General features: G+C 61.8%; 52 protein-coding genes. 15 read left to right on the top strand and 37 right to left on the bottom strand.

From position 1 onward, the window contains the following. The first annotated feature begins 117 nt into the window (after positions 1-117). Together argF and ACZZZU_RS00255 are read left to right on the top strand one after the other, a co-directional pair. Positions 118-1,038: an ornithine carbamoyltransferase gene (gene argF, locus ACZZZU_RS00260; RefSeq protein ID WP_463549353.1), complete on the top strand. Its 921-nt coding sequence runs from the start codon at positions 118-120 to the stop codon at positions 1,036-1,038. Beyond that, positions 1,035-2,090, top strand: coding sequence for an ABC transporter ATP-binding protein (locus ACZZZU_RS00255; protein ID WP_463549352.1), 1,056 nt, complete (start codon positions 1,035-1,037; stop codon positions 2,088-2,090). The genes argF and ACZZZU_RS00255 overlap by 4 nt, the downstream gene beginning before the upstream one ends. Here the strand turns inward: ACZZZU_RS00255 and ACZZZU_RS00250 are convergent. From ACZZZU_RS00250 to ybaK, 4 genes are all read right to left on the bottom strand, one after another. Beyond that, entirely contained in the window at positions 2,087-3,154 is a 1,068-nt protein-coding gene (locus ACZZZU_RS00250) for a GGDEF domain-containing protein (RefSeq protein ID WP_463549351.1), read from the bottom strand. The two genes, ACZZZU_RS00255 and ACZZZU_RS00250, sit on opposite strands and share 4 nt — an antisense overlap. Before the next feature lie 80 nt (positions 3,155-3,234). Further along, positions 3,235-4,017, bottom strand: coding sequence for a PhzF family phenazine biosynthesis protein (locus tag ACZZZU_RS00245; RefSeq protein ID WP_463549350.1), 783 nt, complete (start codon positions 4,015-4,017; stop codon positions 3,235-3,237). A gap of 97 nt (positions 4,018-4,114) precedes the next feature. Beyond that, positions 4,115-5,602, bottom strand: a complete 1,488-nt coding sequence (gene glpK, locus ACZZZU_RS00240; protein ID WP_463383057.1) for a glycerol kinase GlpK — start codon at positions 5,600-5,602, stop codon at positions 4,115-4,117. 60 nt (positions 5,603-5,662) lie between these two features. Beyond that, positions 5,663-6,133: a Cys-tRNA(Pro) deacylase gene (gene ybaK / locus ACZZZU_RS00235; protein ID WP_463549349.1), complete on the bottom strand. Its 471-nt coding sequence runs from the start codon at positions 6,131-6,133 to the stop codon at positions 5,663-5,665. 130 nt (positions 6,134-6,263) lie between these two features. Here ybaK and ACZZZU_RS00230 point away from each other — a divergent pair, with 130 nt between their 5' ends. Both ACZZZU_RS00230 and glpD read left to right on the top strand, forming a co-directional pair. Continuing rightward, entirely contained in the window at positions 6,264-7,022 is a 759-nt protein-coding gene (locus tag ACZZZU_RS00230) for a DeoR family transcriptional regulator (protein WP_122450480.1), read from the top strand. Positions 7,023-7,153: 131 nt separating this feature from the next. Further along, positions 7,154-8,695: a glycerol-3-phosphate dehydrogenase gene (gene glpD, locus ACZZZU_RS00225; RefSeq protein WP_463549348.1), complete on the top strand. Its 1,542-nt coding sequence runs from the start codon at positions 7,154-7,156 to the stop codon at positions 8,693-8,695. Positions 8,696-9,620: 925 nt separating this feature from the next. On the opposite strand, the gene ACZZZU_RS00220 is transcribed toward glpD, so the two are convergent. From ACZZZU_RS00220 to ACZZZU_RS00190, 7 genes are all read right to left on the bottom strand, one after another. After that, positions 9,621-10,784, bottom strand: coding sequence for a MalM family protein (locus ACZZZU_RS00220; protein WP_463549347.1), 1,164 nt, complete (start codon positions 10,782-10,784; stop codon positions 9,621-9,623). 9 nt (positions 10,785-10,793) lie between these two features. After that, complete coding sequence (locus ACZZZU_RS00215; protein ID WP_463549346.1) at positions 10,794-12,404, bottom strand: outer membrane protein transport protein; 1,611 nt, start codon at positions 12,402-12,404, stop codon at positions 10,794-10,796. A gap of 19 nt (positions 12,405-12,423) precedes the next feature. Next, positions 12,424-13,425, bottom strand: a complete 1,002-nt coding sequence (locus ACZZZU_RS00210; RefSeq protein ID WP_122495205.1) for a transporter — start codon at positions 13,423-13,425, stop codon at positions 12,424-12,426. Between the two features lie 80 nt (positions 13,426-13,505). Then, entirely contained in the window at positions 13,506-14,267 is a 762-nt protein-coding gene (locus ACZZZU_RS00205) for a C39 family peptidase (RefSeq protein WP_463539270.1), read from the bottom strand. A 144-nt stretch (positions 14,268-14,411) separates the two neighbouring features. Continuing rightward, positions 14,412-14,876, bottom strand: a complete 465-nt coding sequence (locus ACZZZU_RS00200; protein ID WP_108095687.1) for a DUF6160 family protein — start codon at positions 14,874-14,876, stop codon at positions 14,412-14,414. Positions 14,877-15,134: 258 nt separating this feature from the next. After that, a complete protein-coding gene (locus ACZZZU_RS00195) occupies positions 15,135-17,867 on the bottom strand; it encodes a helix-turn-helix transcriptional regulator (RefSeq protein WP_463549345.1) in 2,733 nt (910 codons plus the stop codon). Further along, a complete protein-coding gene (locus tag ACZZZU_RS00190) occupies positions 17,864-20,575 on the bottom strand; it encodes a LuxR C-terminal-related transcriptional regulator (RefSeq protein ID WP_463549344.1) in 2,712 nt (903 codons plus the stop codon). The genes ACZZZU_RS00195 and ACZZZU_RS00190 overlap by 4 nt, the downstream gene beginning before the upstream one ends. A gap of 163 nt (positions 20,576-20,738) precedes the next feature. On the opposite strand from ACZZZU_RS00190, the gene pabB reads away from it, so the two are divergent. Further along, the gene (gene pabB, locus ACZZZU_RS00185) at positions 20,739-22,082 is read left to right on the top strand and encodes an aminodeoxychorismate synthase component I (protein WP_463549343.1); all 1,344 of its coding nucleotides are present in this window, start codon (positions 20,739-20,741) and stop codon (positions 22,080-22,082) included. Between the two features lie 91 nt (positions 22,083-22,173). On the opposite strand, the gene thrH is transcribed toward pabB, so the two are convergent. Beyond that, a complete protein-coding gene (gene thrH / locus ACZZZU_RS00180) occupies positions 22,174-22,791 on the bottom strand; it encodes a bifunctional phosphoserine phosphatase/homoserine phosphotransferase ThrH (RefSeq protein WP_463549342.1) in 618 nt (205 codons plus the stop codon). Between the two features lie 182 nt (positions 22,792-22,973). Here thrH and ACZZZU_RS00175 point away from each other — a divergent pair, with 182 nt between their 5' ends. Continuing rightward, entirely contained in the window at positions 22,974-23,594 is a 621-nt protein-coding gene (locus ACZZZU_RS00175) for a phosphoadenosine phosphosulfate reductase domain-containing protein (protein WP_463549341.1), read from the top strand. Positions 23,595-23,787: 193 nt separating this feature from the next. On the opposite strand, the gene ACZZZU_RS00170 is transcribed toward ACZZZU_RS00175, so the two are convergent. After that, entirely contained in the window at positions 23,788-24,279 is a 492-nt protein-coding gene (locus ACZZZU_RS00170) for a MarR family winged helix-turn-helix transcriptional regulator (protein WP_463536590.1), read from the bottom strand. Between the two features lie 114 nt (positions 24,280-24,393). Between ACZZZU_RS00170 and ACZZZU_RS00165 the strand changes: the two genes are divergently transcribed. Next, positions 24,394-25,587, top strand: a complete 1,194-nt coding sequence (locus tag ACZZZU_RS00165) for an MFS transporter (RefSeq protein WP_463549340.1) — start codon at positions 24,394-24,396, stop codon at positions 25,585-25,587. Positions 25,588-25,628: 41 nt separating this feature from the next. Here ACZZZU_RS00165 and cysB read toward each other — a convergent pair whose 3' ends face one another. The 5 genes from cysB to ACZZZU_RS00140 all read right to left on the bottom strand — a co-directional run bounded on the left by cysB (position 25,629) and on the right by ACZZZU_RS00140 (position 29,614). Continuing rightward, a complete protein-coding gene (gene cysB, locus ACZZZU_RS00160; protein WP_122495187.1) occupies positions 25,629-26,603 on the bottom strand; it encodes an HTH-type transcriptional regulator CysB in 975 nt (324 codons plus the stop codon). A gap of 140 nt (positions 26,604-26,743) precedes the next feature. After that, complete coding sequence (locus ACZZZU_RS00155) at positions 26,744-27,247, bottom strand: universal stress protein (protein ID WP_122495185.1); 504 nt, start codon at positions 27,245-27,247, stop codon at positions 26,744-26,746. A 111-nt stretch (positions 27,248-27,358) separates the two neighbouring features. Next, entirely contained in the window at positions 27,359-28,264 is a 906-nt protein-coding gene (locus tag ACZZZU_RS00150) for a 5'-nucleotidase (protein WP_122495183.1), read from the bottom strand. Positions 28,265-28,289: 25 nt separating this feature from the next. Next, positions 28,290-29,255 carry a putative 2-dehydropantoate 2-reductase gene (locus ACZZZU_RS00145; RefSeq protein ID WP_463549339.1) on the bottom strand — a complete coding sequence of 322 codons (966 nt, stop codon included), beginning with the start codon at positions 29,253-29,255 and terminating at the stop codon, positions 28,290-28,292. Beyond that, a complete protein-coding gene (locus ACZZZU_RS00140) occupies positions 29,255-29,614 on the bottom strand; it encodes a YbbN family protein (RefSeq protein ID WP_463549338.1) in 360 nt (119 codons plus the stop codon). The genes ACZZZU_RS00145 and ACZZZU_RS00140 overlap by 1 nt, the downstream gene beginning before the upstream one ends. Positions 29,615-29,647: 33 nt before the next feature. Here ACZZZU_RS00140 and ACZZZU_RS00135 point away from each other — a divergent pair, with 33 nt between their 5' ends. Next, the gene (locus ACZZZU_RS00135) at positions 29,648-30,070 is read left to right on the top strand and encodes a PilZ domain-containing protein (RefSeq protein WP_463549337.1); all 423 of its coding nucleotides are present in this window, start codon (positions 29,648-29,650) and stop codon (positions 30,068-30,070) included. Positions 30,071-30,251: 181 nt separating this feature from the next. Then, positions 30,252-31,328: a 3-deoxy-7-phosphoheptulonate synthase gene (locus tag ACZZZU_RS00130; protein ID WP_122495176.1), complete on the top strand. Its 1,077-nt coding sequence runs from the start codon at positions 30,252-30,254 to the stop codon at positions 31,326-31,328. A 57-nt stretch (positions 31,329-31,385) separates the two neighbouring features. Here ACZZZU_RS00130 and ACZZZU_RS00125 read toward each other — a convergent pair whose 3' ends face one another. Together ACZZZU_RS00125 and ACZZZU_RS00120 are read right to left on the bottom strand one after the other, a co-directional pair. After that, positions 31,386-31,655 (bottom strand): GNAT family N-acetyltransferase, encoded by a 270-nt coding sequence (locus tag ACZZZU_RS00125; RefSeq protein ID WP_122450458.1) that lies wholly within the window; start codon positions 31,653-31,655, stop codon positions 31,386-31,388. A 19-nt stretch (positions 31,656-31,674) separates the two neighbouring features. Next, entirely contained in the window at positions 31,675-32,940 is a 1,266-nt protein-coding gene (locus tag ACZZZU_RS00120) for a hypothetical protein (protein WP_463549336.1), read from the bottom strand. Between the two features lie 449 nt (positions 32,941-33,389). Here ACZZZU_RS00120 and ACZZZU_RS00115 point away from each other — a divergent pair, with 449 nt between their 5' ends. Then, positions 33,390-33,641, top strand: coding sequence for an Lpp/OprI family alanine-zipper lipoprotein (locus ACZZZU_RS00115; RefSeq protein WP_122450457.1), 252 nt, complete (start codon positions 33,390-33,392; stop codon positions 33,639-33,641). A gap of 306 nt (positions 33,642-33,947) precedes the next feature. Here the strand turns inward: ACZZZU_RS00115 and ACZZZU_RS00110 are convergent, their stop codons facing one another. The 3 genes from ACZZZU_RS00110 to ACZZZU_RS00100 all read right to left on the bottom strand — a co-directional run bounded on the left by ACZZZU_RS00110 (position 33,948) and on the right by ACZZZU_RS00100 (position 36,004). Continuing rightward, complete coding sequence (locus ACZZZU_RS00110; RefSeq protein ID WP_463549335.1) at positions 33,948-34,907, bottom strand: L,D-transpeptidase family protein; 960 nt, start codon at positions 34,905-34,907, stop codon at positions 33,948-33,950. Between the two features lie 75 nt (positions 34,908-34,982). Next, on the bottom strand, positions 34,983-35,264 hold the full coding sequence (locus tag ACZZZU_RS00105) for a hypothetical protein (RefSeq protein ID WP_122450455.1): 282 nt from the start codon (positions 35,262-35,264) through the stop codon (positions 34,983-34,985). 134 nt (positions 35,265-35,398) lie between these two features. Beyond that, positions 35,399-36,004, bottom strand: coding sequence for an arylesterase (locus ACZZZU_RS00100; RefSeq protein ID WP_463549334.1), 606 nt, complete (start codon positions 36,002-36,004; stop codon positions 35,399-35,401). A 10-nt stretch (positions 36,005-36,014) separates the two neighbouring features. On the opposite strand from ACZZZU_RS00100, the gene ACZZZU_RS00095 reads away from it, so the two are divergent. Then, positions 36,015-36,698 (top strand): ABC transporter ATP-binding protein, encoded by a 684-nt coding sequence (locus ACZZZU_RS00095; protein WP_463549333.1) that lies wholly within the window; start codon positions 36,015-36,017, stop codon positions 36,696-36,698. Continuing rightward, positions 36,698-39,202 (top strand): ABC transporter permease, encoded by a 2,505-nt coding sequence (locus ACZZZU_RS00090; protein ID WP_463549332.1) that lies wholly within the window; start codon positions 36,698-36,700, stop codon positions 39,200-39,202. Before ACZZZU_RS00095 ends, ACZZZU_RS00090 begins: the two co-directional genes overlap by 1 nt. 173 nt (positions 39,203-39,375) lie before the next feature. Here the strand turns inward: ACZZZU_RS00090 and greB are convergent, their stop codons facing one another. The 10 genes from greB to ACZZZU_RS00040 form a co-directional block, all read right to left on the bottom strand. Next, the gene (gene greB / locus ACZZZU_RS00085) at positions 39,376-39,855 is read right to left on the bottom strand and encodes a transcription elongation factor GreB (protein ID WP_122495154.1); all 480 of its coding nucleotides are present in this window, start codon (positions 39,853-39,855) and stop codon (positions 39,376-39,378) included. A gap of 70 nt (positions 39,856-39,925) precedes the next feature. Then, complete coding sequence (locus tag ACZZZU_RS00080) at positions 39,926-40,204, bottom strand: DUF971 domain-containing protein (protein WP_463549331.1); 279 nt, start codon at positions 40,202-40,204, stop codon at positions 39,926-39,928. Continuing rightward, on the bottom strand, positions 40,204-41,169 hold the full coding sequence (locus tag ACZZZU_RS00075) for a HEAT repeat domain-containing protein (protein WP_463552081.1): 966 nt from the start codon (positions 41,167-41,169) through the stop codon (positions 40,204-40,206). Before ACZZZU_RS00075 ends, ACZZZU_RS00080 begins: the two co-directional genes overlap by 1 nt. Before the next feature lie 5 nt (positions 41,170-41,174). Then, positions 41,175-42,029, bottom strand: a complete 855-nt coding sequence (locus tag ACZZZU_RS00070; RefSeq protein WP_463549330.1) for an ABC transporter ATP-binding protein — start codon at positions 42,027-42,029, stop codon at positions 41,175-41,177. Next, on the bottom strand, positions 42,029-42,805 hold the full coding sequence (locus tag ACZZZU_RS00065; protein ID WP_463552080.1) for an ABC transporter permease: 777 nt from the start codon (positions 42,803-42,805) through the stop codon (positions 42,029-42,031). Before ACZZZU_RS00065 ends, ACZZZU_RS00070 begins: the two co-directional genes overlap by 1 nt. 143 nt (positions 42,806-42,948) lie before the next feature. Beyond that, on the bottom strand, positions 42,949-44,358 hold the full coding sequence (locus tag ACZZZU_RS00060) for an ABC transporter substrate-binding protein (protein WP_463549329.1): 1,410 nt from the start codon (positions 44,356-44,358) through the stop codon (positions 42,949-42,951). A gap of 260 nt (positions 44,359-44,618) precedes the next feature. Further along, a complete protein-coding gene (locus ACZZZU_RS00055) occupies positions 44,619-44,864 on the bottom strand; it encodes a 4Fe-4S dicluster domain-containing protein (protein ID WP_122450445.1) in 246 nt (81 codons plus the stop codon). A 39-nt stretch (positions 44,865-44,903) separates the two neighbouring features. Beyond that, positions 44,904-46,640, bottom strand: a complete 1,737-nt coding sequence (locus ACZZZU_RS00050; protein WP_122450444.1) for a fumarate reductase/succinate dehydrogenase flavoprotein subunit — start codon at positions 46,638-46,640, stop codon at positions 44,904-44,906. Then, positions 46,637-47,386 carry a GntR family transcriptional regulator gene (locus tag ACZZZU_RS00045; RefSeq protein WP_463383079.1) on the bottom strand — a complete coding sequence of 250 codons (750 nt, stop codon included), beginning with the start codon at positions 47,384-47,386 and terminating at the stop codon, positions 46,637-46,639. Before ACZZZU_RS00045 ends, ACZZZU_RS00050 begins: the two co-directional genes overlap by 4 nt. Positions 47,387-47,744: 358 nt before the next feature. Then, positions 47,745-49,052 (bottom strand): dicarboxylate/amino acid:cation symporter, encoded by a 1,308-nt coding sequence (locus ACZZZU_RS00040; RefSeq protein WP_463383080.1) that lies wholly within the window; start codon positions 49,050-49,052, stop codon positions 47,745-47,747. Positions 49,053-49,422: 370 nt separating this feature from the next. Here ACZZZU_RS00040 and ACZZZU_RS00035 point away from each other — a divergent pair, with 370 nt between their 5' ends. Next, complete coding sequence (locus ACZZZU_RS00035; RefSeq protein ID WP_463549328.1) at positions 49,423-50,421, top strand: AraC family transcriptional regulator; 999 nt, start codon at positions 49,423-49,425, stop codon at positions 50,419-50,421. Positions 50,422-50,603: 182 nt separating this feature from the next. After that, positions 50,604-51,476 carry a pseudouridine synthase gene (locus ACZZZU_RS00030; protein WP_463549327.1) on the top strand — a complete coding sequence of 291 codons (873 nt, stop codon included), beginning with the start codon at positions 50,604-50,606 and terminating at the stop codon, positions 51,474-51,476. Positions 51,477-51,586: 110 nt separating this feature from the next. Here the strand turns inward: ACZZZU_RS00030 and ACZZZU_RS00025 are convergent, their stop codons facing one another. Then, the gene (locus tag ACZZZU_RS00025) at positions 51,587-51,829 is read right to left on the bottom strand and encodes a DUF3820 family protein (RefSeq protein ID WP_463549326.1); all 243 of its coding nucleotides are present in this window, start codon (positions 51,827-51,829) and stop codon (positions 51,587-51,589) included. A 296-nt stretch (positions 51,830-52,125) separates the two neighbouring features. Between ACZZZU_RS00025 and ACZZZU_RS00020 the strand changes: the two genes are divergently transcribed. Continuing rightward, complete coding sequence (locus tag ACZZZU_RS00020; RefSeq protein WP_463549325.1) at positions 52,126-52,836, top strand: 4'-phosphopantetheinyl transferase family protein; 711 nt, start codon at positions 52,126-52,128, stop codon at positions 52,834-52,836. Here ACZZZU_RS00020 and fhuF read toward each other — a convergent pair. The 3 genes from fhuF to ACZZZU_RS00005 all read right to left on the bottom strand — a co-directional run. Then, positions 52,833-53,477, bottom strand: coding sequence for a siderophore-iron reductase FhuF (fhuF, locus tag ACZZZU_RS00015; RefSeq protein ID WP_463549324.1), 645 nt, complete (start codon positions 53,475-53,477; stop codon positions 52,833-52,835). The genes ACZZZU_RS00020 and fhuF overlap by 4 nt on opposite strands. Further along, complete coding sequence (locus ACZZZU_RS00010) at positions 53,474-55,075, bottom strand: ATP-binding protein (RefSeq protein ID WP_463549323.1); 1,602 nt, start codon at positions 55,073-55,075, stop codon at positions 53,474-53,476. Before ACZZZU_RS00010 ends, fhuF begins: the two co-directional genes overlap by 4 nt. Before the next feature lie 44 nt (positions 55,076-55,119). Next, the coding region (locus ACZZZU_RS00005; RefSeq protein WP_463549322.1) for a winged helix-turn-helix domain-containing protein at positions 55,120-55,725 on the bottom strand (606 nt) is incomplete at its 5' end.

Genomic DNA, 55,725 nt, shown 5'->3' with positions numbered 1-55,725 from the left:
TTTCGTCGCACCGTGCGGCCCACAGCCGCTGGTAGAGCCCTTTTTTCTTTGAAAACCTTTTCCCGAAAAGGCCCGGCTTGTTCACCAGCGCAATCGTTGTACAAAAGGTAGTGAATGATGAGCGCAAGACACTTTCTCTCGCTAATGGACTGCACGCCCGATGAGTTGCTGGGCCTGATCCGTCGTGGCATCGAGCTGAAGAGCCTGCGCAATCGAGGCATCCTTTTTGAGCCGCTAAAAAATCGCGTGCTCGGCATGATTTTCGAAAAAGCCTCCACTCGCACCCGCCTCTCTTTTGAAGCCGGCATGATCCAGCTCGGCGGCCAGGCTATTTTCCTCTCGCCTCGTGATACCCAGCTCGGCCGCGGCGAGCCGGTTAGCGATGCCGCCATCGTTATGTCGCGCATGCTTGATGCCGTGATGATCCGCACCTTCGCCCACAGCACCCTGACCGAATTCGCCGCCCACTCGCGCGTGCCGGTGATCAATGGCCTGTCGGACGACCTGCACCCCTGCCAGTTGCTGGCCGATATGCAGACCTACCAGGAGCTGCGCGGCCCGATTCAGGGCAAAACCGTGGCCTGGGTCGGCGACGGCAACAACATGTGCAACAGCTACATCGAAGCCGCTCAGCAGTTCGATTTCCAGTTGCGCGTGGCCTGCCCTGAAGGCTATGAGCCCAACGCCAGCTTCCTCGCCGCCGCCGGCAATCGCGTGACCATCGTGCGCGACCCGCGCGAAGCCGTGGCCGGCGCTCATCTGGTGAGCACCGACGTCTGGACCTCCATGGGCCAGGAAGAAGAAGCCGCCGAACGCCTCGCGCTGTTTACTCCCTATCAAGTCACCCGCGCCCTGCTCGACCTAGCCGCCAGCGACGTGCTGTTCCTGCACTGCCTGCCCGCTCACCGTGGCGAGGAAATCAGCGAAGACTTGCTCGACGATCCGCGCTCCGGTGCGTGGGACCAAGCTGAAAATCGCCTTCACGCGCAGAAGGCGCTGCTGGAAATGCTGGTCGAGCCCGGCTACCGCCCGGCATGAGTGCGGCGCCACTGCTGACGCTGCGAAACCTCAGCTGCGGCTACCGCGACCACCTCGTGGTGCAGCAGTTGGACCTCACGCTGCACGAAGGTGAAATCGGCTGCTTGCTCGGGCCCTCGGGCTGCGGCAAAACCACTACGCTGCGTGCCATCGCCGGGTTTGAGCCGGTGCTCAGTGGCGACATCCAGCTCGCCGACACCCTGCTCTCGCGCCCCGGCTTCACCTTGGCGCCCGAGAAGCGCCGCATCGGCATGGTGTTCCAGGACTACGCGCTGTTCCCGCATTTAACCGTTGCCGACAACGTGGCCTTTGGCATTCGCCAGCAGGCCAATTGCGCTCAGGTCACAGCAGAATTGCTCGAGCTGGTGAAGCTCTCGACGTTGGCCAAACGCTTTCCCCATGAATTGTCGGGCGGTCAGCAGCAGCGCGTGGCGTTGGCTCGCGCGCTGGCGCCGGAACCGCAGTTGCTACTGCTTGATGAGCCGTTTTCCAACCTCGATAACGAACTGCGCCGCCGCTTGAGCCAAGAAGTGCGCGAGATCCTCAAAGCGCGCGGCACCAGCGCCATTCTGGTCACGCACGACCAGGAAGAAGCGTTCGCCGTCAGCGATCAGGTTGGCGTATTCAAAGAAGGCCATCTGGAGCAATGGGACACGCCGTACAACCTCTACCACCGCCCGCAAACGCCCTTCGTGGCGAGCTTTATCGGCGAGGGTTATTTCATTCGCGGCGAGCTGCTCAGCCGCGAGTCGGTGCAAACCGAACTGGGCGTGGTCAGTTGCCAGGCCCGCGACTGGCCCAGCGGCAGCCCGGTGGACGTGTTGCTGCGCCCCGATGACCTCACTTTCACTGAGCAGGGCGAACAACAGGCGCAAGTGCTGAGCAGCAGCTTTCAGGGCGCCAGCACGTTGTACCGCTTGCGCCTGGCCACGGGCGCGCATGTGGACGCGTTGTTTCCCAGCCATGTGCAGCTCCAACCCGGTGAGTACGTTGGCGTGCGGATCGCGGCGCAACAGGTGGTCACCTTCGCCGCGCCCGGCAGTCAGCTCTAAAGCACAACCACCCGATCGCGGCCGCTGTCCTTGGCCTGATACAACGCGCTGTCACTGCGCTGCAAGGTGGTTTGCCACGGTTCGGGGCTCACATAGCGGCTGATGCCCACCGACAACGTCAGCCGCAGTTGCGCGAAGCCTTCCCACTGCGTAGTTTTCAGCGCCTGGCGCAAGCGCTCCATGGCGTAGGCAGCGCCGGCTTCGTTGGTGTTCGAGAGCACCAGCAAGAACTCCTCGCCGCCCATCCTCGCGACAAAATCCACGTCTCGCACCATGCGTTGCAGAATCTTCGCCAACTGGCACAACACCGCGTCGCCACCGGGATGACCGTAGGCGTCGTTAACGTGTTTGAAGAAGTCCAGGTCGAGCATGCACACCACAAAATCGTAGGTGCCGCGATCAGCCAGGGCTTTTTGTTGATCGAGGATGTCATTGGCGAAGCGGCGGTTGTACAAGCCGGTGAGCTCGTCGGTAATGGCCAATTGCTGGATGCGCTCGAGCGCCACCTGCAGGTCGCGGTTGCGCTCCTGCAGAATATTGCGCAGCCGGCTCATCTCCAGACCGAGCATCGACACACCACCGGTGAGCACGAAAAACGCCAACGCGCGAATTGCCTCCACGTGCCAGTCGAAACGCACGCCGCGATACAGCAGCGCGGTCATCAGCACCGCGTAACAGCCGACGGTGAACACGCCAATGCGCACGAAGCCGCCCAACGTCAGCCGGAAGGCGCCGAACATCAGCACCACCAACACCATCATCAAGAACAGCGAACGCAGGCTGTCGGCGTAGTAGACGCTGACGAAAATCACGCCAATCGCCCAGCTCATCTGCGGCACCGTCAGGCTGGGGTCACGAAAACGCAGATTGAAACTGAACCAGGTCAGGGCCAGGAAGCCGGCGGTACTGGCGACCACGGCGATGGTCAGCAGCAGCATGCCGGCAAGGGTCAGCTGCATAAAACCGCCGGCAAATGCCAACCAGCACAGCAACAGATAGCCCAGCGAAGCGCTGCTGGCTAAGAGGATTCGACGCACACGCAGCAGCTGGTGGCGAGACGGCATTGGCAATCCTTTTCCATAAGGAACGTTAGGCCAGTATAACCAGCCCCCCGCGCCTCGCCCGGCTGCTCAGCGGCACGCGGTCACAGATGCAACGTACCGCTGGCCACCAATACCGCGTGACCGCCAATGCTGACGCGTTCGCCATCGAGACTGCAAAACAGCTCACCGCCGCGCGCCGAGCACTGGAACGCTTCGAACTGGGTTTTGCCCAGGCGTTCCGCCCAGTAGGGAATCAGGCTGCAATGGATCGAGCCGGTCACCGGGTCTTCATCAATGCCGATGGCCGGGGCGAAATAGCGGGAGACGAAGTCGTGCCGCTCGCCCGGCGCGGTGACGATCATGCCCAGCCACGGCAGCTGCGCAACGGCCGCCAGGTTGGGTTGGCAGTCGCGTACCGCTTGTTCGGTTTCAAGCACTACCAACAGCTCTTTGCCGGTGTTGAGCACTTCAACAATCGGCCCATTTACCGCCGCTTTAATCGCCGCGCTGGCATCGAAGCGTTCCCCCGGCAGGCTGGGAAAATTCAGCACCAACCGCTCGCCTTCGCGGCTCACGCTCAGTGCGCCCGATTGGCAGGTGAAATTCACTTGATCGGCGGTTTCGCCGTGCACGGTGAACAGTGCGAAGGCGGTAGCCAGCGTGGCGTGGCCGCACAACGGCACTTCACAGGCGGGGGTGAACCAGCGGATGTGCCAGACATCGCCCTCTTTCACCACGAATGCGGTTTCCGCCAGGTTGTGCTCGGCGGCGATGGCCTGCATGCGCGCCTCGTCCAGCCAGCTGTCCAGCCGGTAAACAATGGCTGGGTTGCCGGCAAAGGGTTGCTGGGTAAAGGCGTCGATCTGGTGAAAGTCGAGGGACATGGGCGCGCTCCTAGCGGATGAAGGCGCTCACGATACCCAGATTGTCAGCGGCCGGCCTGATACAGCCGGCGCTTTTTCCAGCGCAACAGCGGGCGTATCAGCCGTCGCTGCGCACGCGTTTTACCGCGTCCAGCCAACCGGCGTAGAGCTTCTCGCGGTGCGCGGTGGCCATGCGTGGGCCGAACAGATGCTGGCGATGCCAGTGCTGGGCGATGGCGTCGAGGTCGGGATAGATCCCAGCTTGCAAGCCGGCCAGATAGGCCACGCCCAGCGCCGTGGTTTCGGTCACTTCCGGGCGCTCCACCGGCACGCCAAGAATGTCGGCGAGGAACTGCATCACCCAGTTGTTCTCGACCATGCCGCCATCCACCCGCAAGGCGCTGGGGGCGGCGGCGCCGTCTTGGCGCATGGCTTCGAGCAAGTCGCGGGTTTGGTAGCACACCGACTGCAAGCCGGCGGTGACGATTTCCTTGATGCCGGTGTCGCGGGTCAAGCCGAAGATCGCGCCACGGGCTTTTGGATCCCAATACGGCGCGCCCAGGCCGGTGAATGCCGGCACCAAAAACACACCGCTGGCGTCGCCGGTTTGCTCGGCCAGCGCCTCGGTATCACGGGCGTGGCTGATTAACTTAATGCCATCGCGCAACCATTGCACCGCCGCGCCGGCGACGAAAATCGAGCCTTCCACCGCGTACGTCACTTCGCCCTTCAGGCGATAACCGACGGTGGTCAGCAAGCGGTTTTGCGACACCACCGGCTGCTTGCCGGTGTTTTGAATCATGAAGCAGCCGGTGCCGTAGGTACTTTTCACCATGCCCGGCTGGAAGCACGCCTGGCCGACCAACGCCGCTTGCTGGTCGCCGGCCATGCCCAGCACGGGGATGCTGCTGCCGAACCAGTTTTCTTCGGTTACGCCGAAGTCGGCGGCGCAGTCCAACACTTCCGGCAACACGCTGACCGGGATGTCAAACAGCGCCAGCAGGTCGGCGTCCCATTGCTGGGTGTGAATGTTGAACAGCATGGTGCGCGAGGCGTTGCTGGCGTCGGTTTTGTGCGACTTGCCGCCGGTAAGGCGCCAGAGCAAAAAGCTATCGACCGTGCCAAAGCGCAGTTCGCCCTGCTCGGCACGCTCACGGGCGCCGGGCACGTTCTGCAAAATCCAGCGCAGCTTGGTGGCGGAAAAATACGGGTCGATCACCAGGCCGGTTTTCGCCGCCACGGTTGCCTCATGCCCCGCCTCTTTCAGGCCTGCGCAGTAATCGGCGGTGCGGCGGTCTTGCCAAACGATGGCCGGGTAAATCGGCGTGCCAGTGGCGGCGTCCCAGACCAAGGTGGTCTCGCGCTGGTTGGTGATGCCAATGGCGGCCACCTCCGATGCCTGCAAGCCGCTCTGGCGCAGTGCTTCTCGGCAGACCTTGAGGGTGGTCAGCCACAGGTCTTCACCGTCGTGCTCAACCCAGCCGTCCTTGGGAAAATACTGTTTGAATTCCTGTTGAGCGCGAGACACCGGCGAACCCTGGGCGCTGAAGACAATGGCGCGGCTGCTGGTGGTGCCTTGATCGATGGCAAGAAGGTACTGGGACATCTGCGCTTCCTTGTTATTTTGGGTGGGGACATCGCCAAGGCGACGCCGCGGACCGACCGTTTACTCGCGGCCAATGGCCGCAAACTGCCCCTGGCAATGCGCCACCAATACCTCGGCAGCTAATTCCACTTCCAGGCCACGTCGGCCGGCGCTTACATAAATGTGGGGATGTTGTTTGGCGCTGTCGTCGATAAACGTGCGCAGGCGCTTCTTCTGCCCCAGCGGGCTGATGCCGCCGAGCAAATAACCCGTGGAACGCTGAGCGGCGGCCGGGTCGGCCATGTCGGCCTTTTTCACCCCGGCAGCGTGCGCCAGGGCTTTCAAATCCAGCGTGCCTGCCACCGGCACCACCGCCACCAACAACTCGCCCTTCTCGCTCGCGGCCAGCAGGGTTTTAAACACCTGGGCCGGCTCCAAGCCGAGTTTTTCCGCTGCTTCCAAGCCATAGGAGGCGGCCTTCGGGTCGTGGCTGTAACTCAGCACGCGGTGCGCGGCGCCGGCTTTTTTTAACAGGTCGATGGCTGGGGTCATGTTCGAATGTGAAAATTCCGACAAAGTTCGCGTACCTTAGAGGCAGACCCGGCAAAAGTCGAGCGCCTGTAGACGCTGCCCCAGCCGATGCCCGAGCGCCTATAATGCGGCGCAAAAAAGGAAGCCCTTAATGACCCTGGCGCCCCGGCAGCAAGACATTCTCGACCTCGCCCGCGAACGCGGTTACGTCAGCATCGATGAGCTGGCCCAAGCCTTTGCCGTTACCCCGCAGACCATCCGCCGCGACATCAATCAGCTCGCCGAACAAGGCCTGCTGCGCCGCACCCACGGCGGCGCGGCGAGCGAAGCGTCAAGCACCCAGAACACCGCCTACGCCATGCGCGCCGGGCTGATGCGTGACGAGAAACAGCGCATCGCCGAGGCGATTGCCGCCCAGGTGCCGGACCACGCTTCGGTATTTATCAACATCGGCACCACCACCGAAGCCATTGCCCGCGCGCTGCTCAATCACCGTGGTTTGAAAGTGATCACCAACAACCTGCACGTGGCCGCGCAGCTCAGCGACAAAGCCGACTTCGAAGTGCTGGTGGCCGGCGGCACGGTGCGCAGCGACGGCGGCATCGTCGGGCAGACGGCGGTGGATTTCATCCAGCAATTCAAAGTGGACTTCGCCCTGATGGGCATCAGCGGCATCGACGACGACGGCAGCCTGCTCGACTTCGATTACCAGGAAGTGCGCGTGTCGCAAGCCATCATCGACAACGCCCGGCAAGTGCTGCTGGCCGCCGACTCCAGCAAGTTCGGCCGCAACGCCGTGGTGCGCCTGGGCTCCATCAGCCTGGTCAACCAATTGTTTACCGACCACACACCCTCCCCCGCGCTGGCCCGTCTGCTGGCCCAGCACAAAGTGCAGCTCAAGCTGGTTTAACCCCGCCCTTCGGCAATCTCTGGCGCCATTCGGCGTGCAATCGCACGCCCGACTGGTCAGTGGCAAAACATTCCGCTACCATTTTCGGAAACGAACATTCCTACGTTCACTTTCGACTTCAGAGGCTTGCCATGCACGCGAAGCAGAACCCCACCAGCTCGGTTGCCGAAATCTATGACCTCGCAGTAGTCGGCGGCGGCATTAACGGTGTGGGCATCGCGGCAGACGCAGCGGGCCGAGGCTTATCGGTGTTCCTTTGCGAAAAGGACGACCTGGCGCAACACACTTCCTCGGCCAGTAGCAAGCTTATCCACGGTGGCCTGCGCTACCTCGAACATTACGAATTCCGCCTGGTACGCGAGGCACTCGCCGAACGCGAAGTGCTGCTGGCCAAGGCGCCGCACATCGTTAAGCCCATGCGTTTTGTATTGCCCCATCGCCCGCACCTGCGCCCGGCGTGGATGATTCGCATGGGCCTGTTTTTGTACGACCACCTCGGCAAACGGGAAAAACTGCCGGGCTCGCGTGGCCTGCGCTTCGGTGCCGGCAGCCCGCTGAAAGCGGAAATTGCCCGCGGTTTCGAATACTCCGATTGCTGGGTCGACGACGCGCGTCTGGTGGTATTGAACGCCATGGCCGCCCGTGAAAAAGGCGCCCACATTCACACCCGCACCCGCTGCGTCAGCGCTCGGCGCAGCAAAGGCTTGTGGCATATCCATCTGGAACGTGCCGACGGCAGCCTGTTCTCCATTCGCGCACGCGGTTTGGTCAACGCCGCCGGCCCCTGGGTGGCGCGCTTTATTAAAGACGACCTGCAGCAGAAATCGCCCTACGGCATTCGCTTGATCCAAGGCAGCCATATCGTCGTGCCGCGCCTGTACGACGGCGAGCAGGCGTACATCCTGCAAAACGAAGACCGGCGCATCGTGTTCGCCATTCCGTACCTCGAACGCTTCACCCTCATCGGCACCACCGACCGCGAATACCAAGGCGATCCGTCGCAAGTGGCCATCAGCCCGGAAGAAACCCAGTACCTGCTCGATGTGGTCAACGCCCACTTCAAAAAGTCCATCAGCCAGGCCGACATCCTGCACACCTACTCTGGCGTGCGGCCGCTGTGTGACGACGAGTCGGACGACCCTTCCGCCGTCACCCGCGACTACACGCTGGCGTTGTCTGCGCAGCCGGGCGACGCGCCGTTGTTGTCGGTGTTTGGCGGCAAGTTGACCACCTACCGGAAATTGGCCGAGTCGGCGATGAGTCAACTGGCGCCCTTCTTCAGCAACATGACCGCCAGCTGGACCGCCGCCTCGCCGCTGCCCGGTGGTGAGCAAATGAGCAGCCGTAGCGCGTTGGTCGAAGCGCTGAATAGTCAGTACGGCTGGTTGCCAACTCAGGTGGCGCGGCGTTGGGCCAGCACCTATGGCAACCGCAGTTTTGCCCTGCTCGATGGCGCCAGCTCGCTGGAGGATTTGGGTGAACACCTGGGCGCCGGGTTGTACGCCCGCGAGGTGGATTATTTGTGCCGTGAGGAATGGGCGCGCGAGGCGCAAGACATTCTGTGGCGGCGCAGCAAGTTGGGGTTGTTTATGACGCCGGGGCAGCAAAGTCGGTTAAGTGCCTATTTGCAGGCGCAGCATCCGCGCAGCCCGCAAGGGGCGCATGCCGCGTAGGTTTGAATTCTGTGTGTGCTAAGCAAGACCTTGGCCCCGCGATTGCGGGGCTTTTTTATGTCGATCAAGAGCATCGCGACTGAAGTCGCTCCCACAGGATGGCAGGCTGTTTTGAGTGCACCGTAGGTTGGGTCGTTCCGCGTACGGCGAGCCGCAGCCGGAGCCCAACGTAATGTGTGCCCAAACCTCCGTCATCCCCGCGCATGCGGGGATCCAGAGTTTTCAGTCGTACACGGTGTGAAGTGCGGCGGTATTCGTTACCGCGTGCGCAGAACGCAGCGAAGCACAACGCAATGGTCGCCCAAACCTCCGTCATCCTCGCGCAGGCGGGGATCCAGAGTTTTCAGCCGTACACGGTGTGAAGTGCGGCGGTATTCGTTACCGCGTGCGCAGAACGCAGCGAAGCACAACGCAATGGTCCCAAACCTCCGTCATCCCCGCGAAGGCGGGGATCCAGAATTTCGAGCCATGCGCATGTGGTCCGGACGGCAATATTCGTTATTCATTACCGCGTGCGCTGAACGTTTTGTTTCGCGCCTTACGCGCGAGTCACTTTCCCAGTCGCGGGAAAGTAACCAAAGCGCTTGCCCCTACCTTGGCCCTACGCTGCGCTCCGGGTCCCCTCCTTCCGCCGCCGCTCCGGGGGCCGTCACAACGGGCCATCCATGGCCCGATGCTCCTTTCGCGGCTCCCGGCCGCTCAACCCCCTGCGCGTCGACTCCACTCGGCCTGCGATGAATGGGGCGGGTAGATCACGAGCCAGATCAAAGGCCAGATCAAAGGCCAGATCAAAGGCCAGATCAAAGGCCAGATCAACATCTCGCGACTAAAGTCGCTCCCACAGGTTGCATTGGTCCTGTGGGAGCGACCGGGCGGCGTTCCGTTTCAGTCGCGATCCCTGCAAACGAAAATCTCTCCCGCGCCGCTATTTAACAATCGCCAATTCAAACCCACCCTCGTCGCTGTGCGCGTGGCTTTGCATGCCGGCTTCGTCCAGTGCCAGGTCTTGCAGCGGTCGTTTGAAGGGTTTGTTGTCGAGGGTTTGTAGGTGTTTGTCTTCTTCGGTGGTCAGCAGCAATACGTAGCGCTCGCCTTGCGCGGCTTTCACCGGAACGGTGCCTTCGATGAAGGCGTAGCGGTACCAGGTTTCGCCGTGCAGTTGGTACACGGCGTCGCTCACCAGGCGCGTCGGGCGCTTGGCTTCGTCGAGGAAGAGCAGCGAGGGGTAGACGACTTTTTTGTTGGCGAAACTGCGCACGCGCAGGCCATAGGTGCGGCCGGCGGCGGGCAGTTTCAGGGCGGCGTAGTAGCTGCGGCCCATGGGGAAGTTGAAGCTGGGGGAGAAACGGTTGAGCTCTTCGTAGCGCGGTTCGTCGCTCGACAGTTCGGTGAAGTCGCCTTCGGCCAGTTGACCGCAGCATTGCTGTACGAGGTTTTGGTACAGCCCGTCGCTGTCGCCCGCGCCGCTGCCGGCCAGCAGCGCTTGCATGGCGGCGGTGGGCTGGCCGTCGAGACCGGGCAGCACGCTGCCTTTGTTGTTGAATTCGATTTGCCGGCCATCGCTGTAGCGCACGTTCGAGGGCGCCTCCACGCGCTGCGGTGCGTTGCTGCCCGGCACGGCGGAGTTGCGCATGCGCCCCTGCTCGTCAACCCAGGTGTAGTAAGGCGTGCCGTTTTCGGGGCGAGCAAAGTTGCGCCCTTCCAGTACGTCGGCGTCGATGTAGTCGCTGCTTCGCTCGCCGTTGGCTAACAGGCTGTCGCTCTTGGCGCCCTCTACCTGGGCGCCGGCGTAGAAGCTGTTCTGCAAGTTGCCGCTGGCGTCGACCCAGGTGAAGTAGCGGCGTTTGCTCTCGTTGCTGGTTTTCGCGCCAGGCCAGGTTGTGCCTGCAGTGCTGGCGTTCTGGTTCATGCGTTCCTGGTCGCTTTGGGTGATGCGCTTGGCGGCTTGGCGTTGCTGTTCGCTGTAGTGGCTGTCGACGAAGGTGTTGTGCACGCGCCCCTGGTCATCCACCCAGGTTAGGTAGCGGCCAGGCGCGGCCTCGGCGGTGGCGGCCAGCAGCAGTGCGGCGAGCAGAACGATGCGCGGCATAAGCAGACCTCAAAAGGTGGTGGTGTAGGTCAGGGCCATGATGTACGCCTTCACGGTGGTGTCGATGTCCAGGTCGGCGTAGGGGTTGTAGACCAGGTTGTCGATGCCGGTGCAGTTGACGTTGCAACTGGTGCCCGCCGGAATGCTTTGTTTGGACACGAAGTAGTTGAAGCCGAAATCGATGGTGGTGTCTTTGTCCCAGCGGTAGCCGAAGCCCAGGCCGTAGAGGTTGGCGTCGCCGATGGGCACCAGCACGTCGGCTTTGTCTTTGGGAATCGCCGAGGGCCGGTATTCGTAGCCGGCGCGCAGGGCCAGGCGGTCGCTGATGTCGTACTGGGCACCGATGGCGAAGCTCCAAGTGTCTTGGTAGCCACGGTCGAGAATGATCGAGTGGTCGGTGGCGTTACCGCCGCCGAAAATCTTGGCGATGCGCAGCAGGTCCAGCTCGCGGTCGAACTCGATTTCAAATTTGTTCCAGTCGCTGTAGTCGCTCCACTTGGCGTCGAAGTTGAACTGCCATTTGTCGAAGGGCCGCAGCTTGATGCCGGTGCTGAAGTTGTCGGGCAGCACCATGTTCAGCGAGGCGTTGCCGCTTTCTTCGCTGGCATTGCCGTAAGGGAATAGCGGGCTGAGCACCTGGCCGAACACCGAGCCTTGCAGGCCGGACCAAAAGCCTTGCCAGTCTTTGCTGTATTCCATGCGGTACTTGCCTTGAAGGTGCATACGCGCCTCGCTTTGGTACGTCGCGCCCCAGGCGAACCAGTCGGTCGGTTCCCACAACACGCCAAGGTTGTAGGTCGGCGACAGGCTCTGTTGCAGGTCCAGGTCCATGTTGGCCAAGGTGCTATAGGGGCCGATTTTGCCGCCGCACAGGTTGATCAATGGGCTGAGGATGTCGTCGATTCCAGGCTGGCAGATGGCTTGGTTGAGCATCCGCACCACGCCAGTGAGCATGCCTGGGTTACGAAAATCCTGGTTCAGCGCCATCGCCTGGTGCGAAAAACCCACCGACAACCCCAGCGCCAGCGTGTCGTTGGCCTGATAGCCCACAGACGGCGAAAAATACGTGATGCGCTGCAACGCCACTTCCTTGCCTTGGTAACGCCCGGCGTCGTCGCCGGAGTCGCGCGAATAGCCCAGCGCCATCGGCGCGTAGATGTTGGTGGCAAAGGTGAATTTGGAACCGGGCGGGTTGATCGAAACGCCGGCCAGCGGCGCCATCAGCACCGGCAGCTCGGTCATGCCGCCCATGCCCGGCAAGTACATCACTGGCGTTAGCGTGCGGCTGCTGGAGTTCTTTATCGGGTCGTCGTCGAAGCCCAGCGTGTTACTGCCGTAGTCGGGCGGCGCTTTGAATTTGGCGCGAATGTCCATCACGCCGCTGAGCAGCTTGATGGTGCTCTGCCGGCCTTTGAGTTTGGTCAGCGCCGCCGGGTTGTAATGCACGGCGTCGATGCCGGTGGAATCGGCGGTCACGGCGTTGCCCATGGCCATGGCCTTGGGGTTGCCGATGGTCAAATCGTTGGCCAGTTGCGCCTGTACCAAGCCGGTGTAAGTCCCGGCAGCAAGCCAGCAGAGCCCGGAAATCGCCCACACCTGCGGCGACGTTCTGATCGTCATGACGGTGGTCGCTCCTGGCTTATTGGGCCTTTAAACCCTGAATATCCAGTGGCATCGACACCCCCAGCAGTACGTCGGGAGAGTCTTCCGTCATGCCGAACCCGGCATTGATGTTGACGATGTAATTGGGCGAGGTGCGCAGGCCCAGCGAGAAGTTCATCAAGGCGCTGGTTTGCTCTTTGCCCTCCAGCGTGGTGTCGGAAAAGGTGTAGGTCGGTTTGAAGGTCTGCGCCATTTGGTACGAGGTGGACAACGACACGTCGTACGACAGCGCGTAGGCAAAGCCCATGCTCATGGACATGCTCGACCCCGGATCGACTTTCTCCAGGTGCCGCCCGCCGCGCTCCTGGTCGACATTGGCCGGCACGTTGTAGGTGTAACCGACCGAGCCGAACAGCACGACCGGGTCGATCACGTACGACACGTTCACCCCGCCGCCGATGCTGTAAAAGCCGTTGCCGGTGGACAGGTCATGCTCGGGGTTGATCTCGTACGGGCTGGTGCCGGTCGGCAAGCCGATGGTGCCGTACAAGGTCGTCACCGGCTTGCCACGGTGCGAGGCCCACGGCTGCCAGCGCAGGCTGGCCGACAGGTCGCCGAGGCTGTAGACGTTGAGGTCGCGCTCAGTGTCGTACTTGGCGATCAGCGGAATACGCATGCTGAAGGTGAGGTTGTCCCACACGCCGTAGTCAAAGGTGAACGAGTTGGTGAAGGTGTGCTGCGCTTCGCTTTCGCCGATCACGCTGTAGACGTTGTTGCCGGTGCGGTACGTGGTGATCTGAGTATCGCGCAGCAGCGAATAATCGAAGCCGTAGGTCAACGTGCGCTCGCCTTGTTTGAGCAAGGTGTAGCTTTTCTCGGCGGCCTGAAACACCTCGGCCAACGCCTTGGAGCTGTCGGCATCGTCTTCTTTTTTGCTCAAGGCTTCGCGGGCTTCGTCTACCGATGGCTCATCGCTCCAGGCAGGCGCGCTCAGCGTTAGCGTCAGCATGGCCACGCAGGCCACTCCCTTAATCCCCATGACGCCAATCCCCAGTTATTTTTTTGTTATGCCGGGCAGGTCTTGCCGTACGTGTTGGTCTGTATGTTTTTCAGGTGCTGCTATTTGCGGCGGATATGGCGAATGTCGCCGCCCGAACCCAGCTCGTCGGCCTGGTTCGTGGTGAATTTGGTTATCTGGGGAAACTCGCGAAACGCCAGCAGGCTTACGGTGCGGTCGTCCACCAGACGCAGGTCTTTCTCGGTCAAGGCCATGGCGTTTTTCGGTTCCTGGCCACTGGGATAAATCACGAACAACACGTTCTGGTCCCAGATTTCTTCAAAGCGCGCGCGGGTAAAACTGATGTTGCCCAGCGCCGGATCGGCGACGAACACGTGCTCGTTGTACACATCGCGAACCACCACAAAATGCTTGAAGCCGGCGTATTCGATGGGCACCAAGGCCGGGTGCTCAAGCTCGTCCAGGTCGGAAAACGCCGCCCGGAAACCGCCGCTTTTGTAGCCAAGCGCGGCCACGAAACGCTTCATATCCAGCAGGGAAAAGCCCCGCCGCTCAACAATCTTGTCGGCCTCGCCGTAGCGCAACAGCCCTTCCATGACTTGCCGTTCCTGTAAGTCGCGGCCCAGGAAATAGTCGAGCATGGAGGTCAGCGCCGCCGAACCGCAGCTGTAGTCGTAGGCCTGACGGATGACGTTGCGAAATTGCAGTTGGCTCATGGGCTCCAGCGTCACCGACTCACGCATGGGCATGCCGGGCGTTAGTTGTTGGGTCAGGTTGACCGTGCCTTGGGCCGGCGGTTTGGTGTCCACCGCTTCGGTGAAACCCAGTACGCCAAGCAAGCTGCCAATCAGAATTTCGATCATTACAGGTCCAAAAACTGTCTGCGCTTAGGGCATGCCTCGTTAAAAAGCCTGACCGTCGCTCGACGCGTTTTAAATCTGAGTATTGGAAAAAGCCTTACCGGCGCGTACCGATAAGGCTTCGGGTTAGCAAGGGGTGTTGCTAACTCAGTGTCCCCATACCTTGACGGTGGTGCCCGCCATGTTGATATCGGAGATCGCCAGCGAGCCGATGCTGGCCGCGCCGGTGGTTGCGCCGTTGGCGTAAGTACCGCCCACGTAGATACCGCCGACCGACACGGTACCGGTCATGTTTGGCAGGCTGATGGCCAGTTGCTGAGTGTCGGTGCCACCGATAGAGGTGGTTACTACGTCGATTTTCAGCGGGTTGGCGTCGGAGATGGTGAAGCCGGTGAAGCCTACGTTGGTGATGTTCAAGCTACCGCCGCCGGTGTCGTTGTCGGTGTACTTCACGTTACCAACGCTACCGCCGAAGTTACCGGAGATGCTGATCCCGTCCTGGCCGGTTACGCTCGACAGCGCGGAATCATCCATTGCGCGCAGATCGGCTTGAGCCATGAAAGGTGCAGCCAGTACTGCTGCAGCAAGAGCGAGCTGTTTGAAACTTTTCATTGTTTTTATCTCCAAGATCACAGGTGGGTATCCCCGGGTGTTGCCGGCCACTCCTGTAACCGACAACTGGATCAACTCGCGTCGATCCCCATGCCTGTCGCGCCCTTCCTGGTAACGACAGACCTGGATTCATGAAGCGTGATGCTTCGCGCCCTGTGACAAAGCTACTGAGTGCAGACCCGGCTGCCAGCCCATCCAAGGGATGGACGATGGCCATGCGCCAGAAAGCGGTAGCACATTGCCCCGCACCGCTCTGGCTTAGGCCTCACTCAGTAGGCCCATGCTTTTGCCTTTGAGCACGGCTTGGGTCCGGCTGCGTACACCAAGCTTGTTAAAGAGGTTATGCAGATGCCACTTGATCGTGGCTTCGGAGAGGTGCACCGCCTGGGCAATATCGCGGTTGGAAAGCCCCGCCGCCACGAAGCGCAGAATCTCCCGCTCGCGGTGACTAACGTCCTGATTTTCATTGAAACTTTCCGGGTCTACCGACAGCCGACGGCATTGCTCGCGCAAGGTTTCGGCCAGCCCTTGCCAGGGCGCGGCGCGCTTCGGTTCAGCCGCGCGCCACGCGTCCCAGAGCGGTAGCAGCCACAAAGCGTCGTCTTGAAACAGGCGGCGGTAACCGCTGTTCCAGGCGTCTTCGAGGGTTGGCTGAAACAAGGCAAAGGCTTTTTCGCTGTTACCTTTGCGCCAATACGCCACAGAAAGTAACAGCGACAAACGCAGGCGACGGTCGCGCTGGTGCTCGGCGGTCTGTTTCGCCAGGCACGCTTCCAGGCTGGCCTGGGCTTTGTCGGCACGCCGCTCGCACAAGGCCAGGCGCCCTTCCGACAACGCCAACGCGGTTTCCGCGTCCAGGTAGCGCCCGGGCGGCAATACGGCCAGGTGCTGCTGCATTTGCAGGCAAATACGTTCGGCTTCGTTGGGCCGCTGTAACCACAACAGAAACTGCACTTTGCAGCTCATGCCCAGGGCAAACACGCGCTCGTAACCGGCGCCGTGCAGTTCCCCCAGCCATTCGTCCAGCTGAGCCAAACCCTGCTCCGGCTCGCCCGCAAAGAATCGCGCGCGGGCCATCACCAACTTGCCCCGACTGATCAATTCGGTGGGCGTGGCCACATCGCGCCACGTTGTCGCCAGTGGCAGCTCGGCCAAAATCGCCGCGTGGCGATCCTGCTCATACAGCAAGTCGGCATAAGCCAACGCCAGCGGCCCACCCACTCGGCTGCGACGGCCGAACACACGCTCAACCCGGCTGCGCGCTGCCTCGGCCAGCTCACGGCCGCGCTCCAGCTCACCGCTTTCCTTGCAGATCAGCGATTCGATCAGGCTGGTCATCGCGTGCAGGTATTCGCTTTCGGTCTGGCGCAGATTTTCCCGCGCCAGGGCGATGGATTTCGCCGCCTCGCCGAAGTCGCCGAGCAAGGCGTACGCCGCCGCCTGCACGCACGACAGGCTGACGCGAAACACCGGCTGGTTGTCCGGCGCCATGCCGAGCCAATGGCGCGCCACTTTCAGGCAGGCTTCGAGTTTGTCTTGGTACAGCAGCACCAACGCCTTGAGCACTTGCGCGGCGGCAAGCAACTCGACCAACGCAAAGTGCAGCGTCTGTCCGCGCCCTTGCAGCAGGCGCGTGCTGACCTCTTCGATCAAGGCTTCAGCGTCGGCGAACTTCTGCTCGAAGGCCAACTGCCAGGCGTAGAAAATCTGGAACACCGGGTGCTCACGAATCACATCCGTGGGCACGCTTTTGAGAATTGCCAGAATGCCGTACACGCGGTTGCTGGCGATCAGCTTGGCGCCCTGGCGTTCCAGCAGTTCGGCGGCGAACGCATAGTCGCGAGCGCGCAGGGCATATTTGATCGAGCGGTCGGGCAAGTCGTGGCTTTCGCACCAGCGCGCGGCGGAATGCAGCAACGTGGTCGGGTCGCCGTGTTTGGCCAGGCGGCCTTGGAGGAATTCAGCGAACAGGTGGTGATAACGGAACCACTCGCCGTGCTCGTCCAGCGGAATGATGAACAGTTGCTCGGTTTGCAGGCGCGCCAGCATCTCGACGCCGTCGCGGCGCCCGGTCAAGGCATTGCACAGCTCGGCGTTGAATTCATCGAGCACCGAGGTGTGGTCCAGAAACAGCTGCAAGCTGTCCGGCAGGCTGGCAACCACATCTTCAGCCAGGTAGTCAGCGATGTTGCGCTCGGTACCGGAAAGCCCGGCGAGAAACGCCGCGCGGTCGGGGTGGCGCGCCAGGGCCAGCGCCGCCAAGTGCAGCGCGGTAATCCAGCCCTCGGTGCGGTTCTGCAACAGCGTGAGCTCGTCGCGACTGAGCACCAGCTGTTTCACTTCGCGGAAATAAGCCGCGGTTTCCTCAAAGCTCAGGCGCAGATCTTCGGCTTTAAGCCACAGCGTCCAGGGTTTCAGGGACGGTTCTTCCACCAGCAATTGCGCCTGATAACGGGTGCTGGCGAGCAGGTGCACGGTGGTCGGCAAATGCTCGATCAGGTAGCGCACCGCCGGACCCATGGCCGCGTGGCGAATGTGGTGGAAGTCGTCGAGCATGATGTACACGTCGCCGTCCAGGCGCTTGAGGTCGACGAGAAACGCATCGATCAGCGCTTCTTGCGGCCAGCTCACATCGCCTTGCAACAGGCTCGCCGTGTTCGTGCCAAAGCCCGGTGCCACCGCGTTAATCGCCGCCACCAGGTATTGCAGCAGGCGCTGCGGCTCGCTGTCGGCTTCGTCGCAAGACAACCACGCCACGCGGGCATTGGTACTGAGCAAACGCTGCCGATACTGGGCCAGCACCGTGCTTTTACCAAAGCCGGCCGGTGCGCTGAGGATGACCAGGCGCTGCGAGCGCGAGGCGTACAAGCGTTCGATAAGCGCCTGGCGCAGCAACTGCGGGCGCCCGCCTGCATCGGCAGGAAACAGCTTGGTGCGCAGCAGCGGCAAGGTGGGCAAATGAGCGAGTGAACCGGTGACAGAAGTGTTCATTGCAGCAGCCCCAATTCACGGGCGCGGCGGATGGCTTGCGTCCGATTGCGCACCTTGAGCTTCTCGTAAATGTTGTGCAGGTGCCATTTCACCGTGCCCAGCGCCAAGGCCAGTTGCTGGCCGATTTCTTCGTTGGACATGCCCTTGGCTGCCAGCAACACCACGTCGCGCTCGCGCTCGGTGAGGCCTTCTTCCAGCACTTCCAGCGACTTGCGCGCGTCCTGCCCCGGCCACACGGCCAGCAGCCCGCGAATAAAGCCTTGTAGCGCCGGCTGGCGCTCCGCCGCTTCTAGGTTTTGCAGCAGCAGGCGAATGCCCTCGCCTTCCTCGATAAACAAACTGCGCACCCCTTCACGCTCGGCGCTGATCAGGCACTGCACCAGCAGCGATTGCGCCCGCTCCTGATAGCCGAGGCGCTGATAACTGAGGGCTGAGAGCAGGTCCAGACGCAGGCGTTGCAGGCCGTGCCAGCCGTTTTGCAGTTGGCCGCGCAGCTGGGTGATTTCATGCAGCGCCTCGCTGTAATGGGCGCGTGCCTGTTGCAGGCGAATGCGGGTCAGGCCCTGCACCCACAACACCGGGTTGAAGCTCATGGCTTTATAGGGCGCGGCGAGTTTGGGCCAGTCGACGCCTTGAAAACGCGCCTCGGCGCGCTTGATGCGGTCGGTGGCCTGCTCTTGCAAAATCAGGGCAATTTCTTCGCCGGCCGCCTGGGCGTAGAAGCGCCAGGACTGGTTGCGCGCCGCCAGGTTTTGCATCAGCACCAGGGTGTTCTGTGCGTCTTTGGGTTTTTCCAGAATGCGTTGGGTGCGCGCCAGGCTGAGCATGCCTTGGGCGTAGAGGTCGATGGGGTTGATCACGTCGAGCTTGCCCAGCGCCCAGCCGAGGTTTTCCTCCAGCGCCTGGAAGCGCCCCTGCTGATAGGCAACCAGCGATTCGGTGATGGTGGGCAGCGCCAGCGCCCGGGACTTCTCGCCAAACCAGGGGATCAGCCGCGCGCGCAGTTGATCGAACAACAGCTGCGCCTGCTTGACCTGGCCTTGCTCCAGGCACAGCAGAATTTCCACGTTGGCCAGTTGCATGTCGAGGTAACGGCCTTCGAGGAAGTGTTTGCGTTGCTGGGCCAAGGCCAGCAACCGTCGCGCCTGCTCGGGCTGCGCCAGCATCACCAGGGCCAGGGCGCCGATAATCAGCAGCGCCACTTCAAGGAACGCGGTGTGTTGGCCGAGCTGCGCTTCCACTTTGCGGGCCAGGGCGACGCAGGTATCGAGGTCGTCTTTTTGCAGGGCCAGCACGGCTTTGATCGCCAGAATCGCCAGCACCTTGTCGCTCAGCGGCCCTTCGGATTTGTGCTTGCCCCAACGCGCCAGCAGCTCGTCGAGCATGCCGTTGGCTTCGGGCAACGACAGCTCGGCGGCACGGCTCCAGACATCGGCCAGCACCAGCACGGGGAAACGCTCGGCAATTTCATCCGGCACGCGCTGGCGCCAGCGGTAGATCAGGTTGAGCTGCCCACGGTTGATCAGTTCCAGGCCACAGCCATCCACCAACGCCGCGAGCATTTGCGGGTCGTCGGCCAGGCAGGCGTGCTCGATGGCGAGGTTTTGCATGTGGTGGTTGGTGAACCACAGACTGGCGTTGAAATGCAGTTGGCTGAGGCGGTCGGGGTCGCGCTCTTTCAGGCGTGAGCGCAAGAAGTCGGCGAACAGGTTATGGAAGCGGTACCACTGCCGTTCGCGGTCCAGGGGCAGCAAGAACAGCTGCATGGCTTCGAGTTTTTCCAGCAGCTTCTGGCCGTCCTGGCGCCCGGTCAGGGCGTTGGCCAGGTCGCCGCTCAGTTGCGTGGCCACGCCCAGGGCCAACAGCACGTCTTGCATCTCGGCAGACAACTGCTCGAACACGCTGCGCAGCAGGTAGTCGCCGACAGCAACCTGGTCGCCGCCCAAGTCCACCATCTGCTCGGAGGCTTGTGGCTGATGGCGCAGCCACAGGCTGGCCAGGTGCACGCCGACCACCCAGCCTTCGGTGCGCGAATGCAGGGCGTCGAGGGCCACTTCATCCAGATGTAGGCCGCCACGGTCGAGGTACTCGCGGGTTTCGGCCTTGCTCATGCGCAGCTCCGGCGCGCCGATTTCCAGCAGCACTTCCTTGGCGCGCCAGGTGGCCAGGTTCAGCGATGGCGTGGAACGGCTGCCGACCGCCAGCACAAAGCCCGCCGGGGCCAGTTTGATCAGGCGATTAAGGCTGCTTAACAGCTCGGCGTCCTGCACTAGATGCAGGTCGTCTAGCACCAGCAACAGCGGCTGCTCGCGCTGCGCGAGGTCGGCCAACAGGCTTTCCATCAGGGCGGCGGCAGGCACACGCATGGTGTTTTGCAGGTACGCGAGGGCGTCTTCACCCAACCCCGGAATCGCGGCGCGCAGGGCGTCGATCAGTTGCTGGAAGAAGCGTGAGGGGTCGTCGTCTTCGGCGCCCAGGGAAAACCATGCCACGGCGCTGCCAGCATTGGCGTAACTCTGCGCCAACGCAGACAGTGCGCTGGTTTTGCCGAAGCCGGCCGGGGCCGAGAGGAGAATTAGCCGAGCATGCGGATTGGCTGCCAGCGCGGCTTTGAGGTGCGGGCGCGGCAAATAATCAGCGGGAACATGAGGAGGTCGCAACTTCGAACGAAGGAGGCTACCGGCGGCTGGATTGTGCACTTCATCCATGACCTGGATCCCTTGAAAATTATTATTCTGATAGGAAATTTCGTACCCTTGGGATCTGTCCATACTAATCAGCTCGCTATCTCCGAGTAAACCCACTCACTCGCTCTAGGATCAATGCTGGCGGCCCTCTACAATCGGCGCCCGCGCCCGACTGACTGTGCCCATGCCTACCTGTTCGTTGCATCCGCTGCCCTATCGGGCGGACCCAGCCGAGTACTTTTCCTACATCCGCCAGGCGCCTGGTGCGCTGCTGTTCGACGGCGGTCGGCCGACTTCCCAGCGTGCACGCTATGACCTTATGAGCGCCTGGCCATTGGCAGCGCTGGCACCGGCGCCTGACGAATCGGCCAACGACTTTATCCAGCGCCTGCGCGCGGCCCTGGCTCAACTGGGCCCGGCCGAGGTTCCAGGCGGTTATGAACTGCCGTTCGCGGGCGGCTTGATGGGTTACTTGAGTTACGACTTCGGTCGCCGCTTGGAGGCATTGCCGGCGAATGCACGCGATGACCTGCACCTGCCCGATGCGCAGTTGGGTTTGTACGGCTGGGCACTGATTAGCGATCACCACAGGGGCAGCAGCCAGTTGCTGTTTCACCCGGCGCTGGCCGAGGCTGAGCGCCAGCGTTTGATCGCCTTGTTTGGCGGTGACGCGCCGGCCAACAGCGCACCGTTCAGCCTGAGCGATGACTTCAGCGCCGACCTTAGCGAAGCCGATTACCACCAAGCGTTCGAGCGCATTCAGGCGTATATCCACGCCGGCGATTGCTACCAGGTGAACTTCGCCCAACGCTTTCGCGCGCCGTGCCAAGGCGACCCGTGGAGTGCCTATCAAGCACTACGCCAGGCATGCCCTACCCCGTTTTCCGGCTACGTGGCGCTGGGCGAAAACGAGGCGATTGTGAGTTTTTCGCCCGAGCGATTCGTGCAAGTACACAACGGCCAAGTCGAAACCCGCCCCATCAAAGGCACCCGGCCTCGGGGCCAGACGACCGCCGAAGACCAAGCCTTCGCCGACGACCTGCTGGCCAGCCCCAAAGACCGCGCCGAAAACCTGATGATCGTCGACCTGCTGCGCAACGACCTCGGCCGCAGCTGCGCCACCGGCTCGGTGCGCGTGCCGCAGCTGTTCGCGCTGGAAAGCTACCCTAACGTGCATCACCTGGTGAGCTGCGTAACCGGCACTTTGGCGCCGGGCAACGATGCACTGCACGTACTCGCTAATAGCTTTCCTGGCGGCTCGATCACCGGCGCACCGAAAATTCGCGCCATGCAAATCATCGACGAGCTGGAGCCGACCCAGCGGGCGATCTACTGCGGTTCGTTATTGTTTGTGGACGTGCGCGGCGAAATGGACAGCTCGATTGCGATCCGCAGCCTGCTGATCAAAGACGGGAAAGTGAATTGCTGGGGCGGCGGCGGCATCGTTTCCGACTCGCAGTGGCGCTCGGAATACAACGAATCGATCACCAAAGTGCGGGTGTTGTTGCAGACGTTGGAAGGGTTGTAGCCAACAAACAACTCTGTGGGAGAGGCTTCAGCCTCGATGCTTTTCAGCTAGCAGCATCGAGGTTAATCGGCCTCTCCAACAGGTGCTGGTCTTACAAACTCAGCTCGCGGTTCGACGCTTTGATGAACTCTTTCTTCAAGTCTTCAAACGTATGCACCGCCGGGAACTGCGGGAATTCGCGGATCACGTTTTCCGGGGCATGGAACAGGATGCCGGCGTTGGCTTCGCTGAGCATGGTGGTGTCGTTGTACGAGTCGCCAGCGGCGATCACGCGGTAGTACAGGCTTTTAAATGCCAGCACTGACTGACGCTTGGGGTCTTTCTGGCGCAGTTGGTAGCTCACCACGCGGTCGGTTTCGTCGGTGATCAGCTTGTGGCACAGCAGGGTCGGGAAACCCAGTTGGCGCATCAGCGGCTGGGAGAATTCGTAGAAGGTGTCCGAGAGAATCACCACCTGGAAACGCTCACGCAGCCAGTCAACGAATTCCACGGCGCCTTCCAGCGGCTTGAGGGTGGCGATCACTTCCTGGATGTCGGCGAGCTTCAGGCCGTGCTCATCGAGAATGCGCAGGCGCTGCTTCATCAGCACGTCGTAGTCCGGAATGTCCCGGGTGGTGGCTTTGAGCGCGTCGATACCGGTTTTTTCCGCGAAGGCGATCCAGATTTCCGGAACCAACACACCTTCCAGGTCGAGACAGGCGATTTCCACAGGGCACTCCTAAACAGGATTCAGAAAGAAGGCGGCACTCTAGCCGCTCTCCTGCGGCCACGCAACGCGGCTCCGGGCGATGTTCGACAGCGCTGATAGTGCCTATCAGCACGGCGCGCTGCAGGCTCGCGGCGGTTTTTGCTACCATCGCCCTCCCCGCCGAAATGAACCTGGAGCCCCTCATGGATCTTGATCTGGACAAGCTGAACGCCGAATTCGCCAACCAGCCGGAAAAGCTGGTGGAGTGGGCGCTCGGCCTGGGCAAGACGGCCATTTGCACCACCAACTTCCGCCCCTTCGAAGCGGTGATTCTGCACATGGTCAGCCAGGTGAAACCGGACATTCCGATCATCTGGATGGACAACGGTTACAACACCGAAGCCACCTACAAATTCGCCGATGAAGTGACCCGCGCGCTGAACCTGAACCTGATCACCTACCTGCCCAAACGCAGCCGCGCCCACCGCGAAGCGCTGGAAGGCCCGGTGCCAGCGTTGGACGATCCGCGTCACGAAGCCTTTACCGAAGAAGTGAAACTGGAACCCTTCACCCGCGCCCTGCGTGAAACCGCCCCGCAAGTGTGGTTCACCGCCCTGCGCGCCACCGACACCGCCGTGCGCGCACAGATGGAGCCGATCAGCATCAACCCGGATGGCTTGATCAAGGTTGCGCCGCTGCTGCATTGGTCGTCGAAGGATCTTTATCAGTACCTGACTCGGCATAATTTGCCGAATAACTTCGACTACTTCGACCCAACCAAGGGCGAAGATAATCGCGAGTGTGGCTTGCACATTAACCATTAAAAGCAGGATCAAAAGCTCGCGGCTGAAGCCGCTCCCACAGGCACCGAGGTGTCTGTGGGAGAGACTTTAGTCTCGAGCTTTTTGCTTTTGTGGCGCTCGAATTTGCGAGGCGACTGGAATTTTAAAAAGCATCGCGGCTAATCGGAATGCCGCCCAGCCGCTCCTACAGGGACCGAGGTGTCTGTGGGGGGCTTTAACCGCGCAACCCGCTAATCAGCTTGCCCAGCAATTCGCTTAGCTGCGTCTGCTCTGCCGGCGCCAGCACTTCAAGCGCGCGCTGTTCGTTGTCGACGTGCAACGGCAGCACTTTGTCGATCAACGCCAGACCCGATGGGGTCAATTGCACCAGGGTGCTGCGTCGGTCGCTGGGCGATGGCAGGCGTTCGATCAGGCCGCTGCGTTCCAGGCGGTCGAGGCGGCTGGTCATGGCGCCGGATGACAGCATCAATCCTTCGTAGAGTTCAGTCGGCATCAATTGGTACGGCGCGCCCGCACGGCGCAACGTGGCGATGACGTCGAACTCGCCTTTTTGCAGCCCGAACTGCGCCGCCAATGGCGATAGTATCTGCCGCTCCATCAGCTGCGCCGCCTCCAATAATCGCCCAACGGTGACCATTACGGCTGCGTCGATATCCGGACGTTCGCGCCGCCATTCTGCTTCTGCCTGTTGCGCTCGATCGTTCATTCGGGCCTCACTTGATAAAACCATCTCGATATAAAGCTAATACTAATGCCTTGCGCAAAGGCACGCTCGAACTTTAATCTTGATGTCGAGATACTTTACGGCGAGATAGAAGGCATGAGCGTAGCCCCGCGTACCCACCTGTTTACTGTGCTGGCCGTAGTCGGGCTGGCGTTGAATCTGCGTCCGGCTTTAGCCGCCATCGGTCCATTGCTCGACAGCATCGAATTGGCCACCGGCATGAGTTCCACCCAAGCCAGCCTGCTGACCACCGTGCCGGTGTTCGTGATGGGCGTGTGCGCCCTGGCCGGTGGGCGGCTGCGGCGCTGGCTGGGCGAACGCAACGGCATCGGTTTAGGTATCGCGCTCATTGCGCTGGCGTGCGGCCTGCGTCTGGCGGCCTCGGGCCGCTATGGGTTGCTCGCCACCGCCGTAATGGCCGGCATTGGCATCGCGCTGGTGCAAACCTTGTTACCGGCGTTTATCAAGCGCTGCTTTGGCGCGAGGGCGGGCAATGTCATGGCGCTGTACACCACCGGCATCATGGCCGGTGCGGCAGTGGCCGCCGCGGCTGTAGCGGGTTTGGCGGCGGTCGGCGGTTGGCCAATGGCGCTGGCGGTGTGGGCGGTGCCGGCCGTGCTGGCGGTGCCGCTGTGGTATGTCGCGTCACGCCAGCAGCGCGTGAACCACATGCAGGAAACCCTGGCTGCCTCCGCGCCACCGGCGTTCTGGCGCAACGGCCGGGCGTGGCAGTTGATGGTGTTTTTTGGCATTGGCACAGGCGCGTACACCTTGGTGCTCGCGTGGCTGCCGCCCTTTTATACCGGCCTCGGTTGGCAACCGTCCGCTGCGGGCTTTCTGCTCGGCGCGTTGACGCTGACTGAGGTGGTCGCCGGCCTGGCCGTGTCGGCATTGATTGGCCGTTTCCCGGATCGTCGTGTGCCGTTGTACAGCGTGCTGCTGATGCTGCTGGCCGGCCTGTTCTGCCTGATCATCGCGCCCCTGCCCTTGGCGCTGCCAGCGTGTCTGTTGCTCGGCTGCGGCATTGGCGCGTTGTTTCCGCTGTCGCTGATCGTGGCGCTGGACCACGCCGACAGCCCAAGCCGCGCCGGCGAATTGGCCAGCTTCGTTCAGGGCGGCGGTTACATCATCGCCAGTTGTATGCCGCTGTTGGCGGGCGTGCTGCGCGACCGCTTTGCCGACCTCACGCAAGCCTGGATGATCATGGCGCTCGGCGCCGTGGTGCTGATTGGCTTGAGCACGCGCTTTGCGCCGGCCAGTTACGGGCGCATTAATAACCTTCGCCCATAAAAAAGGCGCCGATCAAGGCGCCTTTCTCATCTGTACCGGGCTTAGTGCACCGGCAACTCAACGCCGTGGAACAGCTCTTCCAGCTCCACTTTGTTGTGGCATTGCACGGCTTTGGCCATGACGTCGCGGGTCAGGTGCGGGGCGAATTTTTCGATGAAGTCGCACATAAAACCGCGCAGGAACGTGCCGCGACGGAAGCCGATTTTGGTCACGCTCGGCTCGAACAATTCGCTGGCGTCCAGCACTACCAGGTCGGGATCCAGCTTGGCGTCGACCGCCATCTTGGCCACGATGCCCACGCCCAGACCAAGGCGAACGTAGGTTTTGATCACGTCGGCATCGGCAGCGGTGAACACCACTTTTGGCGTCAGGCCACGGTGGCTGAAGGCTTCGTCGAGCTTCGAGCGGCCGGTAAAGCCGAACACGTACGTAACGATGGGGTATTCGGCCAAGGCTTCGAGGGTGAGTTTCGGCAGCTTGGTCAGCGCGTGGCCTTGAGGCACCACCACGCAGCGGTTCCAGGTGTAGCACGGCATCATGATCAGGTCGTTGAACAGCTCCAGACCTTCCGTGGCGATGGCGAAGTCGACGGTGCCGTCGGCGGCCATTTCGGCAATCTGCATCGGCGTGCCCTGGTGCATGTGCAGAGCCACGTCGGGGTATTGCTTAATGAAGTTGCTGATCACCGCCGGCAACGCGTAACGCGCCTGGGTGTGGGTGGTGGCGATGGAGAGCGTGCCTTTTTTCTCGTTGGAGAATTCTTGCGCAATCTGCTTGATGCTTTCGACCTTGCGCAGAATTTCGCCAGCGGTGGTGATGATGCGCTCGCCAGCCGGCGTCACGCGGGTCAGGTGCTTGCCGCTGCGGGCGAAAACCTCGACACCCAATTCATCCTCCAGCAGGCGGATCTGCTTGCTGATACCCGGCTGCGAGGTATACAGACTCTGCGCCGTGGCGGACACGTTGAGATCGTGGTGCGCGACTTCCCAGATGTAGCGCAGTTGCTGGAGCTTCATAGATATCCCTCAAAGCGAAAAGGCGATGCAGCAGACGCCAAAGGCGTTATATAACCATAGTAGAGGTTAGAAGGCTAAATCTAGACTATTTTATTAGCATACGCAGCCCCATGCGTGTGCGCAGTGCAGCAAAACGTTTCTTAGAAATCGGCCCGCGTGCGGTGCTGCAGCATCGGCACCAGGTACACCGGCACTTCCGCCAGCTGCACCAGGCGCGTTGCGGTTCTGCCCAAGGGAATGTCTTGCGCCCCCGTATGGCTGCTGTGGCTGCCAATCACCAGTAAGTCCACATTGAAGCGCTGCGCCTCGGCCAAGATCACTTGCGGTGGGTCGCCCTGCACCACCCGCACAGCCCGAACCATTTGCATGTCTTGCTGGGCATCGCCCATTTCATCTCTGAAGCCTTCAAACACTCGCTGTTCAATGCTGGCCAGCACGCCGCTGAGGCCGTTGGTGCGAATTTCCGTGAGCACCGCTTCATCCAGGTAGGTTTTCAATACCGATTCGGCGAACAACCCCAACGGTTCCACGGCGTGCACGACATATAAATCCGCTTTGAAGGCGCGCGTCATGGCCAGGGCGTGTTGCAACACATACGGGGCGTAAAGGCCTAAATCGGTGGCGTAAAGAATCGATCGAATCATGCGGCCTCCTAACTGCATTCTTAACGGCCTGGGTTGAGCTTAGCAGTGCTGGCTATAAATCCAGCCGCTGTTAGTAGTGCAAGACGAACGGGCAGCAGAACGGCCGGGAGACTAGTGCTGTGGCTCGTTACTGATGCCGTGCGGCACGTGGCCGGTGGCAACCACTTCGCGGCTTTTCTCGCAGTGGCCCGGCTGATCGTCAAAAAACACGTCGGCGCCGAAGGTTTCCAGAATCGCGGTTTTCTCCAGCCCGCCAAGAAAGTACGACTCGTCCAAGCGAATATTCCACTCGCGCAAGGTGCGAATCACCCGCTCGTGCGCCGGCGCTGAACGGGCCGTCACCAGTGCTGTGCGGATCGGACAATTTTCCGGCGGGAACTCCTGCTGCAAGCTGTGCAGCGCAGCGAGGAATGGTTTGAACGGCCCGCCGCCTAACAACTCGCGCGCCGACTCGCGCTCGTGGGTTTGGAACGCCACCAGCCCACCGGCCTGGTACACGCGCTCGGACTCATCGGAAAACAGCACCGCGTCACCGTCGAAGGCGATGCGCAGTTCCGTGCTGGCCGCCCGCCGCGCGCCACCGGAGAGGATGGTCGCCGCGCCAAAGCCGGAACGCAGGGCGCTGCGCACGTCTTCGGCGTGGGTGGACAGAAACAGGTGGCAGCCAAACGCCGCCAGGTAAGGATCGGGGCTGCGGCCGCCAACAAAGGCGGCGCGGGTGATGTCCAGGCCGTAGTGGCTGATGGAGTTGAACGCGCGCAGGCCGGTGTCGGCGCTGTTGCGCGAGACCAGGATTACCTCGACGCGCTGCTGGCCGAGGGTGGTGTTCAGCGCCAGCAGTTTTTGCACCAGCGGAAACGCATCGCCGGGTTCGAGCACTTCGTCCTCGTGCTCGATCTGGTATTGGCGATACGCCTCCACGCCTTCGCTTTCGTAAATGCGGTGGCTTTCGCGCAGGTCGAACAGCGCCCGCGAGGAAATTGCCAACACCAGTTTGTCCGCCAGCCCTTTGCTCATAAATGCCTCAGTTCGGGTCGGTTAATCAGTGATTGCGCGCGTCGATAAACGCCAGTTGCTGCGCCAGGGCGCGAATGCGCGGCAGCTCGACCCCGGCGCGTTCGGCGGCGGCCAGCGGCTCGGCGTAGATGTACTGCAACTCCAGCGGACGTTTCTCAACAAAGTCGTGGTACATGCTCGGCAAGTAGTCGGGCATGCGGTCGGTGGAGGCCAGCAGTTTCTCGGCGAACACCTCGGGAATGGCGTAGCCGCAGGCGGCGGCGCCTTCGATCACTTCTTTCATGATGGCCAGAATCAGCGCGCGGGTTTCGCTGTGGCCCATCAACGCCGTGGTGCCGGTATTCAGCACCACCGAAAGACCGTTGTACGGCACGTTCCACACCAGTTTCTGCCAGCGCGCCTGGGCCAGGTTGGGCATGGCAGTGGAGTCGAGGCCGGCATGTTTGAACAGCGCGGCGCCCTCCTCGGCGATGGCCAGTTGAGCGTCGGCGGCGCTCGCCGGGCCGCTGTGGTAACCGAGGTTCACGCCGCCAAGCGCCTGGTGCTCGATAACGCCCGGTGCCGAGCGGTGAACGCAGATGTAACAAAGGCCGCCCAGCAAGTGCAGCGAGTCGGGCAGCAACGGTTGCAGGCCCTCTTCCACCGCCAGGCCGTTTTGCAGCAGCACCACTTTTGCACCGGGCGCGGCGGCCTGGGCAATTAACGGCGCCAGCTCGGCGTTGCTGGTGCTCTTGGCGCCGACCAGCAGCCAGTCGCACGCCGGCATCTCAGCGACATTGCAATATGCCTGAACGTTTTCAAGCTGCAGTGCACCATGCACGGCGCTGTTCAGTTGCAGGCCGCGTTCAGCCACTGCGGCGTATTCGCTGCGCAGCAGGAAATGCACGTCAAAGCCGGCCCGCGCCAGCATCAGCCCATAAAAGCCGCCAATTGCGCCGGTACCGATAATGCCGATGCGTGGACCGGTGCCGGATTCAGGGGAAAACACCATCAGGGAAGCTCCTCAGGTAAACGGGCCAAGGCCGCATTAATAGCGGCCTTTAGCTCTACAGGCTGCAAGCGCGATTGCACCGCGCCGAAAAATTGACCATCGCGCGCGACAAACAGCGCAGGCAAGTGAAATACCTCATAACGCTCGACCAAACCGCCATTGTTAGCGGCGTCGATCCAGCCCAAGCGCGCCACGGGAAGCCCCATGCCCGGCAGCTCGCGGCGGGCAAAGCGGCAACTGGCACAACCTATGCTGGTAAATATCAGCAGTGAAACGCCCGGCCAATCAAGCAACAGGCGATCCGCGTCGAAATCGGTCAGCTCGGATTGCGTGGCTATACTGCTAGCAGTGATGTCCATGAGCCATCATCCGAACGTGTGGAGTTTTTGGTAATGCGTCAGTTTTTGCGTCATCCCAGTGATATGCCAGTTGAGCTGATTCAGCGCAAGCACGCCTTCCTGCCGCGTCAGCGGTTGAACAATATCAGCCTCGGCGGCGTGGCCTGCAATTCCCCCAAAGGTTTTCGCCGTGGCACGGCGGTGGAGCTGCGCATTCCGCTGCTGGGCGATCAGGCCCGCTACAGCGGTGTGGTGGCCTGGTGTAAGAAGCAGCCCACCGATTACTTGGTCGGCATCGCCTTTGTGGACGAGGAAACGCTGTTTCGCGCGCGTATGGTCGAGCAGGTATGCCAGATCGAACACTACCGGCATCTGCGCGAACAAGAGCTCGGTCAGCCGCTGCCTGTCGAAGCCATTGCCAGGGAATGGATCGCCGAACACGCGGCGACGTTCTCCACCTTCAGCGGCCTGCATTAATAGTCGTGCCGATAGCGCCCGCTTCGGCCTATTGTTTCCCCCTTATAAGCACGACCGCCCCATTGTCGAGGCGGGCTGTACGCGCTAAGGTTCCCACCCCCGTTACGCTCCGCGCTCTGTCGCCAATGGCTGACGGCCAACCTCCGTGACCTGACTGACGACCTGACCAACGAGTAGCACGATGGCTGATTTACCGATCGATGACCTTAACGTCGCCTCCAACGACACCCTCATCACCCCCGACCAGCTCAAGCGTGATATTCCGCTGACTGAAGCCGCCCTGCACACCGTGGTGCAAGGCCGTCAGGTGATCCGCAATATTCTCGACGGCAAGGACCACCGCCTGTTCGTGGTGGTGGGCCCTTGCTCGATTCACGACATCAAAGCTGCCCATGAGTATGCCGAGCGCCTGAAAGTGCTGGCCGCCGAGGTGTCGGACACGCTCTATCTGGTGATGCGCGTGTATTTCGAAAAGCCGCGCACCACCGTCGGCTGGAAAGGCTTGATCAACGATCCTTACCTGGACGACTCCTTCAAGATTCAGGACGGTCTGCATATCGGTCGCCAACTGCTGCTCGACTTGGCTGAAATGGGCTTGCCCACCGCCACCGAAGCGCTTGACCCGATTTCCCCGCAATACCTGCAAGACCTGATCAGCTGGTCGGCCATTGGCGCACGCACCACCGAATCGCAAACCCACCGCGAAATGGCGTCGGGCTTGTCGTCGGCAGTCGGCTTCAAAAACGGTACGGACGGCGGTCTGACGGTCGCCATCAACGCGCTGCAATCGGTCTCCAGCCCTCACCGTTTCCTGGGTATCAATCAGGAAGGCGGCGTGTCCATCGTCACCACCAAAGGCAACGCCTACGGTCACGTGGTGCTGCGCGGCGGTAACGGCAAGCCGAACTATGACTCGGTGAGCGTGGCCGTGTGTGAGCAGGAACTGACCAAAGCCGGCATTCGCCCGAACATCATGGTCGACTGCAGCCACGCCAACTCCAACAAAGACCCGGCGCTGCAACCGCTGGTGATGGAAAACGTCGCCAACCAGATTCTGGAAGGTAACCAGTCGATTGTTGGCCTGATGGTGGAAAGTCATTTGGGTTGGGGTAATCAGTCGATCCCCAAAGACCTCAATGCGTTGAAGTACGGCGTGTCGATCACCGATGCCTGCATCGACTGGGACACCACCGAGAAAACCTTGCTGGGCATGCACAGCAAACTCAAAAACGTATTGCCCAAGCGTCAACGCGGCTGATTCAAACCGCGCACACAAAAACGCCGGGCTTAGCCCGGCGTTTTTTTAACTGCGAAATCAGTGCCGATTGCGCCGTTCCATATAGCGTTCAACATACGAGCACGATGGGATCACGGTGTAGCCCATACGTTCGGCATACTCCAACGCGCGCTCGGTTAATGCCGCAGCAATGCCACGGCCGCGCAACGAGTTGGGCACAAACGTGCGGTAGATATCGAGCGTCTGCTTACCCAGGTCCATATAGGCAAGGTAAGCACGATCACCATCCACGGTGGTCTCGAATTGATGACCTGCCTGGTCATGGTTGATAGACAGCGCCTCGCTCATCACAACTCCTCAGCGGGTCTTAGAACATGACCCTTACCTTATCGATCTTATCCAAGCGCAGAAACATCTCCGCCGACCCCGAGCCAAATTGGACACTGAGGTAGGCTTTGCCGTTCTCCACTTTGCGCAGCACACCCTGATAATAAGTACCTTCGTGGGTAATGAACTGCAAACGCTTGCCAGCGTAATCGGGCAGGCTGGCGACACTCACAAACTCATATTGCTGCGTCGTGGCATTTGACTCAACTCTTTCTGCGACGATCATTTCATTGGGCAATGGCTCTTTGCGCGCGCCCGGGTCGAACCAGGTGAAACTCACCGGCGAGACCGCTTGCTGATTCACCAACAGCGCCGGGTGCAACATGCCCACCACGTCATTGGCTTCGAAGAACTGTAGGCCATCCCAGCTCACCCCGGCGTTCGGATTAAGTTCCAGCCGCAACGATTGTGGGTCTTTCAGATAACGGCCATAGGCTTCAAGCACCGACGGGGCCAGCGCCACACGTTGGCTGCGCATCACTTTGTCGAACTGCTCCACCGCCGTCTTCAGGTACACCTCACTGGTCTGCCCCATCTTGCCGGCGCAGTATTCCAGCACTTTGCGCTGGTACTGGTTGTCATTGATTTCCATGGCTACCAACGACAACTCCGGCGGATGCACACGCATGTCGCCCGGGTTATCCGACATATTGGCCAAGGCCAGCGTCAGCTTCACTTCGGCCATATCGCGCGTGTCGGCGGTCATGGAAAAGTGCACGGTCTTTCGTGCCGGCTCAAAGCGATACGAGAACTCCGCATCGCTTTCAAAGGTGCGATAGCCCATGTCCAACAGTTCGGTGGTGCCAATGAAGCGAACCTTGCCGCAGCTCACTTCACTCATCGCCGTAAACAGGCTGCGCTCAGAGGGCGCATCGTAAAGCTGCTGCATAAACGGGCCATGAACATCGAGCGCCAGGCCTTTAAGGTTGACTGCCATTTGTTCCGGAAACTTGCCCTCGGCCAGGCTTTCCTTGAAGCGCAACAGTTCACCCAGGCCATTGAACTTCAATTGCGCATGCTGAACCCGAACACTGTCGCCCATCATGGGCACACGCACAGTAAGGTTTTCCAACCCTACGCGGCCATCGAACGATGAGGTAATGCCGCCGTAAGTGATATCCATAAAAGGCGATAACTGCGCGATCGCATCGTTCATGATCGAACGCACCGATAGCCACAGCGACAGCTTGATTAATACGGCAAGAGCAATTACCGAAAGCAAACCCCATTTAACGATTCTGGCCACGCTGACGTCCTTTATGTCACGACACGCACGATGCTGTAGGTCTTGTGCGGCGCAGCTTAACAGGCCGGCAAAGTGCCAGCTACTGCTGAAAATGGGCGCTGCGACACGCTGCTTAAAAGACGCTAAACCACACTTCAAACGAAGCGTTTGTTGGTCCGCTAGTTGCGGCAAAAAGAAGGCGCTGGGTGCGCAAAAGTGTGGCGACGACAATAACCGTCAGCGCTGCGTTTTACCTGTCGTAAATGCGCACGTCGCAGCCGCAACTGGATACTTTTCATCCAGCACTATTACGGCTTGCTTACATAGCACTCAATTTCACCAAAAAAAGTAGGGCGCTGGCGTTACGTCCGTTTACTTACTACAAGTAATGAGTAGTATGTAGACCGGCCAATTACCTCGAGCTCGGGGCAATTCGCTTTATGGAAAAAATGCACCTTAAGGGGAACACAATGAACAACGTTCTGAAACTTTCCGCTCTGGCTCTGGCTGCCGTTCTGGCAACCGGCTGCAGCAGCACCACCAAAGAAACCGAAGCTCGTCTGACCGCTACCGAAGACGCTGCTGCTCGCGCTCAAGCTCGTGCTGACGAAGCCTACCGCAAAGCTGACGAAGCTCTGGCTGCTGCTCAGAAAGCTCAGCAAACTGCTGACGAAGCTAACGAGCGTGCTGCTCGTATGCTGGAAAAAGCAAGCCGCAAGTAATTGCGCTAAGAACCGAGCCCTATGGCTCGGTTTTTTTTCGCGTGTAAAAAAGCGATCGGCTGCGCGTCGGCGGGGCTGCGTTGAAAATCACTTTTCAATGCTCATTGGCTACAGCCAACTGCGCTTGAAAAGCGCTTTTCGCCTTGCCCCGCTCTAGCTCGCTCGATCTGGAGCGGCGTGAAGTCTGAGAGCGGAAAATCAAGAACCTGTGGGAGCGGCTTTAGCCGCGAGCTTTTGATTTTCCGACACGCAACAAAAAGCCCGCTGCGGGGTTAACCGGCAGCGGGCTTTTTGTTGTGTGGCGGCTTACTGCACAACTGCCGCCGTGTTCGGCACTACCGAACCCGGCGTGGCGATTTCCACGGGCAGGCCGTCTTCGGCTGCAACCACGTCGCGCACCACTTCCCAGTCCAGGCTCACGCTGTTGGTGAGGTCTTCGCGTTTGAGCAGGGCGTTGATCACGGCGGTGTGTTTATCCACCACCGACGGGTTGCCGTTGTCGTCCAGCGGCGTGTGCGCTTCCAGGTAGACCTTGCCGTTGCTCACGCCGAATTTGTACGGGTCGTTGAGGATGCGCACTTTGGTACCCACCGGCACCAGCTTCGCCAGCTCCAGCACGTTGTTGTTGAGCATGCGGAAGCAACCGTGGCTCACGCGCATGCCAATGCCGAATTTCTTGTTCGAGCCGTGAATCAGGTAACCCGGCAGGCCGAGGTTGAATTTGAACGGACCGAGCGGGTTGTCCGGACCTGGCGGCACCACGCTCGGCAACGGATCACCGTCGGCGGCGTGTTCAGCGCGAATTGAGGCCGGTGGGTACCACGCCGGGTTGGCGGTTTTGGCGGTAATGGTGGTGACGTTGATCGGCGAACCCCAGCCTTCACGGCCAATGCCCAACGGATAGGTGTGCACCACGTTCTGCCCTTTCGGGAAGTAATACAGGCGGTACTCCGCCAGGTTGATCACGATGCCTTCACGCGGGCCAGGTGGCAGCACGAAGCGCGTCGGCAAAATAATTTGCGTGCCTACGCCTGGCAACCACGGATCAACGCCAGGGTTAGCAGCGACCATTTCCAGATAGCCCAGATCATTCGCCACGCCGATGTCGGCGAAGGTGTCTTCGTACCTGGCGGTGATGACTTGAACCTGGCCAATGATGTCTTCGCCCGGTGGCGGCAGCGGGAATTCCAGTGCTGCGGCAGGGCCGACCGCGAACAGCGCGGCGAGTGACAGGGAACGGGCGACTGCAGGAGCGCGCGACAACATCCGGTGATCCTTGGCTGAATAGCGAGTGAGAAAAGAACGCGATTGTACACGCGCTCACGGGCGGCCGGGAGTGGCCTAAACGCCCGGCCAGCGTGGGCGGTCGCCGTCACGCTGGGCCTGGAGCGTGGCGTAGCACGCGGTGCACAGGCGCTTGTCGCGCAGCAGCGGCTTTTCCAGATTCACCCATTTGGGCTGGGCCGGCAGCAAACCGCCGCACAACGTGCGGTCAGCGTGGCCACTTAATTCGAGCTGGCGAGCCACCAGGTGCACACGCACTTCACGGCACGCGAACAGGTCGAGCTGCTCGTCGGGTTCGATCAGTTGGTAAGCGTGTAAAGACCAAGCGGGGCGCGGCATTGAAGGCTCCTGGAGACGGCGCCACCTTAGCCGAAAGGTGGCGCATAAAAAAGCCTTCTCAGCAGACCTTTTAAAACGTTTCGTCCATCAGCCGCTTCCGAACAACGGCGCCGAAAATGGCCAAGCAGACCGCCTTACAACAGCGGCTTCAGGGCGGGCCAGGCGTTGTCGAGCAACTTCGATTGCGCACCCGCAGACGGGTGAATGCCGTCGGCCTGCATCAGCTCCGGTACGCCGCCAACCCCTTCAAGGAAGAACGGCACCAGCGGCACTTGCTTCTGCGCCGCCACCTCAGTAAAGGTCGCGGCGAAGGCCTTGTTGTAGCGCTCGCCATAATTGGGCGGCAGGCGCATGCCGAGCAGCAGCACCTTGGCGCCGGTCTTCTGGGCCTGGTCCACCATCGCCGCAAGGTTCTGTTGCAATTGGCCCGGCGGCTGGCCACGCAGCCCGTCGTTACCGCCCAACTCGATGACCACCACGCTCGGCTTATGCTCTGAGAGCAGCGCGGGCAGCCGCGCGAGGCCGCCTGCGCTGGTGTCGCCGCTGATGGAGGCATTGACCACTTTGTCGTCGAAGCCATCGGTTTGCAGGCGTTTTTGTAACAAGTTGACCCAGCCCTGACTGGTTTCCAGGCCCAAACCGGCGCTGATACTATCGCCGACGACCAGCACCGTGCTTGCCACCGCCCCTTGTGCCCAGAGCATTACTACCAGGGCACTCGTTACCCACCATGTACGCATTGGAATCTCCATGACTGCGAGCATTCTTACTGCGCGGAACCTTAGCAAAGTGGTTCCTAGCGCGGAAGGCGATTTGACCATCCTGCACGACCTCTCCCTCGACCTGCTGCGCGGCGACAGCCTCGCCATCGTCGGCACGTCCGGTTCGGGGAAATCCACCTTACTCGGTTTGTTGGCGGGCCTCGACCTGCCCAGCAGCGGCGAAATCATCCTCGCCGGCCACACCCTCAATACCCTCGACGAAGACAAACGCGCTCGCGTGCGCGCCGAGCATGTGGGCTTTGTGTTCCAGTCGTTTCAATTGCTCGACAGCCTCAACGCGCTGGAAAACGTGATGCTGCCGCTGGAGCTCGAAGGCCGGCGTGACGCCCGCGACCGTGCCCGCGACTTGCTTGAGCGCGTGGGCCTGGGCAAACGCCTGACCCACACGCCGCGTCAGCTGTCCGGCGGCGAGCAACAACGCGTGGCCATCGCCCGCGCCTTTGCCGCCGAACCCGCCGTGCTGTTCGCCGACGAGCCCACCGGCAACCTCGACACCCACACCGGCGAGCACATCAGCGACCTGCTGTTCGAAATCAACCAGGAACGCGGCGCCACCTTGGTGCTAGTGACCCACGACGAACGCCTGGCCCAGCGCTGCCATCGCCGCATTCGCCTGGAAGCCGGGCACATTGTGCAGACAGCGGAGGCGTGATGACGCGCCTACCCTTCTCCCGCCTGCTCAACCTTGCCGCCCGCCAGCTTCGTCGCGACACCCGCGCCGGTGAGCTGCGCGTGCTTTTTTTCGCCCTGGTCATTGCCGTGGCAGCCAGCACCGCCATCGGCTTTTTCAGCGCACGACTGAACGCCGCCATGCAACTGCGCGCCACCGAATTTCTTGGCGCCGACATGCTGCTCACCGGCAGCTCGCCCGCCACCCAGGCGCAACTCGACGCCGGCAAACAAGCGCAGTTGCAACACGCGCAGCTGGTGGAATTTTCCAGCGTTATTGCTGGCGACAACGGCATTCAACTGGCCAGCGTCAAAGCCGTAAGCAGCAGTTACCCGTTGCGCGGCCAACTAAAAAGCGCACCCGCGCCCTACGCCGAAGAAACCACTGGCGGCGGTCCCGCGCCTGGCGAAGCCTGGGTGGAAGCGCGGCTGCTGGTGGCGCTGAATGTGAAGGTGGGTGACAGCGTCGACGTCGGCGCGAAAACACTGCGCCTGAGCCGCGTGCTCACCTACGAGCCCGACCGCGCCGGCGACTTCTACAGCCTCACGCCGCGCCTGCTGATGAACATGGACGACCTGGCCGCCACTGGCGTGGTTCAGCCCGGCAGCCGCGTGCGCTATGCCGAACTGTGGACCGGCAGCGCAGAAAACCTTGAGCGTTATCGCCAAGCGCTGAAACCGATACTCGCGGCCAACCAGAAAATTGAAGGCGCGCGCGACGGCAACCGCCAGGTCGGCGGCGCGCTGGGCCGTGCCGAGCGTTACCTGAACTTGTCCAGCCTCGCTGCCGTGTTGTTGGCGGGCGTTGCCGTGGCCTTGTGCGCGGCGCGGTTTGCCGCCAAACGCTTCGACGCCAGCGCTCTGCTGCGCTGCCTGGGCTTGTCACGCCGCGAAGCGCTTACCGTGTTCACCTTGCAGTTGGCCATGCTCGGTCTGCTGGCCGCCGGCTTCGGCGCGCTGCTTGGCTGGTTGGGCCAATTGGGCTTGTTTTATCTGCTTGGCGGCTTGTTGCCGGCCACCGTGCCCAGCGGCGGATTTATGCCCGCCGTTGCCGGCATCGCGACTGGCTTGGTTGCCCTCGCCGGCTTTGCCCTGCCGCCCTTGGCGGCGTTGGGCCGCGTGCCGCCGCTGCGGGTATTGCGCCGCGACCTGATGCCCGTGCCGCCTAGCTCCTGGCTGGTCTACGGCGCCGCGCTGGGCGCCCTGACCTTGATTATGTGGCGCCTGAGCCTCGACCTGCCGCTGACCCTCGCCTTGCTGGGCGGCGGCCTCGTGGCGGCGTTAGTGCTCGGCGGTGCGCTGGTGTTGGGCCTGCAAGGCTTGCGTCGCCTGCTGGCCGGCGCGCCATTGCCGATGCGCTTGGGCCTCGGCCAACTGCTGCGCCATCCGCTGGCTGCGGCTGGGCAGTCGCTGGCTTTCGGCTTGATTCTGCTGTCCATGGCACTTATCGCCCTGCTGCGCGGCGAGCTGCTGGATAACTGGCAGCAGCAATTGCCCAAAGACGCGCCCAACTACTTCGCCCTCAACGTACTGCCCGGTGACAAAGACGCCTTCGCCGCGCACCTGGCCAAGCTCTCGCCCCACCCTGCTCCGCTGTACCCCGTGGTGCCCGGTCGCCTGATCGCCATCAACGGTCAGCCGGTTAAACAAGTGGTGAGCAAAGACTCCACCGGCGACCGCGCCGTGCGCCGCGACCTGAGCCTGACCTGGGCCGCCGACATGCCCGTGAGCAACAAACTGGTGGCCGGCAGCTGGTGGAGCGCCGAGCCCAAGGGCGACGTGCCGGGCGTGTCGATTGAAAGCAAGCTGGCCGAAAGCCTGAAAGTGAAACTCGGCGACCGCCTGAGTTTTAGCGTTGGCGGGCTCGACCGCGATGCAGTGGTCACCAGCTTGCGTGAGGTCGACTGGGACACCTTCCAGCCCAACTTCTACATGATCTTCGAACCCGGCACGCTGCAAGACCTGCCCGTCACCTACCTCACCAGCTTCTACCTGCCGCCGCAGCAAGAGCAGGCGTTGGTGGAACTGTCGCGGGCGTTTCCGGCGGTGACCCTGCTGCAGATCGAAGCGATTCTGGCGCAGCTGCGCAGCATCCTTGCCCAGGTGACGCTGGCCGTGGAGTACGTGCTGTTGTTTGTGCTGGCGGCCGGGCTCACCGTGCTGTTCGCCGGCTTGCAGGCCACGCTGGACGAGCGCATCCGCCAAGGCGCCCTGCTGCGCGCGCTGGGTGCCGAGCGCAAAGTACTGCAACGGGCGCGGCTGGCGGAGTTTGGCGTGCTGGGAATTGCCAGCGGTTTGCTGGCCGCGCTGGGCAGCGAACTGGTGAGCTTTCTGCTCTACCGCTTCGCCTTCGACATGGCCTGGGCGCCGCATTGGTGGTTGCTGATACTGCCCCTGATCGGCGCCCTGCTGGTCGGCACTGCTGGCGTGATCGGCACCCGCCGCGCCTTGAATGCCAGCCCGTTAACCGTGCTGCGCGAGGGCTGATTAAAGGTCAACTGCATCGCGGCTAAAGCCGCTCCCACAGAATAATCGTTCGTGTGGGAGAGGCTGGGCGGCATTCCGATTAGCCGCGATGCTATAGGCGGATTGCCGCGCAGCCGCTCCCACTACAATCATTGGCTTTTTGTGGGAGCGGCTTTAGCCGCGATGCTTTTTAATCAAGCCGGCTTCACGTACTCGATCACATTCACCCACCACCACTTCTCGCCTTCGGGCGTCTGCACCATAAATTCGTCGCCCACTGCTTTCTTCAGCAGCGCCCGCGCCATGGGGGAGTCGATGGAGATGTAGTCGTTGCGGCCGTGAATTTCGTCGTAGCCGACGATGCGAAATCGCTTGGTTTCACCATCGTCATTTTCAATTTCTACCCACGCACCAAAAAACACGCGGCCTTCCTGTTCTGGCGAATAGGCGACCACACGCATGTCTTCCAAACGCTTGCGCAAATAACGCACGCGGCGGTCGATTTCGCGCAGCAGTTTCTTGTTGTATTGGTAGTCGGCGTTTTCGCTGCGGTCGCCAAGCGAGGCCGCCCAGGTGACTTTTTGCGTGGTATCCGGCCGTTTCACGCGCCAGAGATAATCCAGCTCTTGCTTGAGCGCTTCATGGCCTTCGGTGGTGATGATTGGCGTGCTCACGCTGCGGTACTTCCCAAAACCTTGAAGCGCCGGATGTTAACGCGTCAGCCCCGTCGCGCCAAAGCCGCCGTCATGCCATGTCGCGCAAGTAGGCCCATGGGTAAATGCCGCGCTCATGGCCATCGCTGAACACCAACTGCACGCCGTAGCCCTGCGGGTGGATACCGGTCAGTTGCACGCTTTCGTCCACCAGGGCGATACGCCCGCCGATTCTTGCCGACTTGCAGCCGGAACACGGGCAGGCGCCGCGCAACTGCGCGTGGCTGAGCGCAACGGTGGTGCCAGCCGTCCATTCGATCAGCAATTGCCGTTCTTGCCGGCGATTGCGCAACGCCACGGGCGCGTCCATTAAGCCTGCCCCTGAAGCTGGGCGATGGCGATGCGCACGGCTTTGCGCACTTCCGGATCGCTGTCGTGCTCGGCGGCTTGCAACGCGGGCAGTGCGGCACCGTCGGCCAGCTCGCCCAATGCCAACGCCGCCTCTTTGCGCAGGTTGCTGATGGAATGCCCCAGCACCTCGACCAGCGCCGCCAAGGCCCCGGCAAAGCGCAATTTTCCCAAGGCCCGCGCGGCACGCAGGCGCACTTGCCAGTAGTCGTCTTGCAAGGCGGCGATCAGGCTTGGGCCGGCATCCGTGGCGCCGACTTTGCCGAGCGTGGTGGCCGCCTCTTCGCGCACTTGCCAGGCCGGATCCACCAACGCCGCCTGCAACGCAGGCAGCACGCTGGCATCGCTGGCCAGCCCGAGGGCGCCCGTGGCGGCGCGGCGCACCTCTGCGTCTGGGTCGCTGCTGGCCAGGCGCGCCAGCTCGGGCAACGCGCTGTGCTGCTTAAGCCAACCCAGAATGCCCACCGCCTCGCGGCGCACAAAGGCATCGCTGTCATTCAGCGCCAACACAGCGGCCGGCGCGCTTTCCGGCAGGCGCAGTTCACGCAGCGCGCGCAACGCGCTGGCGCGCACAAACGCATCGCCATGGGCGACCCACGGCAGCACCACGCGACCGGCCTCGAGGGTTTTCAGCTCGCTCAAGCTTTGCGCCGCCGCGCCGCGCACCGCTTCGTCGGCATCGGCCAGGGCGGCGCACAAGGCGTTCACCACCTCGTCTTCCTCCCAGGCTTCGAGCAGGCGCGCGGCTTCGCTGCGCACCTCGGCGGCGTTGTCATCGGCCAGGGCGCGGGTCAGCCACGGCAGGCCGTCCGGGTCTTCGAGGTCGGCCAACTCGATCAGGGCGATGCGGCGCACGCCCGCATCGCTGCTGTCCAGGCGCGGTTGCAGGGCCAGAATGTCGGGGTTGTCGGTGTGCAGTTCAGTCAGATCAGTCATAGGGCTATTCGCAGAGGCGGATGATCGCTGGGCAAACCCAGCGGGGTAAGCCGAGGCAACTCGCGCCCTTCTTCGTGGCGCAGCAGTTCCAGGCAGTGACGTTTGAGGTGGGTGAAGGCCGGACTGGTCAGCAGCTCGGCGCGGCGCGGGCGGGAAAAGTCCACGCGCAGGTCTTCGATAAAACGGCCGGGACGCGGGCTCATCACCAGAATGCGATCGGCCAGAAACAGCGCCTCGTCAATGTCGTGGGTAACGAACACGACGGTCGTGCGAATGCGCCCCCAGATGTCCAACAGCAGCTCCTGCATGCGCACACGGGTTTGCGCGTCGAGGGCGCCAAAGGGTTCGTCCATCAGCAACAGGCGCGGCCGATTAATCAGCACGCGGGCGATTTCAGCGCGCTGCTGCATGCCGCCTGAGAGCTGATTCGGCCAACGGCTGGCGAAATCTTGCAGGCCCACCAATCGCAGAAAGTCCTGCGCTTGCTGGCGCCGCGCGGTCTTGTTCAGGCCTTGCATTTTCAGGCCAAAGGCAACGTTATCGAGCACGCTGCGCCAAGGCAGCAACGTGTGATGTTGAAACACCATGCCGCGTGCTGGCGAGGGGCCGTCGACCACCTCGCCATCCACGCGCAACACGCCGGCACTGGGCTGCAAGTGCCCGGCCAGGGCGCCGAGCAAGGTCGATTTACCGCAACCCGACGGCCCGAGAATGCACACAAACTCGCCCGCCGCGACGCTGAAATCCAACGTTTGCACCGCCTCGAACGCCTGCGCGCCCTGCCCCAGGCGAATGGTCAGGCGCTCGACATCGATACGCCCGGCCGCCAGAAAATGTTCGTGACTGGTCATCAATTGCTCCCCCGATACCAGGGCGTCACCAGGGCGCCCAAGCGTTTAACCAGGGCGCTGCTGCCCATGCCCAGCACGCCGATCAGCAGCATGCCGACGATGATGTCTGGGTAGTTTTGAATGGTGTACGACTCCCACGTGTAGTAGCCGATGCCGAACTGCCCGGAGATCATTTCCGCCGTCACCAGGCAGAACCACGAGGTGCCCATGCCGATGGCCAAGCCGGTGACGATGCTCGGCGCCGCGCCCGGCAACACCACCTCACGCAAAATGGCCCAACGTCCCGCGCCCAGGCTGCGCGCCGAGGCGATCAGGCGCGGGTCAACGCCTTCAACGCCATGCACCGTATTGAGCAGCACCGGGAACAGCGCGCCGGTGAAGGTGATAAACACCATCGACAGCTCGGACGAGGGAAACATCAGGATCGCCAAGGGAATCCACGCCACCGCCGGAATCGGCCGCAGCACTTCCAGCGGTGGCAGCAGCATGTCTTGCGCCCATTTCCAGCGACCGATGGCCACGCCCAGCAGCACGCCGAACAACGCGGCCGCCAGGTAACCGGCGAATACCCGCATCAGGCTGCTCGACAAGTGCGCCCACAGCTTGCTGCTTTCCACCAACGCCACGGCGGCCTGCGCCACGGCGCTTGGGGTAGGCACATAGGTGAACGTCAGCAGGCCCAAGTCCAGGTGGTGGCTGGCGGCCAGGTGCCAGAACAGCAGGCAGGCGGCCAGTGAGGTTAGGCGTAGGGGCCAGCGGTAAAGGGTGGGACGGATCACTGCGTACTCCTACAAAATGCTGGATTCCGGCCTTCGCCGGAATGACGGTGGTTGGATGAAATGACGCCGTCATCCCCGCGTAGGCGGCGGTCGGACGTTCCGGGATCCAGGGGTTCACGCCTTGCGCGGTCTCGGCGAAATCAAAGCCCCGCCACGGACGGTTGGTTAACGCTGGCAAAATCCAGCGCCGTGCCGCCGTTGGCGCTGGCATACGCAACCGCCTGATCCTTCAGCAAAAACGCATTCACCTCGCCCTTGTCGTTGCGCACAAACCACGCCTGGCTGGCGAGCAACTTGATGCCGCTGTCTGCCGCCTGGGCGTAGATGGCGCGGATGTCCTTGCCTTCTTTTTCCAACGCAGCCAGGGCCTTCAGCGCTTCTTCCGGCGAGCTGTAGTGGCGCACTTTGTCTTCGCCGCGTACCCAGATTTGCGCCAGGCGTTTAAAGTCGGTGATCGGTTTGCCGGTGATCGCGTCGTTGGCCTTGAGCGGCGCCGGCGCATAGTTGGCCAGCGCTTTGTCGTAGTCCTGGCCGGACTGTTTAAACGCCGCGCGGATGTATTGGTCGTCGACGAACTTGTCGACATCCAGGCCCTTATCGGTCTTCTTCAGCAGCTTGAGCGTGTCGATGGCCGTGGCCACCGCTTTGCGGTATTCCGGCTTCCAGGTCAGGTCGCGCGTCTGCAAACCGAGCGGGCCGTGGAACAGGTAGTTCACCTCGGCTTCGACGCCGGTAACCTTCTCAATCAGCTCGCTGTATTTCTCCGGCTCGGCGGCAATCAGCTGGTCGGCCTCCAAGCTCGCCCGCAAGTAAGCGGTGACGATTTCCGGGTACTGCTTGGCGTAATCGGCCGCCACCAGGGCGCCGTGGAACGTGGGCGCATTGGCTTGTGAGCCATCGTAAATTTTCCGAGCGAAGCCACGGTTGGGAAACAACTCGGCGAACGGCACAAAGTCGGCGTGCGCTTCGATGCGGTTGCTGCGCAGGGCCGAGCCGGCAATTTCCGGCGCCTGGGCGATAATCTTCACGTCTTTCTCCGGGTCCCAGCCCTGAGCCGCAACCGCGCGCAGCAACATGCCGTGGGCGGTGGAGGCGAACGGCACGGAAATGGTCTTGCCCTTCAACTGCGCCAACGACTGCACGCTGGAGCCAGCCGGCACGACGATGCCGTTACCGCTGCCCGTGGTGCTGCCCGACAACACGCTGATAAACAGGCTCTGCTTGCCGGCATCGCGGAACGCCACGCCATTGAACGAGCCGGGGAAGTCGGCCATGGCGCCGAAATCCAACTTGCCGGCCACCATCTCATTGGTCAGCGGCGCGCCGCTGGTGAAGTTCTTCCACTCCACCTCGTAGGTGGCGTCTTTGTACTTGCCGTCGTGCGGCAGGTATTTGTCCAACAGGCCCAACTCACGAATCAGCAGGCCGCCGGTGGCGCAGTTGATGGTGGTGTCCTGGGTGCCGATGGCGATGCGGATTTTTTCCGCATGAGCCTGGGTGGACGCCAGGCCGATGGCCAGCGCGAGGCCGGCTAGAGTGCGTAAGTGCATGGGTGTTTCCCCTCGAATCGTTGGTTGTTTTATGTCGTCTCCGCCACGGGTTTGGTGGTGGGAAACGAGGGGGGTTGCGGGCAAGGCGTCCGGTTTTTTCCGGATGGCAAAAGGTTGTTTCGGCCCTGGCCACCGTCATCCTCGCGAAGGCGGGGATCCAGAATTTCGGATTGATCGGAGATTCTGGATTCCCGCTTTCGCGGGAATGACGGATGTTTTTTCAAGGTTTTATGTACAGCCGAAACAGCCGGAACATCGTGTCAACTCAACAAATACGGAATCTCAACCTTCACCGCCCCGGTCGGGCAGTCTTTCTCGCAAGGCATGCAGTACCAGCATTCGTCGAAGGCCATGTAGGCCTTTTGCGTGGCCGGGTTGATGGCCAGCAGGTCCATGGGGCAGACCTCGACGCAGACGGTGCAGCCTTTTTCGGCGATGCATTTGTCTTCGTCGATGGTCACCGGCGCGTTGCTGCGGAAGAAAATTTCCTGGGGCTGATAGGCCATGACACGGTGTCCTCGGAGCCTCTGGCTCTCTCGTTAGGTTCAGGCGGCCGCTTCGGCCTTTACGCGCAGGCGGTTGTAGGCCTGCTGCTCTTCGTCATCGAGGGCGATCAGGTACGGTTCCACCGGTTTCTTGAAGCTGGTCATGCGCCCGTCCGCGCCTTTGTGCAGGTGGCAGTGCACGAACCAGTCGGCGTCGTTGCGCTGCGGGTGGTCGACGCGGTGGTGGTACAGCCCCCAGCGGCTTTCGGTGCGGAACAGCGAGGCGCGGGCGGCCATTTCGGCGCAGTCGCGGATCACGCTGACTTCCAGGGCGCGCATCAATTCGTGCGGGTTGTTGGCTTTGAGCTGGTCAAGGTCGTGCTCGATGGCGGCGAAACGGTCGAGCCCCAGCTGCATTTTCTTGGTCACTTTCGGCGGCTGCAGGTAGTCGTTTACGAAGCGGCGCAGCTTGTATTCCACCTGGGCCGGCGGCAGGCCGTGCTCGCGCAGCAGCGGTGCGTACACCCGCGCACGCTCACGCTCGATCTGCTCGGCATCCAGCGCAGTGAAGTCGCGCTCAGCCACGTAATCGGCGGCGTTGTGACCGGCAAACCAGCCGTAGGTGAAGGCGCCGAGCATGTAGTTATGCGGCACGGCAGCCATGTCGCCGGCCGAATACAACCCCTTCACCGAGGTTTCGGCGCGCTCGTTCACCCACACGCCAGAGGCGCTGTGGCCGGAGCAGAAGCCGATTTCCGAAATGTGCATTTCCACCATGCTCTGGCGGTAGTCGGTGCCCCGGTTGGCGTGGAACTGGCCACGGCTGGGGCGCTCGTTGCTGTGCAGAATCTCTTCGATGTTCTGAATGGTTTCTTCGGCCAAATGATCGAGCTTGAGAAACACCGGGCCGTTGCCGCTTTCCAGCTCCTGGTGGAACTCCCACATCATTTGCCCGCTCCAGTAGTCGCACTCGATAAAGCGCTCACCTTTGTTATTCGCGGTGTAGCCGCCCAGCGGGCCGGTGACGTAGGCGCACGCCGGGCCGTTGTAGTCCTTGATCAGCGGGTTGATCTGGAAGCACTCCAGGTTCGCCAGCTCCGCCCCGGCGTGGTACGCCATGGCATAGCCGTCGCCGGCGTTGGTGGGGTTTTCATAGGTGCCCATTAGGTAACCGGAAGCCGGCAAGCCCAGCCGCCCCGCCGCGCCGCAGCAGAGAATCACGGCCTTGGCTTTGATCAGATGAAAATCGGCGGTGCGGCTGTCGAACCCCATTACGCCGTTGACCGTGCCGTCGGCATCGGTGAGCAAACGGGTGGCGATCACGCGGTTGGTGATTTCAACCCGGGCGCGTTTGAGCTGGCGGTACAGCACCTTCTTGATGTCGTGCCCTTCTGGCATCGGCAACACGTAGGCGCCCATGTGGTGAACCTTTTTCACCGCGTAGTCGCCGGTTTCATCCTTCTCGAACTTCACGCCCCAGCGGTCCAGTTGCTCGATGGTTTCGAAGCTGTGGGTGGCATAGGCATACACGGCGGCCTGGTTGACGATGCCGTCGTTGGCCACGGTAATTTCCTTGGTGTACTGCTCGGGCGTGGCATGGCCGGGAATGATGGCGTTGTTGAGGCCGTCCATGCCCATGCTGATAGCGCCGCTGCGTTTCACGTTGGCTTTGTCCAGCAGCAGCACGCGCAGGTTTTTGTTGCGCTCCTTGGCCTTGATCGCCGCCATGGGGCCGGCCGTGCCGCCGCCGATGATGACGATGTCGTACTCGCGCTCGAGGGTTTGGTACTGGCTCATGCGTGACGTCCTTTGTGGCGGTCGATGCGCAGGCGGTACTGGAAGGCATCGCCGCGGTAATAGAGGTGTTCGAAATCCAGCGGCGTGCCGTCGGCGTCGTGGGTCAGGCGTTCGATGCGCATGATCGGCGCGCCCTCTTCTACATTCAGCGCGCGGGTTAAATCGGCGTCGGCGAGAATGGCGTCAATGGCCAAATCGGCGTGGCCCAGGGCGATGCCGCAGTCGTTTTCCAGAATCAGGAAGATGTCGCGGGTAACCAGATCGGCCTTTTCCAAGCGCTCGCCTAAATGGGCTGGCACGTACGTCACTTCCAGGGAAATGGGTTCGCGGTTCACCAGGCGCACGCGCTTGATTTCGGTCACCGGCGCCCCCTCTTCCATTTTCAGCCGCTCGGCCACCAACGCCGACGCGGGAATGTGCTTGACGCTGTGCAGACGGTTAATCACCTCGTAGCCCATTTGCCGCATCGACTCGCCGAGGCCCTGCAAGGTGCTGACGTTCTGAAACGCCTTGGGCTTGGCCACAAACGTGCCCTTGCCGTGAATCTTGAAAATCAGCCCTTCCTTCTGCAAATCGCCCAGGGCCTGACGCACCGTAATGCGGCTGACCGCAAAGGCCGCGCCCAGCTCGCTTTCGGATGGCATACGGCTCAGCGCCGGGTACGTGCCGTCAAGAATGCGCGCGCGCAGCACGTCTTTGAGCTGGCTGTACAAGGGAACGGGGGACAGGGGGATCAACTCGGCCATTGGATTTCTCGTCGGTATTTCGGTACTTGTTATAACAAGTTATGGCGCGACGATAAGGGCATAAGACTGAGTCGCCAAGGACTTTTATTGCATAAGGATATGAATGAAAAAATGGATGCCGAGTGCGCCTGCCCTCACCCCTAGCCCCTCTCGCCTGTCCGGCCGACCTAGCGGGAGAAGGGAACCAATCGACGCTCGCCGCAATTATTCGGTTACCCCCTCTCCCGCTAGGTCGGCCGGACAGGCGAGAGGGCTGGGGTGAGGGGCGGTTGATGTTCGAATAAGCAAAAAAAGCCCGTCAATGACGGGCTGTAAAAGCTTCCTCTCTCGTGAAGAGGCAGTAAATCGTAAAACCTAATTAGCCATGCGCAGGCTTGCTCTCGCCTTCAACCGCCACCACTTCAGCGGTAGCGCCTTGTTCCAGCTCGCGCTGCAGGGTTTCGTTATCAACCTGGCCACACCACTTGCCGACCACGATGGTCGCCACGCCGTTACCAACGAGGTTGGTCAGGGCGCGGGCTTCGGACATAAAGCGGTCGATGCCGAGAATCAGCGCCAGGCCGGCAACCGGCAGATGGCCAACGGCCGACAAGGTCGCCGCCAACACGATAAAGCCGCTACCGGTCACACCCGCCGCGCCTTTGGAGGCGATCAGCAGCACCAGAATCAGGGCAACCTGATGGGAAATGTCCATCGGCGTGTCGGTCGCCTGGGCGATAAACACGGCGGCCATGGTCAAGTAAATGGAGGTGCCGTCGAGGTTGAACGAGTAACCGGTTGGAATCACCAGACCGACCACCGACTTGTTCACGCCCAGTTTCTGCATCTTGTCGATCATGCGCGGCAGCGCGGTTTCGGAAGACGAGGTGCCGAGCACGATCAGCAGTTCTTCACGGATATAACGCACGAACTTGAGAATGCTGAAACCGTGGAAGCGTGCGATGCCGCCCAGAACCACCAGCACGAACAGCAGGCAGGTGACGTAGAAGCAGGCCATCAGGTAGCCCAACTGCACCAGCGAACCCACACCGTATTTACCGATGGTGAAGGCCATGGCACCCAGGGCGCCCAGCGGTGCCACTTTCATGATCACGCCGATGATGCCGAAGAACACCTGCGAGATGCGTTCGATGAATTCGAACACCGGACGACCGTAGTCACCCGCGCGGTGCAAGGCGTAGCCGAACAGGACCGAGAAGAACAGCACTTGCAGGATGTCACCACCGGCAAAGGCACCGACCACCGTGGCCGGAATCACGTTCATGATGAACTCGATGGTGCTTTGTTTTTCACCGGCCGCTGCGTAAGCCGCGATACCCGAGGTATCCAGCGACGCGGGGTCGATGTGCATGCCAACGCCAGGCTGCACGATGTTGACCACAAACAGGCCAATCAGCAGGGCGATGGTGGAAACGATTTCGAAATAGAGCAGCGCGTAACCGCCGGTTTTGCCGACTGCTTTCATGCTCTGCATGCCGGCAATACCGGTAACCACGGTGCAGAAAATGATGGGGGCGATGATCATTTTGATCAGCTTGACGAACCCGTCGCCGAGCGGCTTGAGGGCAACAGCAGTGTCTGGGTAGAAGTGCCCAAGCAACACGCCGATAGCGATGGCTACCAGCACTTGAACATAAAGAACCTTATAGAACGGTTTGCGGGTCATGGCATGTTCCTCAACGACTGCACGGCGTCATTCCAAACGCGCGCGCTGCCTGTGCGCTAACCCTCCTGAACCGGAGGGATTTGTTGTTGGCCAGCCTGCATAGCTGCAAGCCTTGATCGCCTATTGCAGAGGTCATGCCATCCTTACGAAAGCGCTCAAATCCCTTTAAATTCAGCGAGTTGCAAACAAAACCCGAGCAAAATGGCGTCGCTTTTGGCGGCTTTCCGCCAAGTACTGGCGGATATCCCCCGCCACCGCCGCACGGCTGGGGGAACACCGCCTACAAAAAAAGCATAGCCAAGGACACAACCCTTGTTCCGCTGCAACGCCGTGCTTACCATCGACCGGCCTTTTCTGCCGAGCCCCGTCCATGCGTGAACGCACCATCGCCAGCCATTTCGTTCGTGCCGCCCTGCGTGGCGCCGAGCGCCAGGGTGTGGACTGCACGGCGCTGCTACGCGAGGCGAACATCCAGCCAGCGCTGCTCAGCGAGCCACGCGCCCGCGTGGCGCCGGAACAGTTCGCCAGGCTGATGCAGCTGCTCTGGGAAAAACTCGCCGACGAATACATGGGCTTTGGTCGCAGCCGCAGCAAACCCGGCACCTTCGCGATGATGTGTTACGCCCTGATCCACTGCCACACGCTGGAAAAGGCACTGCTGCGCGGCACCTTGTTTTACAGCCTGTTCGACGACGCGCCGAAGATCACCCTCAGCCGTGAAGGCGAATGGGCGCGGCTCACGGTGGACGACAGCAACTTGCTCGACCCGGACCACTTTCTGGTGGAAAGCCTGCTGGTGATCTGGCACCGCCTGGCCAGTTGGCTGATCGGGCAACGCATTCGCCTGCAAGAAGCCACCTTTCGCCACGCCGAACCGGACCACAGCGCCGAATACGACCTGCTGTTCCCCAACGCGCGGCGCTTTTCGGCCGACAGCACCAGCCTGCTGTTTCAGGCGCGCTACCTGGCCATGCCGCTGCTGCAAGACGAGCGCACGCTCAAGCATTTCCTCGAACACTCGCCCGCCGACCTGCTCGCCCGCCCCGACGGCGGCGACAGCCTGATCAGCCAAATCCGCCGCCTGCTCGGGCGCGACTGCAGCGAATGGCCCGACCTCGACACCGTGGCTCAGCAACTGCACATGAGCCCACAAACCCTGCGCCGGCATTTGCGTGAAGAAGGCTCTAGCTTTCAAGAACTCAAAGACCACCTGCGCCGCGACTTGGCGATTTACCACCTGGGCCGCGACAACCTGGCCATTCAAGACATCGCCGAGCAGCTGGGGTTTTCCGAACCGTCGGCGTTTCATCGCGCGTTCAAGAAATGGACCGGATTAACCCCCGGCGCGTATCGCGCGCAGGAAAGCTAAACGGCGCGCCCGCACCGCCTATCTGTAGGAGAGGCTTCAGCCTCGATAGGCCCACCTTCGATTGATGGCTTGAAAGTACCTTTTCCAGGAATCGAGGCTGAAGCCTCTCCTACAGGTTGCGGGTCCCGCAAAATCTTGCGCAAACACAGGTAGAATTCCGCCTCTTTTTCTGGCGCTTTTTCATGTCCCACCCCGCCCGTCGCAGCACCTTGTACCTTCCCGCCGGCCCGTGGCTCACGGTGTTGGATTGCCTGTGCGCGCATTTCTCGGCGATTAGCCGCGATACCTGGCTGGAACGCATGGCGCGCGGCAAGGTATTGGATGAGCACGAGCAGCCCATCGGCCCAGCGCACCCGTACAAACAGGGCCTGCGCATTTATTACTTCCGCGAAGTGCCGAACGAAACCCCGGTGCCGTTCGAGGAAACCGTGCTGTATGCCGACGAGCATTTAATCGTCGCCGACAAGCCGCACTTCCTCTCGGTAACGCCCGCTGGCGAGTACGTTGAACAAACCTTGCTCGCGCGACTGAGCAAGCGTTTCAACAGCCATGACCTGGTGCCGCTGCACCGCATCGACCGCCTCACCGCGGGCCTGGTGTTGTTCTCCGTTCAGCCAACAACCCGCGCCGCGTACCAGCGTTTATTCGCCGACCGCGCCATGCATAAGACCTACGAAGCCATCGCCCCCGCCCTGCCCCACGTGCAATTCCCTCACCTGCACAAAACCCGCATGGTGGCTGGCGAGCCGTTCTTTTTAATGAAGGAAGGCGACGGCACGCCCAACAGCGAAACGCTGATGGACGTGCGCGAGCGCAACGGCGAGCTGTGGCGGTATGGCTTGTACCCGGTGACCGGCAAAAAACATCAACTGCGCCTGCACATGGCGGCGCTCGGCGCTGGCATTTGCAACGACCCGTTTTACCCGGTGCTGGTGGAAGACGCGGTGGACGACTACAGCAAACCGCTGAAGTTACTGGCGCAGAGCTTGCGGTTTACCGACCCGTTGAGTGGGGTTGAGCGGGAGTTTCATAGTCAGTTGACGTTGGATTGGTAAGACGCCGACGACTGCTCACTGTAGGAGCGGCTTTAGCCGCGATTGGCCAGGCCTGGAAACCAGTGTCTTGGGCAGAAAACAGATCAACAGCATCGCGGCTAAAGCCGCTCCTACAGGGGTTTGGGGTTGCCGCCGCCACGCGGTTTCTTGCGCAGCGGCGTCAACAATTCGCCCAGGCCGTTGTGGTCGATCTCCTGCATTAGCTGCAACAGCGCGCCGATTTCGCCTTTGGGGAAGCCTTCGCGGGCGAACCAGTTGAGGTAATGGCCCGGCAAGTCGGCGATCAATCGGCCTTTGTATTTGCCATAGGGCATCTCGCGGGTGACGAGTAGCAGGAGGTCTTCGGGTTTCATGGCCAACCTTTGCGCACAACGGAAAGGTGCGAATGATCGCCCAAGGCAAAAAAAAACGGGAGCCCAAACGGGCTCCCGCACTTAATCAGTGACTAAGGTTTGGCGCGCTACGCCTCGAAGCGTCAGCGCCAAACTACAACCTCACCTGCGTTCCGAGAAACGCGGCCGCAGTCTGGCAAATGTGGCCGGTACAATCCGTGTCGCTTTGTTACGGTTGTGCAAAGAAATGTAAGTGCCCGCCCCCAAAGCGCCGCGCAAGGCTGGCCCGCCGCGCCGCGACCCGGCAGAATGCCGCGATGCACACCTACTCCCTCCCCGCCTGTTGTGGCCCGCTCAACGACCATTGGCCCTTGCCGCAGCCATTGCCAAACAGTCAATTCGTCAGCACCCCGTTCGACCCAGCGCGGGTGCAGCCCGACGATTTTCAGCGCAGCCACATTCCGCCGACCCACGGCGTGGCGAAGCGCCAGGCCGAGTTTCTCGCCGGCCGCATCTGTGCCCGCGAAGCGTTGCGCCGCTTGAATGGCAGCGAAATCGTGCCCGCTGTCGGCGCCGATCGCGCGCCGCAATGGCCTGCCGGCATCAGCGGCTCGATCACCCACGGCAAGCAATGGGCAGCCGCTGTGGTCGCCGACAGCCGCCACTGGCGCGGGCTGGGGCTTGATGTGGAAAACCTGCTGAGCCACGACCGCGCCGCCCGCTTGCAGGAAGAAATTCTCACACCCGCCGAACTGCGCCGCGCCAGCGTGCTCGACCCGGAGCAGTTGGGCCTGCTGGTGACGCTGACGTTTTCCCTGAAAGAAAGCCTGTTCAAAGCGCTGTACCCGCTCACCTTGCAGCGCTTCTACTTTGAACACGCCGAAGTGCTGGAGTGGGACGCAGCCGGCAGCGCGCGGCTGCGGCTGCTGACTGATCTGTCGGAAGAATGGAAAAGCGGCGCAGAGTTAGTCGGCCAATTCGGCCAGTTCGACGGCCGCCTGCTTAGCCTGGTGGCCGTGGCGGCTTAGCGGCGGCTGATCGGGCAATGCTCGCAGTGGCCGATGCCTTCCACTTCGTGCGCCAGGCAGCAGGTGCGGCGCTGACGACGCGGCGTATAGGCCACGGCCTTATAAAGCGGGCTGGCAGGATCGCGCAGCCAGGCGAAACCGCCGTCCAGCTCGGCTTCGGTCAGCGCGCCAAGCGTTTGCAGGGTGCTTTCAAAATAATCGCCGACGTTGCCCCACAACACGGCCGGCGGCACCTGACCGAACGCCGCCAGCGCCTCAATCACGGCGGGCAGATGGCGCTCCATTAAATCGGCAAAACATTTGGCCTGCGCGCCCGGCTCGCCATCGTTGGCGAAGTGAATGGCGCTGGGCAGCCCGCGCTCATCCAGCACCACGCGCAGGCCAGACAACGGCAAGCGCCAGCCGTGCACCAGCGTGGCGACCAGCACGGGCGGCAGCAAGGCCATGAAGTAATACTTGGAATACTGCGAAACCAGCACCGCGCGCTGGTTAGCCAATAACGCGTCGCCGTAAATGGCGCGAAGCCGCTGCTGCAAATCTTCGGGCTGCAAAAACTCGCTCAGGCTCAAACCGCCTGCGTCCGCCACGGTCGGCGCGAACACGGCAAGGCGCCCGGCAAATAAGCGTTCGCGAAGACTCATTGTTTACGCGGCCACACCAAGCTGAAACAGGCGCCGCCCAATGCTTCGCTGCGGCTGATCTGCGCACGGCCGCCGTGCCAGTAAATAATCCGCCGTACGATGGAAAGCCCCAGCCCGTGCCCGCCCGAGGCGCGGGTGCGGCTGTCGTCCAGGCGCAGATACGGTGTGAACAGCCGCTCCCACTCGGCTTCCGGAATACCGGGGCCGTCGTCTTCCACGTCCAGCCGGCAGCGTTTCAGGCCCACCTGATAACTCAGGCGCACCCGCGATTCGGCATGGCGCATGGCGTTGCTCACCAGGTTTTGCAGGGCGCGGTGCAGGTAGCGCCACTCGGCTTCCACCAGCGCGCCGCTGCCATCAACGGCGGGAATGCTCGGCCCGCGCTCCACGCGCACGCCCGGACGCAGCGGCGCCAACTCGTCGATCACCTGATCGAGCAAGGCGTCGAGGTCGATGGGCTGGAAATTCAGCGCGGGGGCGCCCTGCTCCAGGCGCGCGTAGGTGAGCATTTCGTCGACCAATTTATCCAGGTCCTGAATGTCGCCATCCATGCCATCCATGTACTTGCGCCGCGCCGCGTCGGTTTGCGCGTCGCCGATCATTTCCAGGCCAAAACGCAAGCGCGCCACCGGCGTGCGCAGTTCGTGGGAAACGGCGCGCACCATTTCGCGCTGAATCGTCAGCGAGCGCTGCAAATGCTCGGCCATCGCGTTGAACGCCGCCGCCAGCCGCCCCACCGAATCGGCGCCGCCGGCCGGCACCCGTGACTCCAGCTTGCCCAAGGCGATGCGTGTGGCGGTTTCTTCCAGCCCGAGCAAGCGCTGCTCCAACTGGCGCACCAACAGGTAAACAATCAAACCGATCAGGCTCAGGCCGATAGCGCCAATCAAGAACAACAGTTGCGGCGGATAGGGGTTCATTTGATACAGCGGACCGATTTCCAGCACCCACGGCGTGCCGGCCACGCCCGAAAACACGTGAATCGAATCGCCCTCTTTACCCAGCGCCATCACCGTGTCGCCTTCATCGATGCGGCGGCGCTGGTCGTCGTCCAGCTCGGCATCAACCGGTTTGACCAGGCGCAAGTTAAAGCCGAACGACTTCGCGGCGGCCAGCGCCTCCAGGCGTTGCGGTTGTTCGGCGATGGGATAGCGAATCAGCTCATCGATGAGCAAGTACACCGTGGCGCGCGCCAGCTGTTCGCTGATCTGCTGCACCTCGCCCACCAGCACCAGTTGCTCGGCCTCGCTGACCAGCCCGTACACCTTGGCCGCGTGCGGGCCGGTTTGCTCCACCAGCACCTGGCCGTCGAGCAGGCGGCTGCGGGCGCGGCTGTCGAGCACCTGCGCGGCCACCGGTTCCAGCGACAACGGAATACCGAGCAAACGCCCCCAGACGATCACCGCGCGGCGGCGCTCCACGGGGGTCATGCTTTCCAAATTGTCGCTCATAAGGCTGAACGTGCCGCGCGCCAGGCGTTCGCGGTACTGGTCGGCGCGCGCCTCGTTGAGCCAGTGCAGGCTCAGCACGCCCAGCAACGCCACCAGCACGAAGGCGGCCAGCATGCCGCCGTAAATGCGCAGGAAAATCGAGTTCATGCCGGGCGTCCTGGGTTTGTTCTTATATAAAGAAACACCGCGCGTTAGCTGGCGAGCGCTTCTGCCGCCTCAGCTACAAAGAGGTAACCCTTGCTACGCACGGTTTTGATCAGCCGTGGGTGCATCGGATCGTCGCCGATTTTCGGCCGAATACGGGAAATGCGCACGTCGATGGAACGGTCGAGCCCGTCGTACTCAATGCCGCGCAGGGCGGTAAAAATCTCTTCGCGAGACAGAATGCGACCGGCGTTGGAGGCCAGCAGCCAGAGCAGATCGAATTCCGCGCTGGTCAGCTCGATGCTCTGCTCACGCAGCCAGGCTTCGCGCATGGCGCTGTCGATCACCAGCACGCCGTACTCCAACCGGCGGGCGTCGGCCGGCACGGGCTCGCCAGCGCCCTCACTGCGCCGCAACAGGGCGCGGATGCGTGCCAGCAGCACGCGTGGGCGGACGGGTTTGCACACGTAATCGTCGGCGCCCATTTCCAGGCCGAGCACCTGGTCCATGTCGTCGCTGCGCGCGGTGAGCATGAGGATGGGGCCGTGGTAGCTGCCGCGCACTTTGCGGCAAATAGACAAGCCGTCTTCGCCCGGCAGCATCAGGTCGAGCACCACCAGATCGGGTTGATCCCGCAGAATGCGCGCCGCCGC

The organism is Pseudomonas sp. AC136, from assembly GCF_979258585.1.
Note: the sequence above shows the minus strand (reverse complement) of the source record. Positions and strands in the feature narration are given on the sequence as shown.

What these genes read in the sequence shown, in the direction of transcription:
- argF (WP_463549353.1), top strand. Translation starts at nt 118, where the DNA reads ATGAGCGCAAGACACTTTCTCTCGCTAATGGACTGCACGCCCGATGAG.
- ACZZZU_RS00255 (WP_463549352.1), top strand. Translation starts at nt 1,035, where the DNA reads ATGAGTGCGGCGCCACTGCTGACGCTGCGAAACCTCAGCTGCGGCTAC.
- ACZZZU_RS00250 (WP_463549351.1), bottom strand. Translation starts at nt 3,154, where the DNA reads ATGCCGTCTCGCCACCAGCTGCTGCGTGTGCGTCGAATCCTCTTAGCC.
- ACZZZU_RS00245 (WP_463549350.1), bottom strand. Translation starts at nt 4,017, where the DNA reads ATGTCCCTCGACTTTCACCAGATCGACGCCTTTACCCAGCAACCCTTT.
- glpK (WP_463383057.1), bottom strand. Translation starts at nt 5,602, where the DNA reads ATGTCCCAGTACCTTCTTGCCATCGATCAAGGCACCACCAGCAGCCGC.
- ybaK (WP_463549349.1), bottom strand. Translation starts at nt 6,133, where the DNA reads ATGACCCCAGCCATCGACCTGTTAAAAAAAGCCGGCGCCGCGCACCGC.
- ACZZZU_RS00230 (WP_122450480.1), top strand. Translation starts at nt 6,264, where the DNA reads ATGACCCTGGCGCCCCGGCAGCAAGACATTCTCGACCTCGCCCGCGAA.
- glpD (WP_463549348.1), top strand. Translation starts at nt 7,154, where the DNA reads ATGCACGCGAAGCAGAACCCCACCAGCTCGGTTGCCGAAATCTATGAC.
- ACZZZU_RS00220 (WP_463549347.1), bottom strand. Translation starts at nt 10,784, where the DNA reads ATGCCGCGCATCGTTCTGCTCGCCGCACTGCTGCTGGCCGCCACCGCC.
- ACZZZU_RS00215 (WP_463549346.1), bottom strand. Translation starts at nt 12,404, where the DNA reads ATGACGATCAGAACGTCGCCGCAGGTGTGGGCGATTTCCGGGCTCTGC.
- ACZZZU_RS00210 (WP_122495205.1), bottom strand. Translation starts at nt 13,425, where the DNA reads ATGGGGATTAAGGGAGTGGCCTGCGTGGCCATGCTGACGCTAACGCTG.
- ACZZZU_RS00205 (WP_463539270.1), bottom strand. Translation starts at nt 14,267, where the DNA reads ATGATCGAAATTCTGATTGGCAGCTTGCTTGGCGTACTGGGTTTCACC.
- ACZZZU_RS00200 (WP_108095687.1), bottom strand. Translation starts at nt 14,876, where the DNA reads ATGAAAAGTTTCAAACAGCTCGCTCTTGCTGCAGCAGTACTGGCTGCA.
- ACZZZU_RS00195 (WP_463549345.1), bottom strand. Translation starts at nt 17,867, where the DNA reads ATGAACACTTCTGTCACCGGTTCACTCGCTCATTTGCCCACCTTGCCG.
- ACZZZU_RS00190 (WP_463549344.1), bottom strand. Translation starts at nt 20,575, where the DNA reads ATGGATGAAGTGCACAATCCAGCCGCCGGTAGCCTCCTTCGTTCGAAG.
- pabB (WP_463549343.1), top strand. Translation starts at nt 20,739, where the DNA reads ATGCCTACCTGTTCGTTGCATCCGCTGCCCTATCGGGCGGACCCAGCC.
- ACZZZU_RS00175 (WP_463549341.1), top strand. Translation starts at nt 22,974, where the DNA reads ATGGATCTTGATCTGGACAAGCTGAACGCCGAATTCGCCAACCAGCCG.
- ACZZZU_RS00170 (WP_463536590.1), bottom strand. Translation starts at nt 24,279, where the DNA reads ATGAACGATCGAGCGCAACAGGCAGAAGCAGAATGGCGGCGCGAACGT.
- ACZZZU_RS00165 (WP_463549340.1), top strand. Translation starts at nt 24,394, where the DNA reads ATGAGCGTAGCCCCGCGTACCCACCTGTTTACTGTGCTGGCCGTAGTC.
- cysB (WP_122495187.1), bottom strand. Translation starts at nt 26,603, where the DNA reads ATGAAGCTCCAGCAACTGCGCTACATCTGGGAAGTCGCGCACCACGAT.
- ACZZZU_RS00155 (WP_122495185.1), bottom strand. Translation starts at nt 27,247, where the DNA reads ATGATTCGATCGATTCTTTACGCCACCGATTTAGGCCTTTACGCCCCG.
- ACZZZU_RS00150 (WP_122495183.1), bottom strand. Translation starts at nt 28,264, where the DNA reads ATGAGCAAAGGGCTGGCGGACAAACTGGTGTTGGCAATTTCCTCGCGG.
- ACZZZU_RS00145 (WP_463549339.1), bottom strand. Translation starts at nt 29,255, where the DNA reads ATGGTGTTTTCCCCTGAATCCGGCACCGGTCCACGCATCGGCATTATC.
- ACZZZU_RS00140 (WP_463549338.1), bottom strand. Translation starts at nt 29,614, where the DNA reads ATGGACATCACTGCTAGCAGTATAGCCACGCAATCCGAGCTGACCGAT.
- ACZZZU_RS00135 (WP_463549337.1), top strand. Translation starts at nt 29,648, where the DNA reads ATGCGTCAGTTTTTGCGTCATCCCAGTGATATGCCAGTTGAGCTGATT.
- ACZZZU_RS00130 (WP_122495176.1), top strand. Translation starts at nt 30,252, where the DNA reads ATGGCTGATTTACCGATCGATGACCTTAACGTCGCCTCCAACGACACC.
- ACZZZU_RS00125 (WP_122450458.1), bottom strand. Translation starts at nt 31,655, where the DNA reads ATGAGCGAGGCGCTGTCTATCAACCATGACCAGGCAGGTCATCAATTC.
- ACZZZU_RS00115 (WP_122450457.1), top strand. Translation starts at nt 33,390, where the DNA reads ATGAACAACGTTCTGAAACTTTCCGCTCTGGCTCTGGCTGCCGTTCTG.
- ACZZZU_RS00110 (WP_463549335.1), bottom strand. Translation starts at nt 34,907, where the DNA reads ATGTTGTCGCGCGCTCCTGCAGTCGCCCGTTCCCTGTCACTCGCCGCG.
- ACZZZU_RS00105 (WP_122450455.1), bottom strand. Translation starts at nt 35,264, where the DNA reads ATGCCGCGCCCCGCTTGGTCTTTACACGCTTACCAACTGATCGAACCC.
- ACZZZU_RS00100 (WP_463549334.1), bottom strand. Translation starts at nt 36,004, where the DNA reads ATGCGTACATGGTGGGTAACGAGTGCCCTGGTAGTAATGCTCTGGGCA.
- ACZZZU_RS00095 (WP_463549333.1), top strand. Translation starts at nt 36,015, where the DNA reads ATGACTGCGAGCATTCTTACTGCGCGGAACCTTAGCAAAGTGGTTCCT.
- ACZZZU_RS00090 (WP_463549332.1), top strand. Translation starts at nt 36,698, where the DNA reads ATGACGCGCCTACCCTTCTCCCGCCTGCTCAACCTTGCCGCCCGCCAG.
- ACZZZU_RS00080 (WP_463549331.1), bottom strand. Translation starts at nt 40,204, where the DNA reads ATGGACGCGCCCGTGGCGTTGCGCAATCGCCGGCAAGAACGGCAATTG.
- ACZZZU_RS00070 (WP_463549330.1), bottom strand. Translation starts at nt 42,029, where the DNA reads ATGACCAGTCACGAACATTTTCTGGCGGCCGGGCGTATCGATGTCGAG.
- ACZZZU_RS00060 (WP_463549329.1), bottom strand. Translation starts at nt 44,358, where the DNA reads ATGCACTTACGCACTCTAGCCGGCCTCGCGCTGGCCATCGGCCTGGCG.
- ACZZZU_RS00055 (WP_122450445.1), bottom strand. Translation starts at nt 44,864, where the DNA reads ATGGCCTATCAGCCCCAGGAAATTTTCTTCCGCAGCAACGCGCCGGTG.
- ACZZZU_RS00050 (WP_122450444.1), bottom strand. Translation starts at nt 46,640, where the DNA reads ATGAGCCAGTACCAAACCCTCGAGCGCGAGTACGACATCGTCATCATC.
- ACZZZU_RS00045 (WP_463383079.1), bottom strand. Translation starts at nt 47,386, where the DNA reads ATGGCCGAGTTGATCCCCCTGTCCCCCGTTCCCTTGTACAGCCAGCTC.
- ACZZZU_RS00040 (WP_463383080.1), bottom strand. Translation starts at nt 49,052, where the DNA reads ATGACCCGCAAACCGTTCTATAAGGTTCTTTATGTTCAAGTGCTGGTA.
- ACZZZU_RS00035 (WP_463549328.1), top strand. Translation starts at nt 49,423, where the DNA reads ATGCGTGAACGCACCATCGCCAGCCATTTCGTTCGTGCCGCCCTGCGT.
- ACZZZU_RS00030 (WP_463549327.1), top strand. Translation starts at nt 50,604, where the DNA reads ATGTCCCACCCCGCCCGTCGCAGCACCTTGTACCTTCCCGCCGGCCCG.
- ACZZZU_RS00025 (WP_463549326.1), bottom strand. Translation starts at nt 51,829, where the DNA reads ATGAAACCCGAAGACCTCCTGCTACTCGTCACCCGCGAGATGCCCTAT.
- ACZZZU_RS00020 (WP_463549325.1), top strand. Translation starts at nt 52,126, where the DNA reads ATGCACACCTACTCCCTCCCCGCCTGTTGTGGCCCGCTCAACGACCAT.
- fhuF (WP_463549324.1), bottom strand. Translation starts at nt 53,477, where the DNA reads ATGAGTCTTCGCGAACGCTTATTTGCCGGGCGCCTTGCCGTGTTCGCG.
- ACZZZU_RS00010 (WP_463549323.1), bottom strand. Translation starts at nt 55,075, where the DNA reads ATGAACTCGATTTTCCTGCGCATTTACGGCGGCATGCTGGCCGCCTTC.